The 40,454-nt window shown below is 71.8% G+C and carries 39 protein-coding genes; 18 read left to right on the forward strand and 21 right to left on the reverse strand.

From position 1 onward, the window contains the following. Positions 1 to 120: 120 nt before the first annotated feature. Positions 121 to 1,602, forward strand: a complete 1,482-nt coding sequence (locus ACIG5E_RS04485; protein ID WP_396531458.1) for an MFS transporter — start codon at positions 121 to 123, stop codon at positions 1,600 to 1,602. Positions 1,603 to 1,766: 164 nt separating this feature from the next. Here ACIG5E_RS04485 and ACIG5E_RS04490 read toward each other — a convergent pair whose 3' ends face one another. Continuing rightward, a complete protein-coding gene (locus tag ACIG5E_RS04490; RefSeq protein WP_396531395.1) occupies positions 1,767 to 2,408 on the reverse strand; it encodes an HhH-GPD-type base excision DNA repair protein in 642 nt (213 codons plus the stop codon). 283 nt (positions 2,409 to 2,691) lie between these two features. On the opposite strand from ACIG5E_RS04490, the gene ACIG5E_RS04495 reads away from it, so the two are divergent. The 4 genes from ACIG5E_RS04495 (at position 2,692) to ACIG5E_RS04510 (ending at position 7,004) form a co-directional block, all read left to right on the forward strand. Then, entirely contained in the window at positions 2,692 to 3,039 is a 348-nt protein-coding gene (locus ACIG5E_RS04495; RefSeq protein WP_396531397.1) for a DoxX family protein, read from the forward strand. A 157-nt stretch (positions 3,040 to 3,196) separates the two neighbouring features. Then, the gene (locus ACIG5E_RS04500) at positions 3,197 to 5,578 is read left to right on the forward strand and encodes a germacradienol/geosmin synthase (RefSeq protein WP_396531398.1); all 2,382 of its coding nucleotides are present in this window, start codon (positions 3,197 to 3,199) and stop codon (positions 5,576 to 5,578) included. A 137-nt stretch (positions 5,579 to 5,715) separates the two neighbouring features. Next, positions 5,716 to 6,513, forward strand: a complete 798-nt coding sequence (locus tag ACIG5E_RS04505) for a VOC family protein (protein ID WP_396531400.1) — start codon at positions 5,716 to 5,718, stop codon at positions 6,511 to 6,513. Further along, positions 6,513 to 7,004, forward strand: coding sequence for a DinB family protein (locus tag ACIG5E_RS04510; RefSeq protein WP_396531401.1), 492 nt, complete (start codon positions 6,513 to 6,515; stop codon positions 7,002 to 7,004). Before ACIG5E_RS04505 ends, ACIG5E_RS04510 begins: the two co-directional genes overlap by 1 nt. Positions 7,005 to 7,090: 86 nt before the next feature. On the opposite strand, the gene ACIG5E_RS04515 is transcribed toward ACIG5E_RS04510, so the two are convergent. Continuing rightward, a complete protein-coding gene (locus ACIG5E_RS04515; RefSeq protein WP_396531402.1) occupies positions 7,091 to 7,885 on the reverse strand; it encodes an ArsR/SmtB family transcription factor in 795 nt (264 codons plus the stop codon). An 82-nt stretch (positions 7,886 to 7,967) separates the two neighbouring features. Here ACIG5E_RS04515 and ACIG5E_RS04520 point away from each other — a divergent pair, with 82 nt between their 5' ends. After that, positions 7,968 to 9,230 (forward strand): hypothetical protein, encoded by a 1,263-nt coding sequence (locus ACIG5E_RS04520; RefSeq protein ID WP_396531403.1) that lies wholly within the window; start codon positions 7,968 to 7,970, stop codon positions 9,228 to 9,230. Beyond that, a complete protein-coding gene (locus ACIG5E_RS04525; RefSeq protein WP_396531404.1) occupies positions 9,227 to 10,054 on the forward strand; it encodes an isocitrate lyase/phosphoenolpyruvate mutase family protein in 828 nt (275 codons plus the stop codon). Before ACIG5E_RS04520 ends, ACIG5E_RS04525 begins: the two co-directional genes overlap by 4 nt. A gap of 31 nt (positions 10,055 to 10,085) precedes the next feature. Here the strand turns inward: ACIG5E_RS04525 and ACIG5E_RS04530 are convergent, their stop codons facing one another. Next, entirely contained in the window at positions 10,086 to 10,874 is a 789-nt protein-coding gene (locus tag ACIG5E_RS04530) for a TetR/AcrR family transcriptional regulator (RefSeq protein ID WP_396531406.1), read from the reverse strand. 247 nt (positions 10,875 to 11,121) lie between these two features. On the opposite strand from ACIG5E_RS04530, the gene ACIG5E_RS04535 reads away from it, so the two are divergent. Together ACIG5E_RS04535 and ACIG5E_RS04540 are read left to right on the forward strand one after the other, a co-directional pair. After that, positions 11,122 to 12,639, forward strand: a complete 1,518-nt coding sequence (locus ACIG5E_RS04535; protein ID WP_396531407.1) for an MFS transporter — start codon at positions 11,122 to 11,124, stop codon at positions 12,637 to 12,639. A gap of 149 nt (positions 12,640 to 12,788) precedes the next feature. After that, positions 12,789 to 13,484, forward strand: coding sequence for a helix-turn-helix domain-containing protein (locus tag ACIG5E_RS04540; RefSeq protein ID WP_396531408.1), 696 nt, complete (start codon positions 12,789 to 12,791; stop codon positions 13,482 to 13,484). A 53-nt stretch (positions 13,485 to 13,537) separates the two neighbouring features. Here the strand turns inward: ACIG5E_RS04540 and ACIG5E_RS04545 are convergent, their stop codons facing one another. Further along, on the reverse strand, positions 13,538 to 13,939 hold the full coding sequence (locus tag ACIG5E_RS04545) for a VOC family protein (RefSeq protein ID WP_396531409.1): 402 nt from the start codon (positions 13,937 to 13,939) through the stop codon (positions 13,538 to 13,540). A 242-nt stretch (positions 13,940 to 14,181) separates the two neighbouring features. On the opposite strand from ACIG5E_RS04545, the gene ACIG5E_RS04550 reads away from it, so the two are divergent. Next, the gene (locus ACIG5E_RS04550; protein ID WP_396531410.1) at positions 14,182 to 15,147 is read left to right on the forward strand and encodes a molybdopterin-dependent oxidoreductase; all 966 of its coding nucleotides are present in this window, start codon (positions 14,182 to 14,184) and stop codon (positions 15,145 to 15,147) included. Positions 15,148 to 15,239: 92 nt separating this feature from the next. Here the strand turns inward: ACIG5E_RS04550 and ACIG5E_RS04555 are convergent, their stop codons facing one another. The 4 genes from ACIG5E_RS04555 to ACIG5E_RS04570 all read right to left on the reverse strand — a co-directional run bounded on the left by ACIG5E_RS04555 (position 15,240) and on the right by ACIG5E_RS04570 (position 18,021). Continuing rightward, positions 15,240 to 16,211: a LuxR C-terminal-related transcriptional regulator gene (locus tag ACIG5E_RS04555; RefSeq protein ID WP_396531412.1), complete on the reverse strand. Its 972-nt coding sequence runs from the start codon at positions 16,209 to 16,211 to the stop codon at positions 15,240 to 15,242. A gap of 20 nt (positions 16,212 to 16,231) precedes the next feature. After that, a complete protein-coding gene (locus ACIG5E_RS04560) occupies positions 16,232 to 16,567 on the reverse strand; it encodes a hypothetical protein (RefSeq protein WP_396531413.1) in 336 nt (111 codons plus the stop codon). 93 nt (positions 16,568 to 16,660) lie between these two features. Then, positions 16,661 to 17,293 (reverse strand): glyoxalase, encoded by a 633-nt coding sequence (locus ACIG5E_RS04565; protein WP_396531414.1) that lies wholly within the window; start codon positions 17,291 to 17,293, stop codon positions 16,661 to 16,663. A gap of 101 nt (positions 17,294 to 17,394) precedes the next feature. Next, the gene (locus tag ACIG5E_RS04570) at positions 17,395 to 18,021 is read right to left on the reverse strand and encodes a TetR/AcrR family transcriptional regulator (RefSeq protein ID WP_396531415.1); all 627 of its coding nucleotides are present in this window, start codon (positions 18,019 to 18,021) and stop codon (positions 17,395 to 17,397) included. 111 nt (positions 18,022 to 18,132) lie between these two features. Here ACIG5E_RS04570 and ACIG5E_RS04575 point away from each other — a divergent pair, with 111 nt between their 5' ends. Then, positions 18,133 to 18,801: a hypothetical protein gene (locus ACIG5E_RS04575; RefSeq protein ID WP_396531416.1), complete on the forward strand. Its 669-nt coding sequence runs from the start codon at positions 18,133 to 18,135 to the stop codon at positions 18,799 to 18,801. A gap of 64 nt (positions 18,802 to 18,865) precedes the next feature. Here ACIG5E_RS04575 and ACIG5E_RS04580 read toward each other — a convergent pair whose 3' ends face one another. The 3 genes from ACIG5E_RS04580 to ACIG5E_RS04590 all read right to left on the reverse strand — a co-directional run bounded on the left by ACIG5E_RS04580 (position 18,866) and on the right by ACIG5E_RS04590 (position 21,193). Next, positions 18,866 to 19,558: a transglycosylase family protein gene (locus ACIG5E_RS04580; protein ID WP_396531417.1), complete on the reverse strand. Its 693-nt coding sequence runs from the start codon at positions 19,556 to 19,558 to the stop codon at positions 18,866 to 18,868. 341 nt (positions 19,559 to 19,899) lie between these two features. Further along, positions 19,900 to 20,301, reverse strand: coding sequence for a DUF5994 family protein (locus ACIG5E_RS04585; RefSeq protein ID WP_396531418.1), 402 nt, complete (start codon positions 20,299 to 20,301; stop codon positions 19,900 to 19,902). A 205-nt stretch (positions 20,302 to 20,506) separates the two neighbouring features. Continuing rightward, on the reverse strand, positions 20,507 to 21,193 hold the full coding sequence (locus tag ACIG5E_RS04590) for a hypothetical protein (RefSeq protein WP_396531419.1): 687 nt from the start codon (positions 21,191 to 21,193) through the stop codon (positions 20,507 to 20,509). 714 nt (positions 21,194 to 21,907) lie between these two features. On the opposite strand from ACIG5E_RS04590, the gene ACIG5E_RS04595 reads away from it, so the two are divergent. Beyond that, positions 21,908 to 23,161: a Mu transposase domain-containing protein gene (locus ACIG5E_RS04595; RefSeq protein WP_396531420.1), complete on the forward strand. Its 1,254-nt coding sequence runs from the start codon at positions 21,908 to 21,910 to the stop codon at positions 23,159 to 23,161. 347 nt (positions 23,162 to 23,508) lie between these two features. Here the strand turns inward: ACIG5E_RS04595 and ACIG5E_RS04600 are convergent, their stop codons facing one another. The 3 genes from ACIG5E_RS04600 to ACIG5E_RS04610 all read right to left on the reverse strand — a co-directional run bounded on the left by ACIG5E_RS04600 (position 23,509) and on the right by ACIG5E_RS04610 (position 27,261). Continuing rightward, positions 23,509 to 24,468, reverse strand: coding sequence for a hypothetical protein (locus ACIG5E_RS04600; RefSeq protein ID WP_396531421.1), 960 nt, complete (start codon positions 24,466 to 24,468; stop codon positions 23,509 to 23,511). Between the two features lie 14 nt (positions 24,469 to 24,482). Next, entirely contained in the window at positions 24,483 to 25,322 is an 840-nt protein-coding gene (locus ACIG5E_RS04605; protein WP_396531422.1) for a papain-like cysteine protease family protein, read from the reverse strand. 457 nt (positions 25,323 to 25,779) lie between these two features. Then, positions 25,780 to 27,261: an MFS transporter gene (locus ACIG5E_RS04610; RefSeq protein ID WP_396531423.1), complete on the reverse strand. Its 1,482-nt coding sequence runs from the start codon at positions 27,259 to 27,261 to the stop codon at positions 25,780 to 25,782. 77 nt (positions 27,262 to 27,338) lie between these two features. Between ACIG5E_RS04610 and ACIG5E_RS04615 the strand changes: the two genes are divergently transcribed. Then, positions 27,339 to 27,734 carry a MarR family winged helix-turn-helix transcriptional regulator gene (locus tag ACIG5E_RS04615; protein ID WP_396531424.1) on the forward strand — a complete coding sequence of 132 codons (396 nt, stop codon included), beginning with the start codon at positions 27,339 to 27,341 and terminating at the stop codon, positions 27,732 to 27,734. Positions 27,735 to 27,750: 16 nt separating this feature from the next. Here ACIG5E_RS04615 and ACIG5E_RS04620 read toward each other — a convergent pair whose 3' ends face one another. The 5 genes from ACIG5E_RS04620 to ACIG5E_RS04640 all read right to left on the reverse strand — a co-directional run bounded on the left by ACIG5E_RS04620 (position 27,751) and on the right by ACIG5E_RS04640 (position 32,311). Next, positions 27,751 to 28,821, reverse strand: coding sequence for a TauD/TfdA family dioxygenase (locus ACIG5E_RS04620; protein ID WP_396531426.1), 1,071 nt, complete (start codon positions 28,819 to 28,821; stop codon positions 27,751 to 27,753). Further along, a complete protein-coding gene (locus tag ACIG5E_RS04625) occupies positions 28,811 to 29,818 on the reverse strand; it encodes a ThiF family adenylyltransferase (RefSeq protein WP_396531428.1) in 1,008 nt (335 codons plus the stop codon). Before ACIG5E_RS04625 ends, ACIG5E_RS04620 begins: the two co-directional genes overlap by 11 nt. Continuing rightward, a complete protein-coding gene (locus tag ACIG5E_RS04630; RefSeq protein WP_396531430.1) occupies positions 29,815 to 30,693 on the reverse strand; it encodes a hypothetical protein in 879 nt (292 codons plus the stop codon). The genes ACIG5E_RS04625 and ACIG5E_RS04630 overlap by 4 nt, the downstream gene beginning before the upstream one ends. Beyond that, positions 30,690 to 31,901, reverse strand: a complete 1,212-nt coding sequence (locus ACIG5E_RS04635; RefSeq protein WP_396531432.1) for an acyl-CoA dehydrogenase family protein — start codon at positions 31,899 to 31,901, stop codon at positions 30,690 to 30,692. The genes ACIG5E_RS04630 and ACIG5E_RS04635 overlap by 4 nt, the downstream gene beginning before the upstream one ends. An 89-nt stretch (positions 31,902 to 31,990) precedes the next feature. Next, positions 31,991 to 32,311: a hypothetical protein gene (locus ACIG5E_RS04640; protein ID WP_396531433.1), complete on the reverse strand. Its 321-nt coding sequence runs from the start codon at positions 32,309 to 32,311 to the stop codon at positions 31,991 to 31,993. 136 nt (positions 32,312 to 32,447) lie between these two features. On the opposite strand from ACIG5E_RS04640, the gene ACIG5E_RS04645 reads away from it, so the two are divergent. Together ACIG5E_RS04645 and ACIG5E_RS04650 are read left to right on the forward strand one after the other, a co-directional pair. Continuing rightward, positions 32,448 to 32,804, forward strand: a complete 357-nt coding sequence (locus ACIG5E_RS04645) for a winged helix-turn-helix transcriptional regulator (RefSeq protein ID WP_396531434.1) — start codon at positions 32,448 to 32,450, stop codon at positions 32,802 to 32,804. Positions 32,805 to 33,535: 731 nt separating this feature from the next. Then, positions 33,536 to 36,262, forward strand: a complete 2,727-nt coding sequence (locus tag ACIG5E_RS04650; RefSeq protein ID WP_396531435.1) for a SpoIIE family protein phosphatase — start codon at positions 33,536 to 33,538, stop codon at positions 36,260 to 36,262. Positions 36,263 to 36,441: 179 nt separating this feature from the next. Here the strand turns inward: ACIG5E_RS04650 and ACIG5E_RS04655 are convergent, their stop codons facing one another. Beyond that, on the reverse strand, positions 36,442 to 36,582 hold the full coding sequence (locus ACIG5E_RS04655) for a hypothetical protein (RefSeq protein WP_396531436.1): 141 nt from the start codon (positions 36,580 to 36,582) through the stop codon (positions 36,442 to 36,444). Between the two features lie 451 nt (positions 36,583 to 37,033). Here ACIG5E_RS04655 and ACIG5E_RS04660 point away from each other — a divergent pair, with 451 nt between their 5' ends. The 3 genes from ACIG5E_RS04660 to ACIG5E_RS04670 all read left to right on the forward strand — a co-directional run bounded on the left by ACIG5E_RS04660 (position 37,034) and on the right by ACIG5E_RS04670 (position 39,163). Beyond that, entirely contained in the window at positions 37,034 to 38,230 is a 1,197-nt protein-coding gene (locus ACIG5E_RS04660; RefSeq protein ID WP_396531437.1) for a PP2C family protein-serine/threonine phosphatase, read from the forward strand. 139 nt (positions 38,231 to 38,369) lie between these two features. After that, positions 38,370 to 38,861 (forward strand): DUF5994 family protein, encoded by a 492-nt coding sequence (locus tag ACIG5E_RS04665; protein ID WP_396531439.1) that lies wholly within the window; start codon positions 38,370 to 38,372, stop codon positions 38,859 to 38,861. Between the two features lie 56 nt (positions 38,862 to 38,917). Continuing rightward, a complete protein-coding gene (locus ACIG5E_RS04670) occupies positions 38,918 to 39,163 on the forward strand; it encodes a hypothetical protein (protein ID WP_396531440.1) in 246 nt (81 codons plus the stop codon). 145 nt (positions 39,164 to 39,308) lie between these two features. On the opposite strand, the gene ACIG5E_RS04675 is transcribed toward ACIG5E_RS04670, so the two are convergent. Next, complete coding sequence (locus tag ACIG5E_RS04675) at positions 39,309 to 40,010, reverse strand: DUF5994 family protein (RefSeq protein WP_396531441.1); 702 nt, start codon at positions 40,008 to 40,010, stop codon at positions 39,309 to 39,311. Positions 40,011 to 40,454 lie beyond the last annotated feature (444 nt).

Consider the following 40,454-nt stretch of genomic DNA (forward strand, 5'->3'; position numbering starts at 1 on the left):
TCGCTCCGCTCGTTGCGCTCGCTCATGCCCTCCAGCATGCCCGACGAACTGGGACAGGAGCTGACCTACATGGCCCGTAGCGTTCCGGACGTGCAGCAGCAGACGAGCGAGGAGAACGGAATGACCACGGCGGGAGCCGACCGGCGGAGGTGGATCGCGCTGGCGATCGTGATGGTCGCCTCCTTCATGGACCTGGTGGACGTCACCATCGTCAACATCGCCATCCCGAGCATCCAGCAGGACACCGGCGCCTCCTTCAGCGCCATCCAGTGGGTCACCGGCGGCTACGCGCTGGCCTTCGCGATCGGGCTGATCACCGGCGGGCGGCTCGGCGACATCCACGGCCGCAAGCGGCTGTTCCTGATCGGCATCGGCGGCTTCACGCTGGCCTCGGCGCTGTGCGGGCTGGCCTCCGGCCCGGAGATGCTGGTCGCGATGCGGATCCTGCAGGGCGGGACGGCGGCCCTGATGGTGCCGCAGGTGCTGTCGATCATCCACGCGACCTTCCCGGCGGAGGAGCGCGGCAAGGTGTTCGGCATGTTCGGCGCGGTGGTCGGGCTGGGCGCGGTGTCCGGCCCGATGATCGGCGCGCTGCTCACCGAGTGGGACCTGCTGGGCCTCGAATGGCGGCCGATCTTCCTGATCAACCTGCCCGTCGGCATCGCCGGGCTGCTGCTCGGGCGCCGCTTCATCGACGAGTCCAAGGCCGAGCACGCGCTCAAGCTGGACCTGGTCGGCGTGGCACTGGCCAGCCTCGGCCTGCTGATGTTGATCTACCCGCTGACCCACGGCCGGGACACCGGCTGGCCGCTCTGGGGATATCTGTCGATGGCCGGCAGCCTGCCGGTGTTCGTGCTCTTCGTGGTGTACGAGAAGGCCAAGGCACGGCGGGACGGCTCGCCGCTGGTCGAACTGTCGCTGTTCCGGGTGAAGAGCTTCGCGGCCGGGATCTGCGTCCAGCTGGCCTTCGGCGTCGCGCTCGGCATCTTCTTCCTGGTCTGGACGCTCTACATGCAGGTCGGGCTCGGCTGGAGCCCGCTCAAGGCGGGCGCCACCGGCATCCCGTTCTCGCTCGCGGTCTCCACGGCGGCCGGGCTGTCGGTGCAGAAGCTGGTGCCGCGGTTCGGGCGCAAGGTGCTCCAGGCGGGCGCGCTGATCATGGCGGTGGGCGTGCTCACCTACATCGGGGAGGCGCACCGGTACGGGACGGGCATCACGCCCTGGCAGATGGCGCTGCCGCTGGTGGTGATGGGCCTCGGGATGGGGCTGATCGTCGCGCCGATCACCGACGCGATCCTCTCCGAGGTGCCGCGTCGGCACGCCGGGTCGGCCTCGGGGCTGATCAACACCGTGCAGCAGGTCGGCAACGCGCTCGGGCTCGGGCTGGTGTCGGTGGCCTTCTTCGGGGCGATGGACGACGTGGTCGCGCCGGACGCGCTGGGGACGGCCTTCGGCGGGGCGTTCGTGCACGCGATGTGGTGGGTCACGGGGGTGCTGCTGGCGGTGTTCCTGCTGATGTTCGCGCTGCCGCGGAAGCGGGGGGTGGCGGTCGAGGCTTCGGAGACCGCCGGCTCGGAGGGGCGCGAGTCCGTCCTGGTGTGACGGTTCCGGTCTCCGGTCTCCGGGTTCCGGGTCTCCGGTTTCCGGTTCGGGTGAGGGCCTCGGTCGCATGCGCGGCCGGGGCCCTCACCGCACCCGGGAGGGGCGCCGTCAGCCGCTGCTGTCCCCGCCGGGGTTCTCGGGTTCTTCGCGGGTTCCCGCTGGGATCAACGGGCGCCGGAGGCGGCGGCGGTGGCGGTCCGGGTGGTGGTGCGGGGCTTGGCGGCGGCCTTGGCCTCCTTTGCCGCGCGCTTCATCTCCTGCTTGAACTCCCGTACCAGGGTGAGGGATTCGGGGCCGGTGATGTCGGCGACCGAGCGGTGTGCGCCCTCCTCCCCGTACACGCCGGCCGCCTCGCGCCAGCCCTCGGGCCGCACCCCGTACTGCTTGCCGAGCAGGGCCAGGAAGATCTGCGACTTCTGCTTGCCGAAGCCGGGAAGGGCGTTGAGGCGGCTGAGCAGCTCCTTGCCGGTGCGGGCGTCCTTCCACAGCGCGGCGGCCTCGCCGTCGTACTGCGCGACGAGGAACTGGCACAGTTGCTGCACCCGTTTCGCCATCGCGGCCGGGTAGCGGTGGACGGCCGGCTTCGCGGAGAGCAGGGCGACGAACTCCTCCGGGTTGTAGGTGGCGATCTCGTGGGCGTCGAGGTCGTCCCGGCCGAGGCGTTGCGCGATGGTCAGCGGGCCGGTGAACGCCCATTCCATCGGTACCTGCTGGTCCAGCAGCATGCCGACGAGCGCGGCGAGCGCGCTCCGTCCGAGCAGTTCGTCGGCCTCGGGCTGCTGGGCGAGCCGGACGGTGACGTTCATGAGGTTTGGCCTCCTCGGAGTTGACGTCGGTCGGCGCCCAGTCTGGATGACGGGCGTGGGCGGACGCGGTCAACACGCCCGTATCTGGGGAAGTCTTGGTGTTTCCAGCCCTTGTCAGACTTGCTTTGTTCGTTGGCGGAGCGGTTGTTGGCGTTTTTTCGGAGGCGGCGCGGAAACATTTTTGTCCGCGGCTGTCACATCCGCCGGGTGCTCCGGGTCAGTGCTGTGTCCGACCGGATCCGACCGACTCGGATCGACCAGCCATCGAACGGGGAGCACTCCAATGTCCGTCGCCCACATCGTCGTCACCGTCCTCGGCGCCCTCATGGTCGGCTTCTCGGCGTACTCCGTCTTCGCCAAGGCCGAGTACGTCGTGGGGCCGCTCGCCGAGTACGGCGTCCCGCGCGCCTGGTGGACCTGGCTCGGCGTCGCCAAGGCCGCCGGCGCCCTCGGCCTGCTGGTCGGCCTCGCCGTCCCGGCCATCGGCTACGCGGCCGCCGTCGGCGTCGTCCTCTACTTCCTCGGCGCCGTGATCACCGTCGCCCGCGCCCGCGCCTACGCCCACATCCCCTTCCCCCTGATCTACATGGCCCCGGTCGCCGCCTCCCTCGCCCTGGGCCTCGCGGCCTGACCGACCCCCCCACCGCAGGGGCGGCCCACCGACCGGTGGCCCGCCCCGTCGGTGTCGACTGGGTCATTTCATATGACTGTTGCTGTTGTGGCGGTGCGCCAAGGTGACGGGGGGTCATCCTTGGTCCAATCGACGCGTCCAGAAAGGCTCGCCCGCCGTGACCCAGCCGTTCGAACTGCCGTCCTTCTACGTGCCGCACCCGGCGCGCCTCAATCCCCATCTGGATGAGGCGCGGGCCCACTCCTCGGAATGGGCCCGGGAGATGGGGATGCTGGAGGGGTCCGGGATCTGGGAACAGGCCGACCTGGACGCCCACGACTACGGACTGCTCTGCGCCTACACCCACCCCGACGCCTCCGCCGAGGCGCTGTCGCTGGTCACCGACTGGTACGTCTGGGTCTTCTTCTTCGACGACCACTTCCTCGACATGTACAAGCGCACCAACGACCGCCGGGCGGGCAAGGCGCACCTCGACCGGTTGCCGCTGTTCATGCCGGCCGACCCGACGACCCCGATGCCCGAGCCGGAGAACCCGGTCGAGGCGGGCCTGGCCGACCTGTGGCGGCGCACCGTGCCGGTGATGGGGGAGGACTGGCGGATCCGGTTCGCCGAGAGCACCCGCAACCTGCTCGACGAGTCGCTGTGGGAGCTCGCCAACATCGACGCCGGCCGGATCGCCAACCCGGTCGAGTACATCGAGATGCGCCGCAAGGTCGGCGGCGCGCCGTGGTCCGCGCAGCTGGTCGAGTACGCCGCCGGGGCCGAGGTGCCGAAGGAGGTCTCCGGTTCGCGTGCGCTGCGGGTGCTGATGGACGCCTTCTCCGACGGCGTGCACCTGCGCAACGACATCTTCTCGTACCAGCGCGAGGTCGAGGACGAGGGCGAACTGAGCAACGGCATCCTGGTGTTGGAGCGGTTCCTGGAGTGCTCCACCCAGGAGGCCGCCGAGGCGGTCAACGACCTGCTCACCTCGCGGCTGCAGCAGTTCGAGAACACCGTGTTCACCGAACTGCCGGTGCTGTTCGCGGAGACCGGGCTCGACCCGGCGGGCCGCGCCCGGGTGATGGCGTACGTCAAGGGGCTGCAGGACTGGCAGTCCGGCGGGCACGAGTGGCACATGCGGTCCAGTCGCTACATGAACGGCGGTGGGGCGGCGGCGGGTTCGGCCGGTGAGGTGGCGCCGGGCTCGGGCGGGGAGCTCCCGGGGATGCCGGGGGCCGGCAACTGGTGGGACCAGTACGCGATCGGCGGGATCGGGACCTCGGCCCTGGACATCCTGCGCAAGGGGGCCGGGACCGCCGAGGCTCCGGCAGCACCGGCCGTACGGCGGGCGCGGTCGCACGGGCACGTGCCGTTCCGGGCCGTCGGGCCGTCCCGACTGCCGGAGTTCAAGCTGCCGTTCGCGCTGTCGCTGAGCCCCCACCTGGACGGCGCGCGGGAGCGGGTGATCGAGTGGGCCGAGCGGGTGGGCCTGCTGGCCGAGCACCCCGGAGTCCCCGGATCGGGCATCTGGGACGCCGAGTCGATGCGCGACTACGACCTGCCGCTCTGCGCGGCCGGCATCCACCCCGACGCCACCGCCGACCAACTCGACATCGCCTCGGCCTGGTTGGCCTGGGGCACCTGGGCCGACGACTACTACCCGAGGGCCTTCGGCAGCACCCGCGACCTGGCCGGCGCCAAGGCCGCCAACGCACGGCTGCCGCTGTTCATGCCGCTGGACGGCGAGCCCGTGCCGGAGCCGGTCAACGCGCTGGAACGGTCCCTCGCCGACATCTGGGAGCGGACCACCGGCCCGATGACCGTCGAGGCCCGGGGCGCACTGCGCGAGTCGATCGAGGTGATGACGGCGAGCTGGATCTGGGAGCTGAGCAACCAGATCCAGAACCGCGTCCCGGACCCGGTCGACTACCTGGAGATGCGCCGCTCCACCTTCGGCTCCGAACTCACCACGCTGCTCGCCCGCCTCGGCCACGGCAAGACCGTCCCGGCGGAGGTGTACCGGCACGGCTCGATGCGCGCGCTGGAGAACTCCGCGATGGACTACGCGTGCATGATGAACGACGTCTTCTCGTACCAGAAGGAGGTCGAGTACGAGGGCGAGCTGCACAACGCCGTGCTGGTGGTGCAGAACTTCTTCGACTGCGACTACCCGTCGGCGCTGCGGATCGTCGACGACCTGATGCACTCGCGGCTGGACCAGTTCCGACACGTCGCGCAGAAGGAACTCCCGGTGATGTACGAGGACTTCGAGCTCGGCACGGAGGCCCGGGAGATGCTCGGCGGGTACGTGAAGGAGCTGGAGAACTGGCTCGCGGGCATCCTGAACTGGCACGAGGGCTGCCGCCGGTACCGCACCGAGGACCTGGAGCGGCACTTCGGCGCCGAGCGGGACCTCGCGGGCGCGGTCCGGGCCCGGGCAGCCGTCGCGGCCGCGGCCGCCGCCGAGCCGGGCACCGGCGCGGTGTCGCTCGGCCCGACCGGCCTGGGCACCGCCTCGCTGCGCGCGCCGTTGAACGGGGCCGTCCCGGCGAACTGAGGCGGGCAGCGCGCCGGAGGGGCGTCCTCGCGCGGGCCATCCCGCGCGGGGGCGTCGCGGCGTGGCTAGGCTGGCGAGTCGGGGGCCGTGCGCGCCTTCCGGCGCGCGTCCGCACCGTCATGGACAAGGGCTGAGAGATGGCTGCGCTACCTGAGGGCACACCCTGTTGGGCCGACGCGATGTTCACCGACCTGGAGGGCGCCAAGGCCTTCTACGGCGACGTCCTGGGCTGGACCTTCGGCGAGAGTTCGTCGGAGTACGGCAACTACACCCAGGCGTACTCGGACGGCAAGGCGGTCGCCGCGATCGTGCCGCCGATGCCGGGGAGCCAGGCGCAGTCCGCCTGGTGCCTCTACCTGGCCTCGCCGGACGCCGCCGCCACCGCCGAGCGGATCCGGACCAACGGCGGCGAGGTGGTGATGGGGCCGATGCGGGTCGGAGACTTCGGCACGATGGTGATCGCCAGGGACCCGGGCGGGGTGGTGTTCGGCGTCTGGCAGGCCGGGGTCCACGAGGGCTTCGAGAAGCAGGGCGAGCCCGGCGCGTACAGCTGGGCCGAGATCGTCACCCGCGAACCCGGGAGGGCCGACTCCTTCTTCCCGGCGGTCTTCCCGTACAGCACGCGGAAGATGGACTCCGAGCAGATCGACTACCGGATATTCCTGGTCGGCGGTCGGCCGGTGCTCGGCCGGATGGGCGCGGAGGGCGACTTCCTGCCGCCCGAGGCGCCCTCGTACGTGAGCGTCTACTTCGCCGTGGACGACACCGACGCCGCGATCGAGCGGCTGAAGAAGCACGGCGGCAAGGTGTACTTCGGGCCCATGGACAGCCCGTTCGGGCGGTTCGCGGCGGTCGGCGACCAGCAGGGCGCGGCCTTCGGACTGATCGACCTCGGCCGGACGGTGGGCGACCAGCCGCCGACCGCGGACGTCTGATGGGGGAGCGCGAGGAACTCGTCGAGACCCTCGACAAGCACCGCGGCCTGCTGCGCCGCACCCTCCGGGACCTCACCGACGAGCAGGCGGCCCGGCGCACCACGGCCAGCGAGCTGTGCCTGGGTGGTCTGATCAAGCACGTGGCCGCGGTCGAGGCGCGCTGGACGCGGTTCATCACCGGCGGGGCGGAGGCGATGCGCAGTGGCGACGGCGACGGGGACTGGGCGGAGCAGTTCCGGATGGCGGAGGGCGAGACGCTGGCCGGGCTGCTCGCCGGGTACGAGGCGGTGGCGCGCGGCACGGACGAGCTGGTGCGGAGCCTGCCCGACCTCGACGCCGCCCACCCGCTGCCGCCGGCGCCCTGGTTCGAGCCGGGGACGAGCTGGTCGGCCCGGCGGGTGGTGCTGCACCTGATCGCGGAGACCGCGCAGCACGCCGGGCACGCGGACATCATCCGGGAGTCGCTGGACGGGGCGAAGTCGATGGGGTGAGCGGCCGGTGTCGCGGGTGCGCTCAGGACATCTGGACTGGTGTCCCGGGTGCGCTCAGGACATTTGGACCGGTGCCCCGGGTGCGCTCAGGACACCTCGACGCCGAGCAGCTCGCGCAGCGCCCGGCAGCCGTCCGGGGTGACCCGCAGGGCCCGGCCGGAGCCGATCCGCTCGACCCAGGCGCGGTCCAGCGCGGTGCGGCACAGGGCCGCGCCCAGCGCGCCGCCGAGGTGGCTGCGGCGTTCCGTCCAGTCCAGGCAGCTGCGCACCACCGGGCGCCCGCCCGGGCGGCCGGCGTGCGGCGGCAGTTCGATCGACTGCGCGGCCAGCCAGCTGTGGCCGCGCTCGGTGACGGCGAGCCCGGCGCGGTCGGCGACCAGGCCGCGGTCGAGCAGGGCGTCGGCGACGGCCACGCCGAGGCGGCCGGCCAGGTGGTCGTAGCAGGTGCGGGCGCGGGCCTCGGCGCTCTGCCGGGTGGCCTCGCGGAGGTTGCGGGGTTCCGACCGGCCGGCGCGGGCGGCGGCGCCGGTGGGAGCGGCGCCGGTGAGCGTGGTGCCGGTGGGAGCGGCGTCGGTGCGCGCGGCGGCCTCGGCCGTGGCCTGGGCGAAGACGGCGAGGTCCTCGATCACGGTCGCGACCCCGGGGGAGGCCAGCCGGACGTACCGGTGCCGCCCCTGCCGCTCCTCGGCCAGCAGCCCGCCCGCGATCAGCCGGGACAGGTGCTCGCTGGCCGTGGACGGTGCGACGCCCGCCGACCGGGCGAGCTCGCCCGCCGTCCAGGCACGGCCGTCCAGCAACGCACAGCAGAAGGCGGCGCGGGTGGGGTCGGCGAGCAGCGCGGCGAAGGCGGTGAGCGCCGAGCCGCGGGGGTCCACTGGCATGCGTCCATGATCGGCCATGCCTCCATGGTCGCCCCGGCATTGTTCGGCCGGGACCGAAACGACCCGGGGCCACGATGGCGGCATGAGCGATCCGACGTCCCATGAACTGACCTTCTCCCGCTACGAGGACGTGACCGCGGCCCTGGCCGATCCGGCACTGGTCCCGCCGCCCGCGACGCCCGGGCCGTACGGCACGGTGGCCTGGCTGCGGGCCACCGTCGCCCGGTTCAGCGCGGGCGAGCCGCACGCCCGGCGCCGGGCGCTGGTGCTGGCCGACCTGGAACGGCTGGACCCGGGCGAGCTGCGGGTCCTGGCCGCGGGCGGCTTCGACCCGGACGTCCGGCTGCGGGTGGTGCGGACGCTCGCGAGGGCGCTCGGTCTGGCGGATCCGGAGGCCGTCGCCAGGGACGTGAAGGCGGTGGCCCGGGCGTACTTCGAGCCGGCGCCGGACGATCCGACGGCGGACACGGCGGTGGCCCGGCTGCTGCCCGCGATGGGCGAGGACGACCCGGAGGCGGCGGCGAACCGGATCGGCCTGCTCGTCCAGGCCTGCGAGGCCACCGCCACCCTGGTCGAGCACGCCCGGCGCAGCGGCGGCGGGCCGGCCGCCGCCCTGCGGGACGATCCGCCGGTCCGGGCGATGCGCCGCTTCGCCGCCCGGGCGACCGAGGTCGGCGGGGTCGCGGTCCCCGCCGGGGCGCACGTGCTGCTCGACCTCGACGCCGCCCGGGAGCCGGGCCGTGAGCCGCTGGCCTTCGGCGCCCCGCCCCGGCTCTGCCCGGGCCGCTCGCACGCGCTGGTGATCGCCGAGGGCATCCTGTACGGGTCCTCCGACCCGGCGGACACCTCCCAGCCGCCGGCCGAGGAACCCCTCACGCAGGCCGAACTCGCCGCCCTGATCCCGGAGATGATCGACCACGTGCTCGCCCTGGCGGACACCTGGACGGCCTGGGGCGGCCGCCCGTCCGTCAACGCCGACGGCCGAACCTACACCCCGCACAAGGCGATTCGCCGGGTCACCGACCATCTCCTCGACCACTGGGCCGAGTTGGAGGCCAGGCTGGCCGGCGAGCCGGCCGCCGCCGACCACTGGCACGCCTCCAACGTCACCACCCCGGCCGACCTGGTGCCGTTCACCGCCGCCGACCTGGACGAGGCCCGCAGCCGCCTCACCCGGCTCGGCCGGATCTGGGCCCAGCGGATCGCCGCGCTGCCGGAACGGCAGTTGGACGACTCGCCGGGGACGGGCTGGAGCTTCCGGCACATCGTCTGCCACCTCGCCAGGACCGGCGTCTACTACGTGGACTCGGTGGGCCCGATCGAGCGGCAGGAGCCGACGCGATGATCCCGCCTGCACCGATGACCCCGCCCGCACCGACGACCCGGCCCGCGCCGATGACCCCGTTCGCCGCCCTGCACCACCGCCCCGGCCGCCCGCTGCTGCTCCCGAACGCCTGGGACCACGCCTCGGCCGCCGCCCTCGCCGCGGCCGGCCACCCCGCGATCGGCACCACCAGCCTGGGCGTGGCGGCCGCCGCCGGACTGCCCGACGGCGCCGCCGCCACCCGCGCGGAGACCGTACGGCTGGCCCGCCGGCTGGGCCGTGACGGCTTCCTGCTGAGCGTCGACGCGGAGTCCGGATTCAGCGACGACCCGGCCGAAGTGGCCGAGCTGGCCGTGGAGTTGGCGAAGGCTGGCGCGGCCGGCATCAATCTGGAGGACGGCCGGCCGGACGGCACGCTGGCGCCGTCCGCCGTCCACGCGGCGAAGGTCGCGGCGGTGAAGGCCGCCGTGCCGGAACTGTTCGTGAACGCCCGCACCGACGCCTACTGGTGCGGCAGCGAGGACGCCGAGCCGGAGACCGTACGGCGGTTGGACGCCTACCAACGGGCGGGCGCGGACGGCGTGTTCGTGCCCGGACTGGGTGATCCGGCAGTGATCGCCCGGCTGGTCGGCCGGCTGTCCGTCCCGCTCAACATCCTCTGGACGCCGACCGGTCCGGGCCTCGCCGAGCTGGCCGGGCTCGGGGTGGCCCGGGTCAGCCTGGGCTCGCTGCTGTACCGCTCGGCGCTGGCGGCGGCGGTGGCGACGGCCGCCGCCGTGGCCTCGGGCGGGCCGGTCGGTCCGGTGCCGGGCTATGCCGAGGTCCAGGCGCTGAGCGGGAGTTGAGGGCCGCAAGCCGTTGAGGGGCGGTCCGGGCTCAGTGCTTGGACCGCCTCGCCTCGATTCCGTCCAGGATCACGTTGAGGCCGCGGAGGAAGCTGCTGTCCCGGCCGGCCTCGATCTCCTCCGGCACCTGGGTGGTGTACAGGCGGTTCAGTCGCGGATGCGCCTTGGTGGCCTCGATGACGACGGGCAGCAGCTGGTCCATGAACTCCTGTTCGCCCTGGCCGCTCCTGGTCAGCGCGCTCAGCCAGGCGGCCTCCACGCTGGCGGTGCCGATGGTGTAGCCCATGACGACGCCCATCACGTCGTTGGCCTCGCCGAGTTCGAAGCCGGCCGCCTCCATCAGCGCCAGCAGGGCTTCGGAGAGCCGCATCCAGTTGGGGCCGAGGTAGACCATCCCGACGTCGCCCATCACGGCGACCATCCAGGGGTGGCGCACGACGGCCGCGCGCATGCCCTCGGTGCACTCGATGATGGCCGCGCGCCAGACCTGCGGGTCCTCGGCGCCCTCGGCCCGGGCCAGCGGGAGTTCGCCGAAGACGTGATCGACGACCAGGGCGAGCAGCTCGTCCTTGTTGGCGACGTGGGTGTAGAGCGAGGTCGCGCCGGCGTTGAGGCGGGCGCCCAGCTTGCGCATGCTCAGCGCGTCGATGCCCTCGGCGTCCAGCAGCGCGAAGGCCTCGGCGACGATCTGCTCGCGGCTGAGGGCGGGCTGGGTCCGCCGTTTCTGCGGACGGTTCCACGGCGACGGGATGCCCGGCTGTGCGCCGGTCCGGTGCTCCGGCGGGGTGTCGTCCGACTTGGCCGTCATCAGGCTCTCCATTCCACGTGCCTCCTGGGCGGGTGCGGTCCGTCCAGCATAGGCCCCGGCTCCGCACACCGTACGGCCTCGCGAACACCGTACGGTCTTGCGAACACTGTTCGGTCTCCGTACAGTGTTCGGCGTAGCGCACACCGTTCGGTCGGGGACGGGCGAACGGTGTGCGCCGCGAGGACTTCCGCGCGGCTGTCGCCGACGCGAGGACGTGCGCGGGGCTGCGGCCGACGCGCTGAACCGAAGGGGGATCGCGGTGGACCGTCACCCGCGTCGCTGGCTCATCCTGGTCGTGCTCTGCCTCAGCAGCCTGGTGCTGGTGATCGACAACATGGTGCTCACGGTGTCCATCCCGCCGATCGCGGAGGACCTCAAGGCCGGGGCGCAGGACATCCAGTGGATCATCGACTCGTACATCCTGGTCTTCGCCGGCCTGCTGCTGACCTCGGGAAGCCTGTCCGACCGGTTCGGACGACGAAAAGTGATGATCATCGGGCTGGCGCTGTTCGGCGCCGCCTCACTGGTCGCGGCGGTCGCCGCCAGCCCCGGTGAGCTGATCGCCGGCCGGGTGCTGATGGGCGTCGGCGGCGCTCTGGTCATGCCGAGCACGCTCTCCATCCTGATCACCGTCTTCGACGACGAGGAGCGGCCCAAGGCGATCGCCGCCTGGAGCGCGGTGGCCATGGTCGGCCTGGTCGGCGGCCCGGTGCTGGGCGGCGCGCTGATCGCCCACTTCTGGTGGGGCGCGGTGTTCCTGCTCAACGTGCCGGTCGCGGCGGTGGCCATCGTCGCGGCGGTCGTGCTGATGCCCGAGTCCAAGGGCCCGTGGCGCAAGCCCGACCTGCCCGGCATGCTGCTCTCGATGGTCGGCATGACGGCCCTGGTCTGGTCGATCATCGTCCTCCCGCGGGACGGCTTCGCCCACGTCAGCACCCTGGGCTCGATGGCCGTCGCGGTCGCCGCGCTCACCGGCTTCGGCATCCGCCAGGTCCGCACCGACTCGCCGATGGTCCCGCTCAAGCTGTTCCGCAACCGGGTCTTCACCGGCGCGAGCTTCTCCCTCGTCCTGCTCACCTTCGCCACCGGCGGCCTGATGCTGGTGCTCACCCAGTACCTGCAGTTCGTCCTGGAGTTCACGCCCACCGACACCGGCCTGGCCTTCATCCCGCTGGCCATCGCCTCGCTCGCCTTCAACGTGATCGGCGCCGCGCTCGGCAAGAAGCTCCCGGCCCGGGTGCTGACCGCCATCGGCATGGTGATCATCGCGGGCGGCTTCGGCCTGCTGGCCACCCTCTCGGTCGGCGACGGTTTCACCAAGGTCGCCCTGGCCATGCTGGTGCTCGGCATCGGCTCCGGCCTCGGCATGCCGGCCGCCGCCAACGCCCTGATGGGCGCGATCCCCGGTGAGCACGCCGGCGTCGGCTCCGCGCTCAACGACACCATCCAGCAGTCCGGCGCCGCGCTCGGCGTGGCCATCCTCGGCACCGTGCTCTCCAGCACCTACACCGGCTCGATGCCCACCGACGCCCCCGCCCCCGCCCGGCACGCCATCACCGACGCCCTCGCCCTCTCCGCCGGCAGCGGCGACACCACCCTGGCCCGGGCCGCCCGGGAGGCCTTCAACACCGCCACCTCCACCACCTTCACGGTCGGCGGGATCGCCGTCCTGGTGGCGGCGGCGCTCACCCTGGTGCTGATGCGGGGCAAGGCGGCGGCGGAGGCCCCGGCCGAGCCCGCCGAAGCCGCCGAGCCCGCCGTCGAGGCGGTGGCCTGAGCCCCCTCCGAAGCGGTCGGCGCCCCGCCGGCCGCACCCCCCACCGGCCCCGGCTGCCCCGCGCAGCCGGGGCCGCGGGCGTTCTCGGCCCCTGGCGGCGCCGACCTCCCGGGACGCATCGCCCGCCCGGCGCGCGTAGCCTTCGAAGCATGTCCACCCACTACGCGGAGCGCCCGTCCCGGCTGTCCGAGGCGGTGGTGTGGACGAAGGGGGCGGGGGCCGACGGCGGTGCGGGCGGGCTGGTGCTGCCGGACGGGTGCATGGATCTGCTGTGGACGGAGGGCCGGCTGCTGGTCGCCGGGCCGGACACCCGGGCGTTCCGGCCCGGGCCGGGGCTGCGCGGGCCGTGGGCGGGCGTCCGCTTCCGGCCCGGGGCCGGGCCGGTGCTGCTCGGCGTGCCGGCGCACGAACTGCGCGACCGCCGGGTCGAGTTGGCGGACCTGTGGCCCGACGGCGAGGTGCGGCGGCTGACCGAGCGGGTCGACGCGGCACCCGACCCGGCCGCCGCGCTGGAGGAGCTGGCGCTGCGCCTGGCGGCCGCGGCGCAGCCCGAGGACCCGCTGGTACGGGCGGTGGCCGCCGCGCTCGCGGCCGGGCGCGGCGTCGCGGCGACGGCCGAGGCGGTCGGGCTCGGCGCCCGGCAGCTGCACCGCCGCTCGCTGGCCGCCTTCGGCTACGGTCCCAAGACCCTCGCCCGGATCCTGCGGCTGCAGCGCGCCCTCGGGCTGGCCCGCTCCGGCGTCCCGCTCGCCGAGACGGCGGCCCGGACGGGCTACGCGGACCAGGCGCATCTGGCGCGTGACGTACGGGAGTTGGCGGGAACGCGGGTGACGGCGCTGCTGTGAGGCCGGGCTGCGGCGAGGTGGACTGCGGTAGGCCGGGCTGCGGCGAGGTCGGGCTACAGCGGCGCGAGCAGGTCGACCCCGTTGCCGTCCGGGTCGCGCAACGAGGCGTACCGCTGACCCCAGAAGGCGTCCCAGGGCTTCAGCTCCCCGTGGTACCCGGCGTCGGTCAGCTCCCGGTACACCGCGTCCACGTGCGCCGGGCTCTGGCAGCGGAAGGCCAGCGCCGCCCGGGCGCCACCGGTCGGCGGCTGCCAGTCGGGGTGGAAGGAGCGGATGGTCGACTCGGCGTCGAGGACCAGGAGCAGGCCGCCGGGCAGCTCGGCCTCGACGTGCGGCTCCTGCTCGGAGCCCTCGGGGAAGACGAGCCCCAGCCGCCGGTAGAAGGCGACCGAGGCGGCCATGTCGGCGACGGCGAGGCCGATGAAGGCGAACTGCGGTGCGGGTGTGCTGTCCATGCCCGCCACGGTAGGCGGGATGCGGGCCGGGGGTCTTGAACGAATCGGACGTCCGCGGCCTCGGCTTCGAGGGCCTGGGCGAGGCGGGCGTGCCCGGGCGGCGCTACCTGCGGCGGCGCTACCTGCGGCGGCGCTCCTAGCCGCCGGCCAACGTCCACGTGGTGGAGCTGGACGGTCCGTTGTCAGTCGCTCCTTGTACCGTCGATCACGGCAGCAGTGTTCTTCGCACGGGGGTGTGACGCATGTTCAGGACCGATCCGGAGACGCCCGACGTCTTCCTCACGCCGGTCGATGAGGTCTTCATCCGCAACCACCTCGGCCGGCACCCGCAGCTTGACTCCGCCGACTGGACGCTCACCGTCGAGGGCCTGGTGGAGCGGCCGCTGCGGCTGGGCTTCCGGGATCTCCAAGGCCTGCCGCAGACCGGGTTCACCGCCGTCCACGAGTGCTTCGGCAATCCGCTGCGCCCCACCGAGCCGACCCGCGCCGTCACCAACCTGGAGTGGGCCGGCGTCCCGCTCGCCGAGGTGCTGGCGCTGGCCGGCCCGCGTCCGGAGGCCCGGCACGTCTGGCTGGAGGGCGCCGACCGCGGCGACTTCGCGGGGGAGAGCGACGTGAGCTACCTCAAGGACCTGCCCCTGGAGGAGGCGCGCGCCGAGGTCGTCCTCGCGCACACCATGAACGGCGAACCGCTGCGCCCCGACCACGGCCATCCGGTGCGGGCGGTGGCGCCGCGGATGTTCAGCACCAACTCGGTCAAGTGGCTGACCCGGATCGTGCTGGCCGCCGAGCGCCCCGAGCACCTCTTCACCACCCGGCTGTACACCCGCGTCCTGCCGGGGGAGAGCGAGTCGCGGCCGGTCCGCGAGAAGGACGTCAGCAGCAAGCTGCTCACCCCGCGGGACGAGCGGTCCGTCCCGGCCGGGGCCTGCGAACTGGCGGGCTACGCCTGGAGTTCCACCGAGGTGACGGCCGTCGAGATCGCCGTGGACGACGCCGACTGGCTGCCCGCCGAGCTGGACCGGCGCGGCCCGGGCCTCGGCTGGCAGCGGTTCCGGCTCCGGCACGACCTCGCCCCCGGCCCGCACCGCATCCGCTGCCGGGCCACCGACTCCGCCGGGCGGGTCCAGCCGCTCACCGGGGACCGCAACGCCGTCCACGAGATACGGGTGACCGCGGAGGTCAGCGGGCGACCGACTGGGCGGTGATCGCCGGGCCGGCCTTGGTGAGCATCAGGTCGAGGAACTGGTCGGGGCGGCGGAAGCTCGCGAAGTGGCCGGCGTTCCGGATCCGGTGCCGGTCAGAAGATGCCGAGGTCGGCGATGCCCGGGCGGTCGGTGGTCCAGAGGTGGGCGTGGCGGGCCAGTTCGACGCGGGAGCTGAGGCCGACCTTTCGGAAGATGTTGCGCAGGTGGTAGTTGACGGTGTGGGGGGAGCGGTGGATGCGGGAGGCGACCTGCTGGTTGGTGAGGCCCTGGCTGACCAGGTGGGCGACGGTGCGTTCGACGTCGCTCAGGGCGTCGGCGTTCTCCTCGGCCGTGCGTGCCGCGCGGGCCGCGCGGGCCGCCGGGTCGGGGGCGGCCGGTGGGGCGGACAGCCGGGGCCGGGGCGGGGCCTCGGCGACGGCCTCGGCGGTGCGCCGGCGGGAGCGGGTGTCGAGCAGGGCCGCCAGGTCCTCGGCCGCGGTGGTCCGGGCCCAGTGGTGGCCGTGTTCGGTGGCCGCGCGGACCAGGCCGTCCGGGTCGCCGTGCAGCAGACCGGCGGCGTGGACGGCGGAGGCGGCGAGGGTGGGGATGCCGGGGTTGTCCTCGGCGAGCCGCTCGGCCTCGCGGGCGGCGATCGCGGCCCAGTGCGGGTCCCCGGCTTCCAGGGCGGTGCGGACGAACCAGGCGGCGGCGCCCGGTTGGCGGGTGAAGAGCGCGGCCCGCTGGGCCGGGGAGGGGTACTGCAGGTCCATCTGCGTCAGCGCGGCATGCGCTCCGTGCCGGGCCGCGGTGACCTGCAGCTCGACCCAGTCGTAGACGGGCGAGGGCATGCAGCCGGCGCCGTCGGCGAGGGTCTGGCGGTAGCGGCGGACGAAGGCCTCGGCGCCGTCGCGGTCGCCGAACCGCAGGGCGAGTTGGCCGAGCGTGGCCAGCACCGGCGGCACGTACAGCAGGGTGCCCCGGCACATCGCGGTGGCCAGCGCCTGCTGGGCCTCGTCGCGGGCTTCGGCGAGCTGGCCCCGGTGGCTGAGCAGCCGGGCCCGGTGGAGGGCGACGATCGAGTCCATCCCGCCGCCGCCCAGGCCGATCAGGTCGGCGACGGCGGCCCGGACGGTGGACTCGGCTTCGCCGTACGCGCCGACGTCGAGGAGCCGTCGGCCAGCACCAGGTGCAGGTAGGCGCGCCAGACCGGTGACGGCATGGCCTGGGCGCCGTGCAGCCGTGCGCCGAGCAGCGGCGCGCCGACGACCTCGCCGACCACGTACGCCCCGCCGAGCACGGCGCCCAGGGTGTACCCGCCGGAGGTCTCGCGCACCAGGAACACCAGGGCGAGCGGCGCCATGGCGACCGGCAGCTTCGCCGCCAGGGTGACCAGCAGCCAGGGGCGGATGCCGGGGCGGCCCAGCAGCTCCCGGTACCCCATGGCCGGGGGCTCGCCCCGGTCCTCCTGCTTCAGGACCGCTCAACGGCGGCCCGGGCCTTCGGCCGGTCCCAGTGCGGACGCTGCGGGGACGGGCTACGCGACGGTCTCCCAGGCGAACCCGTCCGGGTCGGTGAAGGACCCGGACGTACCGCCGAGGACGACGCGGTGCGAGCCCGTGCCCTCGGCGGCGACGCCGAGGTCCTTGGCCAGACCGCGGCGCTTGTAGAGCGCCAGCTTGACGGGGCTGGACCCGCCCGGGGCGAACTCGGCGTACTTGCCGCCGAAGCTCTTCGCCACGGTCAGACCCCGGTCGACGTAGAACCGCTTGCTGACCTTGACGTCCTCGACGCCCAGCAGCAGGACGATCTCGTCGATCTCGCGGGTGGCCGGGCCGCTGTCCTTCTTCGCCGAGGTCGCCACCTTCCAGACCGTCCCGTCCGGCGCCTGGACGACACCGCCGTACCCCCACAGCGACTTCGCGGCGGGCTTCAGCACCACGGCGCCGGCGTCCACGGCGGCGCCGAGGAAACCGTCGACGGTGGCCGGCCCGGCCACCGTGAGCGCCAGGGTGAAGCCGCGGAACCCGGCGGACCGTGCCTCGGAGGCCCGCAGGTTGACGTACTCGTCCACCCCGAACGCGGTGTGGAAGCGCTGGGCGGCCGCGGGGTCGGCCACCTCAAGGGTGACGGACGCGAGGGAGACGGCGGATGCGGTGGTGGTTGCCATGGCCACCACGCTAGGGGCCGCCCCCGGACCGGGGCTTCTCGAATCCTGACCGGTCTCCGAGCGGAGTCCGAAGGGATCACCGGCCGGCGGGGCGGGATCGGCTAGGACAGTGCCGCGAACCCGGTGCAGAGCAGGCGGATGCTTCGCTCGAACTTCTCGTCCTGGCTGATGCGGGGGATCAAGTCGCCCATGACCAGCGGGAACTGCTCGCACAGCTCGGCGTAGAGCTCGGCGGTGACGGTCGGCGGGGCGGTCGGCTGGTTCTGCTCCTGGAGGACGAAGCCGGTGATGTGGCTGAGCAGGGCGTCGGCGGCGATGCCGCAGTGCCGGGCGGGCAGGCCGGCGTCGAGGAGGGTGCGCAGCAGGCGTTCCATCAGGGAGAGGCTGCCGGTGCTCAGCATGCCGGGGCTCTCGGCGAGGAGTTGGGCGCCGCCGGGGTGCTGCTTGATCTCCTGGCGCAGGGTGGTGGCCTGGGTGAGGAGGCGGTCCTGCCAGTCGGCGGTGGGAGGGAGGGCGGCGAGGGCTTCGGTGCCCGCGTCGTACGCGCGGCGGCTGATCCGGTCGGCCATCAGGGCGAGCAGCTCGTCCTTGCCGCGTACGTGGTAGTAGAGGCTGCCGGCGTGGGCGTCGAGGCGGTCGGCGACCTGGCGCATGGACAGGTTCTGGTAGCCGACCTCGGCGAAGACGGCCATGCCCGCGTCGACGATGCGGTCCTTGGTGAGCTTCATGCGGCAACCGTACAACGTCTTTCAAACACCGTTCGAAAACTGTGCTAGCTTTTCCCCATCAGGTTTTCGAACGGCGTTGGAAAGCGTCGAAACCGGGGGAGGGGCGGGCAAATGGGGGCAATCGTCTTCAACGTGACCACGGCCGCGCTGATGGTCATGATGGTCAACTGCGGGCTCGGCGTGGTCGGCCGCGACACCCTGCGCGGGCGGCCGCTCCCGTGGGCGGCGATCGCCCTGACCGCGCTCGCCGTCGGCGGCGTGCTGCTCCAGTTGGTGTGGTCCGGCGCCATGGACGCGCTGGACGCGGACCCGGCCAAGTCCGGCTGGTGGCGCGAGTTCACTTCGGTGTTCATGCAGAACGGCGGCCTCTTCGGCGGCTTGTGGAACCTCGTCACCCTCGCCGCCGTCGCCGCGCTCGCCCAGTGGTACTGGGGTGGCACGCTGACCCTCGCCTTCTTCCTCGCCGGCATCGTGCTGCCCGGCCGGATCGACACCCTGCTCGGCCTCGGCGACGGCCCCAGCACCGACCCGCGCAACTTCGCCGGCAGCTCCGGCGCCACCTACTTCCTCGGCGCCACCCTCGCCCTCGCCTTCCTCGCCCGCACCCGCCTCCCCAAGGAGATCGCCCTGGCGGCCGGCGTTCCGGTGGTCGGCCTGGCGATGTGGCTCGCCCAGGACAATGGCCACGGACTGGTCTCCGTCTACGGTTTCGCCCTCGCGGCGGCGGTGTGGGCAGTGCGCCGCCGACTGGTCCGCCCTGCGGTCGGGCAAGCCGCCTGACCCCGGCCCCGCCGGGGAACACGGCCGTGATGGCCGCGAACACAGGGCCGGCCGTTCGCTTCAGTCAGCGCAGGGTGAGGACCTGGCCGGGCAGGATCAGGTCCGGGTCGTCGCCGATGGTGTGGCGGTTGAGTGCGTAGAGGGTCGCCCAGCCATCGGGGGAGCCGACTTCCTGGGCGATGTCCCCGAGAGTGTCGCCGGGGCGTACGGTCCAGCTGTCCACGCCGGCGCCGTCCGCGTTCGCGCCCCCGTCGGTGGCTGCGGGTGTGTCCGCCGGGACGGTGCGCTCGGTACGCGGGGTGGGCGGGGCGGGAGCGTGCGGCCGCGGTTGCGCGGGGCGGTGATCACGAGCGTGGGCGCCGGTGTAGCTGTTCGAGCGGTCGCCGCTGTGGCCGGCACGGGCTCCGCAGGCCGGCCACGGAGCGAGGCCGCGGCTCGCGGCGAGGTGCTCGGCCACGGCGATCTGCTGTTCGCGGGTCGCCGCGTCCGGGCGGGGAGCGTAGGCGAGGCCGCCGTTGGCACGCCAGGTCGCGGCGTCGAACTGCAATCCGCCGTAGTAGCCGTTCCCGGTGTCGGCGTGCCAGCGCCCTCCGCTCTCGCAGCGGGCCAGGAAATCCCAGTCCGCTCCCTCGGCGAGGACCCCTGCGGGCGGCGCGACGGCGGACGACTCCTTGGCACCGCCGAGAACGGTGGCGAGAGAGAGCAGGGGAAGCAGCAGAACGACGAGCAGGCGACGGACCACGGACAGCGGCGACATGAACACTCCGCACCTCGGAGACAAGGGACCAGGCGTTGAAACGCCTTCTCCACTCATGCGTCACGCGAGCACGGACGGTGACCAGCGACACCGCAAGCTCGTTCCGTCGGCGGTCTGACACCACTCGAACGCTCTGGACGCCGCCATCCTTCAGGCGATTGCCGCCGGGGAGCCGCGGAGCTGTCGAATCGGCGGCCACGGAACGACGAAGGCCCCGACCGGCGAACCGGTCGGGGCCTTCGTGAAGGCGGAGGATGCGAGATTCAAAGTCGTGAGGGGTTGCCCCCAACACGCTTGAGAACCTCGGACGGGTGGTCCGGCACGCGGCGGTGCCGGACCGCTCAGCCGAGCAGGAGTTCCGCTGCCGGGGTGTGGTTTCCGGTCGCCGAGGCGCCGGCCATCGCCGAGGCGGCCGTCGCCGACTTGGTGCCGGGCGGTACCACCAGCAGCAGGAAGTGGTCCTGGAAGCCCCGGGTGACGCTGATCGTCGCGTCGCTGCCGGTGAACCAGTTGATCCTGACCGTCAGGCCGTTCGCCGCGACGGACCGGGGCACACCGTCCCAGGCCGAAGTGTCGAGGCCGACCCGGACGATGCGCCCGAAGTGGGCGCCGAGCGCGGTGATCAGGTCCGGAAGTTCGGCGAGGACGCGGTTCGAGCGGGGCCACCAGGCCCCGTCGAAGACTCCCTCCCGCGACATGGTCGGCTCCAGCACCAGGCGAGGCAGCAGCGGGGTGCTGGGCACCGACCACGGCCCAGGAGAGGAAGAGGTGGGGAAAGGAATCGGCATCATGCGAAGCCGCCCGTCCGGTCCACGAGGGACCAATCATGACCCAGGGCGACGCCGACGCTGATGCCGGTGTGCGGAATGTCCTCGGTTGTCTGCCTCCCACGCTACTCCGCCGCGGTCTCCGCCGGGCGGCCCGACATGTCCGGACCTTCGGCCCGGCTCAGCGCCTTCGCCGCCGCGACACCCGGTGGTCGGTGTGCCGTGGCGATGGCCGGCTGGGACGAGAGGCCGCTGCGAGCTGACGCACCAGCTGGTGCAGGCAAACGGCCGAGGTGATCGGCGGCAGGCCCGCGACGATGATGTCGAGCGGATCGAGAGACGTCCGGTACACCTCGAAGGAACACAGCCCCGTGGCGATGCCGGAGAACACGACCACCACGACCCAGGCGTGCACCAGCCTGCGTGATTCCAGCGTGCTGCGCAGCGTCGAGAGGCTGCCCACCAGCCACGGGCCGTAGATGATCACCGGCCACAGGTGGTTCATTCCATGGGGCACCCGGGACCCGGCGAGGTCGCACAGCGGGCTGTAGCAGAGCAGCCAGTCCAGCACGCAGACGGCGGTTACCGTCACGGCCGTCAGTACCCCGAACAGCTTGCGGAAGACTGACGGCCAGGATGTCACCGGGTGTTCGCGGCGGTGCCGGATGGCACGCTCGGGCTCCCTCGTCGCCTGGTGCGGCACGGTGTCGAGCAGGTTGAGGTCGAGCAGGTTGAGGTCGTCCAGCGACCCCCAGGCGTGGATCGGCCCGGACTGCCCGTCGTCCCAGCTTCCCTCGGCGGTCGGGATGCCGAGGAAGCCGGCCCCGGCTCCGCGCCAGAGGGAGGTCTCGTCCATCGGGTCGTACATTGCCAACTCCCAACTCCGTGCCATCCGCCGCCCTGCACACCTGTCGCCGAGTGCGGGTCAGCATTCGGTCGAGGCCAGGGAACCGGCGCGCTGGGCGTGGCTCTCCTGGAGGTGGCGGATCGTACGCAGGAAGTCGGCCAGCAGCCGGGAGCAGTGAGTCAGGACGACACGCTCTCCGTTGCGCAACAGGTAGCCGCATTGCACGTCTCCCGCGGCATTTCGACGATCGGGAACAAACAGCCAGGATCCGACGCTGCACACGGGATCCCGGTCTGTCGGGGGCAAATTTTGCCATTGACGAATTAGGCCCATGCCCCGATCAACGACAGGGATCGCGCATCGAATGTCGGCAATTCGGGCGTCCTTTAATACCTCATTTCCGGCATGCTACCTGGAATTCCCCGGCCGGTCTACCGGGCGGCTGGATTAAAGATTTCGTATAGTGCTCCCGAAAATTCCCCACCCGTCAGGCGGTCGTCATATGTTCATAACTGCCCTCCTCTGCTTGGTGATTCTCCCCGGGTGGCGCGACGGGGTGGCGCGCGCGGAGGTCACATCCTCCTCGAAATTCTCAACGCATCATTGGTGTAGACATCCTGCCCGCTTCGCATTTTCCGGTTGCTCCTGTAAGGTCTTTGGCTCGTCGGGATGATCCGCCATCCACATGCGCCCGACATGATTGTGAGTCGGTTTCTACAAGGGGACTGGACTGGAATGATCGCCGGAAAGGAATATCTGGAGATGCGGGAGCTGCATCTCCAAGGCTGGTCGATCTCGGCGATCGCTCGGCATCTGGGACGCGACCGCAAAACGGTGCGGTCCTATCTCGGCGGCGGCCGGGTCGCGGGCGTGCGCAGTGCGGCGCCGGACGTCTTCCTGCGCTTCCTGCCCTACTGCCGGCAACGGCTGGCCGATGATCCGCACCTCCTGGCGGCCCGGCTGTTCGCCGAGATGGTCGAGCTCGGCTACCCCGGTGCCTACTCCACCTTCACCCGGGCGCTACGTCGGCACCTGCTGCGTCCGCCCTGTGCGCACTGCCCGCCCGGTGCGTACCCGGGCGGGCCGACGGACGCGCCGGGAGGCGGTCAGGAGATCCGGTTCGACTGGCTCCGGCTGCCTGCCCCGTCGGTGCGGTGGGGGTGTGACACCCCGGCGCAGCTGCTGATCGGCACCCTCGGCATCTCGGGGCGGTGGCGCGGCGTGCTGAGCGACGGCGACGACCTCCCGCACCTGGTGGAGGCGATCGACCAGGTACTGCGCCGGTTCGGTGGCACGCCCGGATGCTGGAGACTCGGCCGGACGCCGGTTGCGTGCACCGTGGCGACCGGCCAGCCGAAGCCGGCCTTGGCGAAGGTGGCCCGGTACTACGGCGCGGCACTCCAACTCGGTCCGGACGACCGTGTCGACCCGCTGGCCGAGGCCCGGGGCGCGGTGCTGCGCGACTGGTGGTACGGCGTCGCGCGTGACCTCTGGCTGGCCGGTGCCCAGGACGAGCTCGATCGGCTCGCAGCGGTCCAGGACGCCCCGAACGACCATCGGCTGCCGGCCCTGCCCGTCATCCCGTTCCCCGCGCGCCTGTGCGCTCACCGAGTCGTCGGCCCGCAGGGGCTGGTGCCGTACCGCGACAGCTTCTATGCGGTCCAGCCCGACCTCGTCGGCGCCTCGGTGACGGTGTGCCACCGGCTGGACGAGCCGTACCTGTCGATCGCAACCCCGACGGGCGCGGTCATCGCCCGCCACCGGCTCGCGCCGCCCGGGTCGCTCCGGACCATGGCAGACGGCGCCGAAACGAGCAACCTGGAACGCCCCGCACGCCTGACGCGGCCCCAGGTTCCCCCCTGCCGGGACGGCCGGGGACGCAAGCCACTCTCGCGGCAGGCCTTGGCCGAAGCACAGGCGCTGCGCGCGCTCGGCGGCGGACGCGTAGGGGCAGCGGACGCCGGCCCGGAGTCGGTGGCTGCCCATTGACCGCAGATCGCCGTTCCGCCTGGTGCCGGCCACCGGCCGCAGACCCCGCCCCAACCGACTGACCTCGCCGGAACTCACCGACGGCTCGCCCGAGTCGGCGATCCGTTGAACTGGCGGGCTCGTGGGCGTGTCCTGGCTGACAGGGGTTCGTTGATCCAGGTACCTGCCGATCGCGGGACGACGGTGCACATGTCTAACACCCCCCCGGGCATGTGCACCGTCCGGCGAGGCCGCGCACCGGGCGTGGGTCGGTGGTTTCACCGGAGCCGGTCGGGGAGCACGAGGCACCGGGCGCGCCGGGGTGTGTCGTCCGTCGCCCGGTGCCTCGTGTGTTCGCCGTTCGGGTGTCAGCCCGTCGGTGCGCCGCGGCCACGACGGCGCAGGAGGAGGCAGAGTCCCGCGGCACCGGCCAGCACGGCGGCGCCGGCCGCCGGCAGCTCCCACGATGTCGGGGACGGCTGGACGGCAGAGGCCGACGAGATCGTCGGACCCTGCGTCCCTGATCGTGCTTCGGGCAGGGCCTGGGGCGGCGTTCCGGGGGGCGTTCCGGGCGCTGACCCGGCTGCTGACCCCGTGCCGTCGAACAGCCCGAACCCTCCGGCGAGCCCGTTCCGGTCGTAACCGGATCCGGGGAGCTTGTCCGCGTACCGGCCCGTCACCAGCTTCTGGTAGGCCCCCAGCGGGAGGCTCTGCTTGCCGCCGAGGCCCGTGGTGGCCTCGCTGTTGAGCGGCTCGACGTCGCCGCTCGCGGTGAGCCGGTACCAGGCGTGGATCTGCGGCTCGGTGAAGGTGTGGGCGTCGGCGGTGGTGCGTTCGGCGAGCTTGAGCTCGTTGTCACCGTCCCGGATGCCCGCCAGCCGCCAGCCGCCGCTCTTGTCCGGCGGAGCGAGCAGTACGGCGGCCTGGTGACCGTCGGCCGCGCTCACCCGCGAGGCGAGGTAGGACAGCCTGAGCGCGTTCTGCGGTGTCGGCTGGGCCTTGCCCGCCACGAAGTCCACCGACAGCTCGTACATCGGAACCGGGTCCTTGAGCTGGAACGACGGTGGCGCGGCCACCGCGTTCGGCGTGTTCGGCCGACCGCCCGCACCGCCGCCGTCGGCACCGGTCCCGGCCACGGGCGTGGTCGCCGTCCTCGCGGCGCCGAGGAAGCGGGAGACGGTGTCGTGCGTCTGTCCGGAGCGCAGCACCTGCTGGGCGGCGCCGTAGTCGGGGACATCGTCCCCGCCGTCGGCCCGGGCTGTCGTGGTGGCGGCGCCGACGCTCACGAGTGCGGCGGCGGTGAGGGCAACCGCCTTCAGTGTCCTCATGGTTGGTTGTCTCCTCACGCGTGGATGCCGACCCGCGAGTGGGTCCACTGGAACGAGCCGTTGCTGACGTAGGTGTTGAAGTTCCACCAGGTGTACGTCTGCGTGCTGGGCCACGGATCGCCCACCGCGATCATGTTGCTGGTGCTGTCGTAGCCGTAGATGACGTTCATGTGCCCGCCGCCCGCGGTCCAGCCGATGCGCACCGCGAACGGCCGCCCGTTGGCTATCTCGTTGGTGACCTCGCTGAACGAGGCGTTGCGGCTCAGGTCGTAGCCGCTGTTGCGGAAGCCCATGGCGGACAGGCCGTTGGCCATGTCGTCGAGCGTGGCGGGCCGGTCGTTGCAGTCCAGCCAGCGGCCCTGCTGGGCGAGGCGGCAGAAGTCGTACTGGTTGTACTGGTTGTAACCCCAGTACGTGGCGACCGTCAGGCCGGAGGCGTCCCAGCACCACTCGTCCTGGACCTGCTTCTGCATGGTGATGTCGAGCGCCGTCCAGCTGGTGGGCCGGGTGGAGCTGCAGAGCGGCAGGTTCCCGGTGTCCTCGCTGATGAAGGCGTCGGCGATGTAGTAGGCGCCGGACCAGATCCAGCGGTTGTCGTTCTCGACGGTGTCCCCCGTTGTGCGACAGATCATCGGGATGCGGTCGCCCGGCGCGGCCTGGCCGGAGGCCCGGGCCGAGAGTGAGGGCAGCACACGCTCGTTGACGGTGCTGAAGTTCCCCTGTCCCCCGATGACGGTTCCCTTGACCAGGCCCGCCTGGGCCACGGCACCGATGCCCAGCGCGGCCGCGGCGGCCAGCACGGTGGCGATCGCCGTCACGGCGGCCCGACGCGATTTCCTGCGGTGTCTGCTCATTCGTCAGATCTCACTCCCCGTTAGGTGAAACCGAATGCGGGGGAGTCTGGCAGAGCCACATCAAAACCGGAACGGAGAAGTCCGGGCCGCTTGGCGGCTACGCGCATAGACGGCGAGCATCGAGCATCAACAGGCAGTATCTGAAGGCTACTTGCCGATCAGTGAATCCAGTGGTCTAGTCCACTGTTATCTCATTGTTATCTGCTGCGGGCATATTTCAGACTGTGAAATTTCACAGAGTGAGTGCAATGTTACTGACGATGACGGTTTCAGAAGGGGGGATTCGGGAGTCCGAAGAACGGCTTATGTGGGCCCGGCCGAGCCATCGCGGGAGGGGCTCGGCCGGAGGGCGGAGGGCTCCGGCGCCCTCGGGTTGGACGGACTACGCGGAACGCTCGACCGACGGGGGTTCGGTCGAGCGTTCCGGGGGCCGGGGGTGGCCCGGGGAGGGGAGTCGTCAGGACTCCGTGGTCTGGGCTCCGGCTTGCGCGGCGCGGGTCAGTCGGTGCAGGCCCACGGCGATGCAGGCGGCGAGCGCGGCGCAGATCCCGACGGCGATGAAGCCGTTGCCGACGCCGGTGGTCATCGCCTCCGGGGCGGCCGTGCCGGACTTCAGCTCGCCGTCCACCGAGGCGGCCAGGACGGTGCCGATCACCGCGATGCCGAGGGCGGCACCGCTCTCGTTGAAGGTGTTCAGCAGGCCCGAGCCGACGCCCGACTCCTCCGGGCGGACGTGTGCGGTGCCGATCCCGTACAGCGGGACGAAGCAGGTGGGCAGGCCGGCCCCGATGACGGTCAGCGCGAGGATCGCGACCACGGTGCTGGATGGTCCGGTCACCAAAACGGCGGCACCGGCGATCTGGGTGAGCGCACCGATCAGGTACGTCCCGCCCGGCCCGACCTTGGCGATGAGGTTGGGCACGACCGTGGCGAAGACCAGCGCGGCCAGGCCCATCGGGAGCATCGACAGGCCGGTGGCGAAGGCGCTCATGTCGTGCGCGCCCTGGAAGTAGTTGCTGGCCAGGTAGGAGCTGCCCATCATCACGATCGCGGCGAGCAGCAGGCCCAGGCTGCTGAGCCAGTAGGTCGGGATGCGCAGCAGGTGCAGCGGGAGCAGCGGGTCGGACTTGCCCAGCTCGGTGACGGCGACGATGGCGAGCAGGACCACGGACAGGCCCATGCTGATCCAGGCGGTCGGGGAGGTCATGCCGTCGTGCAGCCGGATCAGACCGAAGGACAGGCAGGCGAGGCCGAGGGTGGCGAGGAAGGCGGTGGGGAGCCGCAGCGGGCGGCGGACGTCGGAGCGCATCGGCGCGAGGCTGCGCAGGCCGATGATTCCGGAGGCGAGGGTGATCGGGATGTTGATCAGGAAGGCCCAGCGCCAGCTGGCGGCCGACACGATCAGCCCGCCGAGGACGGCGCCGAGGATGGCGCCGATCACGCCGAGGCCGCTCCAGGTGGCGAGGGCGGCCTTGCGCTGTTCCTCGTTCTGGTAGACCGTCACCACGATCGACAGTGCGGCGGCGGACAGCACCGCCGCGCCCAGGCCTTGGAGCACGCGGCCGGCGATCAGAAGTTCCTGGTTGCCCGCGGCCCCGCACAGGATGGACGCGACGGCGAACAGGCCCAGGCCGGACAGGAAGGACCGACGGCGTCCGATGACGTCGGCGACCCGGCCGCCGAACAGCAGGAGACTGCCGTACATCAGGACGTAGGCGCTGATCGTCCACTGGAGGGCGGTCTGGTCGGCCGGGAGGTCGCTCCCGATCGAGGGCAGCGCCACGTTCACGACCGTCGAGTCCAGCATCACCATCAGCTGGGCCACGCCGACGGCGGCCATCGGTAGCCAGGAGGCCTTCGGGGGTTGCTGCCCCGACCCCTGGCCGGGCTCTCGGTCATTCTCCTGCTTGGCATCCACGAGTGAGATTGCCTCAGTCATCGTTCGCTCCTTTCCGGGAGACAAGATACATGCGCATGAATCGACATGCCAGCGGATGCGGATCTAGACTGCGGAGCGTGGCGAACACTCCTCTTGCCGACCGCTGGCTGTCCCTGGTGCGTGTCTGCGCGCTGATGAACCAGCGGATCGAGCGCACGCTGTCCGACGAGTTCGATCTCTGCGTGAGCGCCTACGAGATCATGGAGGTGCTCTGGGCGGAGCAGGAATGGATCCGCCCGGGAGAGGTCGCCTCCCGCACCTCACGCAGTCAGCCCCAGGTCTCGCGCCTGGTGACGCAGATGGTCGAGGCGGGGTACGTGGACCGCAAGCCCTCCCCGGGCGACGGTCGCGGCTCCCAGATCCGCCTCACCGCCGAAGGGCGGGAGGTCTTCCAGCGGGCCGCCGCGACCGTCGACGGGCATCTGAAGCAGCTCACCGACGAGCGCCCGGAGGCGCGCGTCTGGCTGACCTGAGCTGCGCCGGGCGGCGTCAGGCGCCGGCCACGCCCGCCAGAACGCGGTCGGCGAGCGGCCGCGCCGCCGGCCGGTCGTGCTCCGGCGTCACCGGCACGTGGCTCCGGCCCTGGCCGAGGAACCCGTTGACCGGCCGCAGGTCGGTCACCACGAAGGATCGCCGGAGCCAGCGGTCCCGGCCGTCGTAGCGCGGCGTGAAGTCGGTGCGCCCGTGCACCGCGCGGCGGTTGTCCAGGATGATCAGCTCGCCCGGCCGCAGCACCAGCCCCTTGAGCGAGTGACGGATGGCCCTCTCCAACAGGTCCAGCGCGGCCTGGGCGCGCGGGGTGGTCGCGGTGGTGGCGTTGAAGTCCACCGTGAGGTCCGGATGTTCGGCGCTGCCGGTGAGGATCGGCATGGCCGGCGTCAGCACGCCGGCCGAGGCGTCCGGCACGAAGGAGGAGCTGAACCGGATCCTGAACTCCGGCTGCCGCAGCACCTCCACCGTGTCCGCGTCCAGCAGCGGCAGGGCGTCGCCAATGCCTCCACTGACCGTGGCCGCCACCTCGTCGTGGTCCGCCCGCAGGCAGATCAGGCTGAGGAAGTGCGGAGGGTTGGGGTGGAAACCGTCCTCGGTGTGCAGCTCCAGCAGGACGGATCCGCTGTTCTCCTGGCGGTGTTCGGCGCCGCGCTTGGGGCACACGTCCTGGACCAGGCGGCCGTTCTTCTCGTCGCTGTAGGAGATCGAGCGGCCCAGCACCGACATGACCATCAGCTGGCTGATGGTCGCCACCGGCACCTCCGACCAGACCGGCTCGTCCTCCGCCCGAGTCGGAGTGGCGGGCAGCTCGCCGACCGGCAGACCGGTGAGCAGCAGGCATCCGGAGGCGTTGCTCCGGTCGCGGAAGGCGATCAGGGCTCTGCGTACCGGGGCCGGCAGGGCGGCCGCAGCCAGCTCGACCGCGTGCAGCAGGCCGGCGTCGTGCAGCGAGTGGCCTCGGAAGTCCAGGGCGACCGTGAGTGCGGCGCGCGCGATCTGTTCCGACTCCTCGGCGGTCAGCGCGATGCCGTCGGTGCGGATGTCGGTGTAGGTGAACTCAACGCTCATGTGCTGTCCTCTCGATCGGCGTGCCGACGACACGCAGGGCCCATTGGCGGCGGGCCCGGTAGACCGGCGCGGGGGCGAAGCCGTTCCAGGCCTGCTCCCGCGGCAGGAAGGCGAGAAAGCGCGCCCCCTCCACGTATCGCTGGACATGGTCGAGAACCCGGCGCCCCGGCGTCATCGCGACGCGGTGCACGTCGACCGCGACGGTGCGGGGCAGCGTCCGCCCGGAGACCAGGACGTTGACCATGTGTACTGACAGTGCGCCGAACTGCGTCGCTGCTTCCGCGAGTTGGGGAACGCTGTAGTCGGCCCTGGCCAGTCCGCGGCGCAGTTCGCGGTACATCTCGCCGGGGATGTGTCCCCGCGGCGCGATCCGGAAGATGACCTCCCAGGTGTCCAGGCGCCGCTCGTCGCCCGGGAGCAGCTGGCCGTCGAAGATCTCCCGGACCACCCGGTAGTCGAAGCACTGGGCGGCGAGCATCCCCGCCATGTCCCAGGCTGTCACCAGTGGCTTGCGCTGTCGGCAGGCCTCCCGGTGCAGGCTGATCTTGGCCGCCAGGCCCGAGGGGGTGGTGACATCCACGCCGTCCACGATGACGTCCGCCTGTTCCACCAGGGTCCGGACGTTGGCCTCGGTGATGCCGTCGGGGACCACCTCGGCGTTGACGTGCGGGTTTATCCCGCGCAGTAGGCGGGCGCCGACCGAGGCCTTGTTCAGGCCGAGGTCGTCCACGGTGGCGTTCTGCCGGTTCAGGTTGTTGAGCTCGTACTGGCCGACGTCGGCCAGTACGAAGTGCCGGTAGCCCATGCGGCCGAGCGGCTGCACGGTGGCTCCGCCGATCGAACCGCAGCCGGCGATCAGCAGGCGGGCGCGACCGATCCGGTCCTGCAGTTCGTCCGGGATCAGGCCCTGGTTGCGCTGGGTCAGGCAGGCGTAGAACTGTGCCTCGTCCAGCTCGCGGGCCTGCGCCGGGTCGTCCACATCGATCATCGCGGTCATGCTCTGGCCTCCAGGAAGTCGACGAGTCGGGTGCGTACCGAGCCCTGGTGGCCGGAGCCGAGCAGCTCCCTCAGGTACTCGAGCGTGGGCCTCAGCGCACCCTCGTCCGTGAGGACGAACGGATACGAGCGTTCCTCCTGGTCCCACATCGGGGCGAACAGGTCGGCAGGGTCCGGCGGGACGGGGGTGGTGTCCAGCAGCGTGCGGGTGGCGAAGCCCAGCAGCCGCAGCTGGTTGACGGCGCCCTCCAGCTTGCCGTCGCCCACGATGGCCGCGTTCGGGTCGCTGTCCAGGACTTCGAGGCAGCCCGCCGCCCAGGCGAGGTAGACCCACCAGGGGACGGTGACCGCGGCCTGCGAGCGCGGCATCGCGAAGTCGCGGACCAGCCGCTTGCCCTCCCACACCACGGCCGAGGAGGTCTCCGGGCCGAGGTGGTCGGCCAGCGAGAGGCCGTAGTCGCGCTCGATCACGTACGGTCGGTGGCCGGGATCGCCCAGTGGGGTGGGGGTGTGGTCGCGGGCGGCGGCCAGGGTGCCGTAGCCGCGCAGCAGACCGGTGGACCGCTCGACGACCAGGGTGTGGAAATCCCGCAGCGCGAAGTCGTCGTAAGGCTCGGTGTGCAGCGCCAGCGCGGCGACCGCGGCCTCGTCGACCCACCCGCGCCGGAGGTACTGCACCAGGCGGAACCGGTAGACCTGCTCCAGCATCCGGGCCGGCAGCTGCGCGCCGGCCACGGTCAGGACCAGCAGCCCCTCGGGGCTCTCCGCGCGGAAGAGCGGATCTCCCGTCAGCACGTCCTCCAGGCCGGGCAATTCGACCTCGGTGCCCTCGCGCAGAAGCCGCGCGCGGTGGCTGTCGGTGAGGGCCGTTGTCATCGGATCTCCGGCACGTCGAACAGCTCACCGGTGATCACCAGGGCGAGCGCCTCGGGCGAGCCCTCGTAGATCCGCGGCCCGTAGGCGTCCCGGAGGACCCGGTCCATGCCGTCGCCGCGCTGGAAGGCCTGGGCGCCGATCAGGGCCATCGCGGCGTCGGCGTTGTCGATGGCGGCGCGGTCGGCGACCAGCTTGGCGACGGCCGGCTCGTAGGCCGGGGTCGGCAGGATGTTGTCGGCCTTGACCACGGCGTCCAGGTAGAGCGCCCGTGAGGCGGAGACCCGCGCGGCCATGTCGGCCAGCTTGCGCGCGGACATCTGGTGCTCGAACAGCATCCGCCCGCCCTGCCGACGGCTCCCGCTCCACGCGACGGCCCGCTCCAGGGCGTGCCGGGCGATGCCGGTGGACACCGATGCACAGGTCACCCGGGTCACGTTGCCGATCGCCACGTTGAGGTCCCACCCGCCGCGCTCGTCGCCGAGGACGTTCTCCTCGGGCACCCGGGCGTCGGTGAAGACCAGCTCGCCCGCCGGCGCGGTCCGGTAGCCGACCTTGTCGTGGATCTCGCCGCGGGCGACACCGTCCTGTTCGAGGTCCGTGACGAAGCAGGTCATGCCGGTCGAGCCGGGCTCGCCTTCGAGGTTCGCCATGACCGTCGCGTAGGTGGCCACGGGGGCGTTGGTGATGTACCGCTTGGTGCCGTTCAGGAGGAACTCGCCGCCGGAGCGCTTCGCGCTGGTCATCTCCTGGGCGTACGGAGCGTTCTGCGGGAGCACGAGGTCGGTGCCGTTGCGCTCCTCGGCCACGGCGTTGCACGCCAGAACCGGGTCGGCGCCGAGGAATTTCGGCAGGTAGCGCTCCTGCAGACGGGTGTCGCCGGAGATCAGGATCGGCGTCTGGAACAGATTGGTCGCACCGAAGATCAGGGCCATGCCGGGGTCGGCGGCGGCCAGCTCCTCCAGGGTGAGCGCGATGGCGATCTGGCTCAGCCCGAGGCCGCCCATCTCCCGCGGGATCGCCATCCGCAGCAGGCCCAACTCGTGGCCGGCACGGACGGTCTCCCAGTCCACCTGGCCCTTCTCGATGGCGTCGCGCTCGGCGGCGCCGGGCGCCACCTGATCCTTGGCGAAGGCCACCACGGTGCGCAGGACGTCAGCCTCGTGGGCGGAGAGCAGCGGGTGGTCGGCGGGGGTGTGCGTGACAGGCATGGGGTGCTCCTTGTCTGGGTGGTGTTCTTCTGGGCGACGGCGCGGCGTTCCGGACGCTCGACGGCCGAGGCGGTCAGCGGCCGAGGCGGTCAGCGGCCGAGGCCGAAGGTCTCCAGGGCCTGGCCGAAGGCGAAGGTCTGCATCACCGGCCCGTGAGAGGAAAGTCGGCGGCCGGTGACCGAGCGCAGGAAGCTGCGGCGGCCGGCGGTGATGTCCAGCAGATCGGACCAGTTGATCCGCAGCACGTGGGTCGGAGCGGCGTCGGTCACCTGACCCTGCGGGTCGAGCGTCACCTCGGCTTCGGGTTCGGCGAGCACGAAGCGGACGGTGGCACCTGCGGTCTGCCACGCGGGAGCTGCTTGGGCAGCCGCGCTGAGGGCCACGACGGTCGTCTCGGATGAAATCGGCATAAGGAACCCCCTGGGAAAGTGGTGTTCGTGGACGGCCCCAGTTATAGGTCACAACCGTGATCCACTTCACCGTGACGACAGCACCTCGGGGGGTTATGGTTACCTTCAAGTAACAGACGGTCCTGGGGGGAACCGAATGATCGACGAATGCTTTGCGCGACTGGTGATGGACCGCATTGGCGAGCGGTGGACGATGCTCGCCTGCCAGCGAATTGCCGCAGGCGCAAGAAGGTTCTGTGATCTCAAATCCGACATGGAGGGCGTTTCGGGCAAGGTACTGTCCGAGACCCTGATGCGTCTTGAGCGGGACGGGTTCATCGAGCGCCGGGTCGTGGGCAGCAGGCCGCCGGCCGTAATCTACGAGCTCACGCCCACGGGGGAGAGCCTGCTGCAGATCGTCCAGGGCATCGTCGCCTGGTCTGAGCGGCACGGGCAGTACATCGAGAAGGCTCGCCAGGCGTACGCCGAGTTGGAATTCGCTGCTGCGGGATGATCGGGCCGGTGCTGCCCGGATCGGGTTGGGGTGGGCTCCTGTCGCTAGAGCCGAATCTGTTTTTTGCAGTGTCCTTATATATTTGACGGGCGGGCTGTGCATGTCGCCCCGATGCTTGCCTCGAACGCGACCTCCGGGGGCCAATCCCGAGTGCGAATGGGTAATTGTCGGCCGACTATTCGCCGGTTTTGTCGCATCTGCGTTGCTGTGCCTGCCAGGACTTCCCCCTCGGGGGGGCGTGTCGTTTTCCCCGACCGGGCGGTCGCCGCGTGCCCGAGGCGAAGACCCGAGCCGTCGACCGGGCCCAGGACCCAGGGAAGCGCGGCGTACCGGCGACTGGGTGGGAGCGCACCGTCGATCCCAGCAGGCCTCGGCGTGGCATTGGGCTCTGCTGGGAATGGCTACGGGCTCGCGGCTCGTGGCACGCCTGCCCGCTCGGTCGGCCCCCGACTCACGACCCGAGTGGAGATCCGATCTCGCGGCTGACGTAAGGCCTGGCCGTGAGCTGCGAAGCCGGGCCGCCGAGTGTCGGATTCCCTTGGGGGCATGACCGACAGCTCAACCGCGGAACGACGATGGCCCGGACCGCAGGTGCGGTCCGGGCCATCAGTTCCTGGCCGGCGATCTGTCCTGCCCGCCGTGGGCCTCGCGCGTGCGCATCTTCGGCCAGGGTGGCAGCGTGGAGGAGGGACCCGGATGCGCGGGGGACAGCCCGGATGCACACAGGGAGCATGCCCTTGAGCAAGGCACAGGACGGACCGGGGGAACACCGGTCCGCCTGGGGGCGGCTGCGGGTGCGCAGTGTCGCCGGACAGGTGTTCCTCTGGCTGCTGGTCGTCGTGGTGCTGCTGGTCGGCGCGGCCCTGACGACGCTCATCCTGCAGGCCCACAGCTTCGCCACGAGTGATGCGGCGCACAGCACGCGCGCTGCGGCCGTCACGTTGTCGCGCTATCCCGGGTTGGCGGCTGCTCTCGACAGCGCCGATCCGACCGCGGTGCTGCAGCCGCTGGCCGTGGACGTGCAGAAGAGTGGCGGCTTCGACTACATCGTGATCTTCGGCACCGACGGGACCCGCTACGCGCAGACCGCCCATCCCGAGCTGATCGGAAAGCACGTCTACGGCGACTACCTGCCAGCCCTGAAGGGGCCGTACACCGTGACCGAGAACATACCGCTGGGACCCGACGTGGACACCACCGTGGCGATCACCAGGCCGGATGGTTCGGTCGCCGGTTTTCTCTCGGTGGGGTACTACATCGAGAACACGGGCGGCGCGGTGAGCCGGCAGCTGCCGGTCCTGTTCGGCGGCGCGGCGGCCGCGCTCGCCGTGGGCACGGGCGGGGCAGTGCTGGTGCGGCGGCGGCTGCGCCGCCAGACGCACGGCCTGGGCCCGGCCGAGATGACGCGGATGTACGAGCACCACGACGCGGTGCTGCACGCGGTACGTGAGGGCGTGCTGATCGCCGGCGGGGACGGGCGGGTGCTGCTGGCGAACGACGAGGCCCGGCGGCTGCTGGAGCTGCCGCCCGAGGTGGAGGGGCGGCCGGTCACCGAGCTCGGGCTCGATCCGGGGCTGGCGGAACTGCTGGCGTCCGGGCGGGCCGCCACCGACGAGGTGTACCCGGCCGAGGACCGGCTGCTCGCCGTGAACAACCGCCCCACGGCGCCGTTCGGCGGCGGGCCCGGTAGCGTCGCGACGATCCGGGACACCACCGAGCTGCGGGCGCTGGCCGGGCAGGCCGAGGCGGCCCGGGCCCGGCTGAAGCTGCTCTACGACGCCGGGCTGCGGGTCGGCACCACCCTGGACGTGGAGCGGACCGCCCAGGAGCTGGTTGACGCGGTGGTGTCGCGCTTCGCGGACTTCGCCACCGTCGAGCTGGCCGAGGCGGTGCTGCGCGGTGACGAGCCGCTCCCCGGCACGGGCATCGCAGGAGGCCCGCGGATCCGCCGGGTGGCGGTCGGCGGCATCCGCGAGGACTGGCCGTTCTACCCGGTGGGCTCGCAGATCAACCCGCTGCCCGGCACACCGGAAGAGACCGCCCTGGGGAGCGGGCACGCCGCGCTGGTGGCCGACCTGCGTCAGGCACACGCCTGGCGGGCACGCGACCCGCAGACCGCCGACCGGATCCTCGCGTACGGGGTCCATTCGCTGATCTCCGCGCCGCTCAAGGCGCGCGGCCTGACCCTGGGCACGGCCACGTTCTGGCGCGCGGGGGAGTCCGAGCCGTTCGGGCCGGAGGACGTCACCTTCGCCGAGGAACTGGTCGCCCGCGCGGCGGTCAGCATCGACAACGCCCGCCGCTACACCCGTGAGCACCGGATGGCCGAGACACTGCAGCGCAGCCTGCTGCCCCGGGGACTGCCCGAGCAGAGCGCCCTGGAGGCGGCCTACCGCTACCTGCCGGCACTGCACAGGGTCGGCGGGGACTGGTTCGACGTCATCCCGCTACCCGGCTTCCGCGTGGCACTGGTCGTCGGCGACGTCGTCGGCCACGGCCTGCACGCCGCCGCCACCATGGGCCGACTGCGCACCGCCGTCCTCAACTTCGCCGCCCTCGACCTGCCCCCGGACGAGCTGCTCGCCCGCCTCGACGAACTGGTCGCCCACCTCGACCAGGGCGAACCCGCCGAAGACGACAAGACGGGGACCGTCACGGGCGCCACCTGCCTGTACGCGATCTACGACCCGGTCTCCGGACACTGCGCCATGGCACGGGCGGGTCACCCCCCGCCCGCCCTGGTACACACCGACGGCAGCGTGGAGTTCGTCGACCTGCCCGCTGGCCTGCCACTCGGCGTGGGCGGCCTGCCCTTCGAAACCACCGAGCTCCAGTTGGCACCCGGCACCGCACTGGTCCTCTACACCGACGGGCTGGTCACGAACCGCGAGCGCGACCTGGAGACCGGACTCGCCGCGCTGCGCCGTTCCCTGGCGGAGGCCCATGCCGACGCATCCGCGGAGGAGACCTGCCGGGCCGTGTTCGACGCGCTGGTCCCGCCATGCCCGAGCGACGACATCGCCCTCCTCGTCGCCCGCACCCGCCTGTTCGAGCCGTCTCAGGTGGCCACCTGGGACGTGCCGTACGAGTTCGCCGCCGTCTCCCGCATCCGCAACGCATGCGGCGACCAGCTGACCGCCTGGGGCCTGGAGGAACTGAGCTTCACCGCCGAGCTGATCCTCAGCGAGCTGATCACCAACGCCCTCCGCTACGGCGCCGAGCCGATCCGCGTCCGCATGCTGTGCGACACCAGCCTGGTCTGCGAGGTCTCCGACGCCAGCAGCACCGCCCCCCACCTGCGCTACGCCGACGCCACGGACGAGGGCGGCCGGGGCCTGTTCCTGGTGGCCCAGCTGGCCGAGCGGTGGGGGACCAGGTACACGGCACGCGGCAAGGTCATCTGGTCCGAGCAACCGCTGACCGCACCCGAGTTCCAGTTCGAGGCGATGCTGCTGTAGAGCCTGCGTGGCGGAGGTGGTCCTGGACGCTGGTGCAGTCGCCGAGCCGGGCGAGGATCACGTCGGCCTCGTGAGCCCTCCTAGCGCCGCCGACCAGCCGCTGACCACCCCCGGCCGCGGCACACCTCTCCCGTATTGGAGGCGTGGGCGAGGCGGCGCTGTGGGAGTTCGCTTCCTGATCAGGCGACGCGGGGAGGGCGGTGGCGCCGGGTGATCACCAGGATGGCCATGTCGTCGTTGCGTTTGCCCTCGGTCCAGTGGCCGACGTCTTCGGTGAGGGCATCCACTACCGCATCTGGGTCACTGAACTGCCTGCGCATGCGCTCTGAGGCGAGTGGATCGTAGAAGGCCCCCCCGCTTGTCCCGCGCCTCGGTGACACCGTCGGTCACCAGCAGGTGCGGTTCGAGACGTCGTGGACCGAAACTGGGACCACGGGCCTTCGTGAAGGCGGAGGATACGAGATTCGAACTCGTGAGGGGTTGCCCCCAACACGCTTTCCAAATGTTCGTCCGGCTGTCCGTGAGCGGCCGCAGGTGTCCTGACCTGGGGTGGAGTGACCCGTCGGCCGATCTCTGAACGGTGCTGGACGGGGGTGAATGCAACCAGAACTGCAACCAGGGTCGGCTGTGCTCTGCGGCGGCCTGGGGTCGTAACCGGGGGCGTAACGGGCTGCCGTCGGGCGTAATGGAAGGACCGGTCCGGTGAACCGCACCGGGGTGTCGGGGTTGATCGCGCCCGCGCCGGTGGCACGGAACAGGGAGGAGGCGGCGGTGAGCAGGGACAGCGAGCGCCGACTGGGCCGGGCGGAGGGATCCGGCGAACACCTGCTGGGCGCGCTGCTCGATCAGGCCCATGAGCTGCCGCCCCGGCTCATCGGTCCGTTGGTCGCCGAAGCAGTGACGAGGATCCGCGGTCGAGAGCCGGCCCTCCTGCTGCAGGACTACGGCCAGCTGGCGCTGGTGCCGCTGCCCGGCTGGGGGCTGGCTGCTGGGGAGCCGGTTCCGATCGACGGCTCGCCCGCGGGTGAGGCCTTTCTGCGTAGTGTCCCCGTCGAGGTGCCGCTGGCCGACGGGGTGCGGGTGTACCTGCCGTTACCGGACGGTGGCGACGAGGTCGGGGTGCTGGCCCTCACGCTGGATGGCGTCGATGACGACGACCGGCGGCTCCTTCGCCGGTTCGCCGGCATGGTCGCGGACCTGCTGGTCACCAAGACCGGCTACACCGATCGGATCTTCCAGGCCCGGCGCCTGGAACCGATGAGCGTCGCCGCGGAGATCCAGTGGTCGCTGCTGCCGCCGCTGTCGATGACCGTCCCGCAGGTCGCGGTGGCAGGCATCCTCGAACCCGCCTACCAGGTGGCCGGCGACAGCTTCGACTACGCGCTCAACGACGATCTCCTGCACGTGGCCACGATCGACGCCATGGGCCACGGACTGGATGCCGCCACCATGGCGACCGTCGCCATCGGCGCGTACCGGCACGCCCGGCGCGCGGACATCGGGCTGGCCGAGATCTACGCGTTCATGGACCGGGCCATCGCCGAGCAGTTCGGCCCCGACCACTTCGTCACCGCGCAGATGATGCGCTTGGATACCGCGACCGGCCACCTGCAGTGGGTCAACGCCGGGCACCCTACGCCGTTGCTGATCCGCGACCACGTCGTCGTCGAGCGGCTGGAGAGCGCAACCACCCTGCCGGTGGGGTTCGGCGGTGAGGAGCCAGTGATCAGCGAGCGGACGCTGCGGCACGGCGACCGGGTCCTGTGCTTCACCGACGGCCTGGTCGAGGAGCGCGAGGCCGGCGGCGAGCAGTTCGGGGAGGAACAGCTCATCGACTCGGTCAACCGCGTCGAACGCTCGCAGGACGGGGTGCGGGCCGTGGTGCGCGCGCTCTCCCACGCCCTGAAGGAGAAGCGGGGCGGGCGCACGAGTGACGACGCCACCCTGTTCCTGATCGAGTGGCGCTGAGACGCCGACCGCAGCCGGACCGGTCCGGGAGAGGCACGGAGTACCGTGGGAATGCCGGGGTGGCCGGTGCCGCCGCCGACGGCGGCGAGTCGCCCGGCGTCAGCGGGTCGGCCCTGCGTCCGCGGATAGGTGGCGAGCCATGTCGGACGAGACCGGTGCTTCCCACCCGGGGCTGCTGCCCGACCGCTTCCGGCAGGCGGCGAAGCCGGGGACGGTCGTGTTGCGCCTGGAGACCACACAGTCGCGTGAGGGTGCGCTCGACGGCGCATGGTGGCCGCACTCGCGCAACATCGGCGCCGAACTTCCTGGCCTGGTACATGCGTTGACCGAGCACCTCGGCCCGATCGCGAGTGTCGGACTGGACACGGACGCCTGGGACGACGTCCCGGCGCGGCTGGTGGTCGACGGCCGGTCGGTGCATATCGACCAGTACCCGGTCAGCGACGACACAGTGATCATCACCCGTGGCGACCGGGACCACTTCAGCCTGCTCGTCGTCCCCCCACAGGCGAGCCAGGCCGCGGCGCTGGCCGCGATGGCACGCGCGATCGAGGCCGGCGGAACCGACTCGGCGCAGCAGATCCTCGTTGCCACCGGCATCGGCTCCGAGCCACCGGCGGATGCGACCTGATAGGACCAGCACTGCGGGCTTGGCTCCTCGGGCAGCCAGGAAGGCGGGACACAGAGATGTCCGTTTACGTGAAACTCTCGACCGAGGCCCGGGCACCGGCGGAGCCGTCGAAGGGGCCGTTGGACCTGCAGTACGAGGACGGCGCGGACGGTGTCGCCTTCGAGTATGACCTGCATCCGAGCGGCGCGCTGCGCGTTCTGCGGGTCTTCGAGGACACCCCACACCGGATCGAGGCGTGCTTCAGCGCCGGGGCGTGGCTCCAGGTGGCGGGTACCTACCTGCGAAGCGGCTCCGAGTACTGACGGAGTACTGACGGCGATCCGCTCCGGACGAACCACAGGAACGCACTCGGCGGCGGTGACCCGGTTGGTCAGCGGCGCGTGGACCGGCCTTCCTGCCGGAACCGCGCGATCGCCGTGGTGGTCAAGAAGAAGGCCAGTGCCGAATTCAGCCTCCTTCAACTTGTTCGGGGCCGCCACGGGCAGAGCTGCGGTGGGTGGGGTCCGTACCACCGCGAATGGGCAAGTACGACGGCCCGCCCCAGCGGGCGGAGGCCCAGGCCGAGGCCGACCGGTCAGGTGCCGGCCAGGAGTCGGCCCGGAGCCGGGCGAGACCTGCTCGGCGCTCGGCCTCCCGAGCTCCGTCGGCGGGGGCGACGGCCAGCGGCATGAAGTCGGAACGGGCCTCCGGCTGTGCCTCACGGGCCCCCGCCCTGGCAGCGAGCAGCTCGCTCGCGCTTCTGGTGTTCGCGGGATCTGCGGCCTCGGTCATCAGCCGGGCCGCATCGACTGAATTCGTCCGCGGCGGGACGACCAGCAGGTTCAGCCGGCGCGGGATGTACGAGCAGACCATGATCATGTGCTTGTCCTGCTCGATGCTGAACCAGCCGGCGCGGACGGTGTGGCCCGCGACGGGGATGCGCCGGGGGATGAGCGGCCACTGCGCGGGGTTCACGGTGATCCGGGTGACCCGGCCCCAACGCTCGTCGAGCTCGGCGGTCAGGGAGGGGAGTTCGACAAGAAGGTCACGCGACCGGGGCCACCAGGCTCCGTCCAGTCGGCCGGCCCGCACGCCGTCGGGCGCCATGGACAGCCGCAAGGGGGATTCCGGAATGACGGGCGTCGTCGCACGGTCGAGGATCGCAGTCATGATCAAGAACCTGTCTCCGAGCCCGGCTCTGGCCTGGGTCCGGGATAGCCGTTCGCCGGAGACGACGCCAGTGTCCGGTGCCGGCATGCGAAGTGCCTTCGGTGATGTCCAGGCTACTCTTGGTCCGGCCTGGACCTGACATGGCCGCGACGGCTGGTTCTATCGTTCGCGAGAGCCCCTGGCCGGTTGAGACTTGGTGGCGTAACTGGGCGATCTGGGAGCCATCGGCGCAGTTGGGGCTGTTCGCGCCGGGCGCTACCCACCCGGACGGTGTTGGTGGGCCCTTCCAATAGGCGGAACGGAAAAGTCCGAGACCATACCTCGGTCTCGGTCGGCTCGGTAAGGCTGCTACTGACCTCGGCGCTTCAAGGTGATTGGCCTGTTTGTGTAGCTGACTGACGGTCATCTGCGCGCTATGCCGTTGGTATGCGTTATGCGGATGGG

The organism is Kitasatospora sp. NPDC053057 (assembly GCF_044546945.1).
Classification (GTDB): Bacteria; Actinomycetota; Actinomycetes; order Streptomycetales; family Streptomycetaceae; genus Kitasatospora.

What these genes read in the sequence shown, in the direction of transcription:
- ACIG5E_RS04485 (WP_396531458.1), top strand. Translation starts at nt 121, where the DNA reads ATGACCACGGCGGGAGCCGACCGGCGGAGGTGGATCGCGCTGGCGATC.
- ACIG5E_RS04490 (WP_396531395.1), bottom strand. Translation starts at nt 2,408, where the DNA reads ATGAACGTCACCGTCCGGCTCGCCCAGCAGCCCGAGGCCGACGAACTG.
- ACIG5E_RS04495 (WP_396531397.1), top strand. Translation starts at nt 2,692, where the DNA reads ATGTCCGTCGCCCACATCGTCGTCACCGTCCTCGGCGCCCTCATGGTC.
- ACIG5E_RS04505 (WP_396531400.1), top strand. Translation starts at nt 5,716, where the DNA reads ATGGCTGCGCTACCTGAGGGCACACCCTGTTGGGCCGACGCGATGTTC.
- ACIG5E_RS04510 (WP_396531401.1), top strand. Translation starts at nt 6,513, where the DNA reads ATGGGGGAGCGCGAGGAACTCGTCGAGACCCTCGACAAGCACCGCGGC.
- ACIG5E_RS04515 (WP_396531402.1), bottom strand. Translation starts at nt 7,885, where the DNA reads ATGCCAGTGGACCCCCGCGGCTCGGCGCTCACCGCCTTCGCCGCGCTG.
- ACIG5E_RS04520 (WP_396531403.1), top strand. Translation starts at nt 7,968, where the DNA reads ATGAGCGATCCGACGTCCCATGAACTGACCTTCTCCCGCTACGAGGAC.
- ACIG5E_RS04525 (WP_396531404.1), top strand. Translation starts at nt 9,227, where the DNA reads ATGATCCCGCCTGCACCGATGACCCCGCCCGCACCGACGACCCGGCCC.
- ACIG5E_RS04530 (WP_396531406.1), bottom strand. Translation starts at nt 10,874, where the DNA reads ATGGAGAGCCTGATGACGGCCAAGTCGGACGACACCCCGCCGGAGCAC.
- ACIG5E_RS04540 (WP_396531408.1), top strand. Translation starts at nt 12,789, where the DNA reads ATGTCCACCCACTACGCGGAGCGCCCGTCCCGGCTGTCCGAGGCGGTG.
- ACIG5E_RS04545 (WP_396531409.1), bottom strand. Translation starts at nt 13,939, where the DNA reads ATGGACAGCACACCCGCACCGCAGTTCGCCTTCATCGGCCTCGCCGTC.
- ACIG5E_RS04550 (WP_396531410.1), top strand. Translation starts at nt 14,182, where the DNA reads ATGTTCAGGACCGATCCGGAGACGCCCGACGTCTTCCTCACGCCGGTC.
- ACIG5E_RS04555 (WP_396531412.1), bottom strand. Translation starts at nt 16,211, where the DNA reads ATGGACTCGATCGTCGCCCTCCACCGGGCCCGGCTGCTCAGCCACCGG.
- ACIG5E_RS04560 (WP_396531413.1), bottom strand. Translation starts at nt 16,567, where the DNA reads ATGGGGTACCGGGAGCTGCTGGGCCGCCCCGGCATCCGCCCCTGGCTG.
- ACIG5E_RS04565 (WP_396531414.1), bottom strand. Translation starts at nt 17,293, where the DNA reads ATGGCAACCACCACCGCATCCGCCGTCTCCCTCGCGTCCGTCACCCTT.
- ACIG5E_RS04570 (WP_396531415.1), bottom strand. Translation starts at nt 18,021, where the DNA reads ATGAAGCTCACCAAGGACCGCATCGTCGACGCGGGCATGGCCGTCTTC.
- ACIG5E_RS04575 (WP_396531416.1), top strand. Translation starts at nt 18,133, where the DNA reads ATGGGGGCAATCGTCTTCAACGTGACCACGGCCGCGCTGATGGTCATG.
- ACIG5E_RS04580 (WP_396531417.1), bottom strand. Translation starts at nt 19,558, where the DNA reads ATGTCGCCGCTGTCCGTGGTCCGTCGCCTGCTCGTCGTTCTGCTGCTT.
- ACIG5E_RS04590 (WP_396531419.1), bottom strand. Translation starts at nt 21,193, where the DNA reads ATGTACGACCCGATGGACGAGACCTCCCTCTGGCGCGGAGCCGGGGCC.
- ACIG5E_RS04595 (WP_396531420.1), top strand. Translation starts at nt 21,908, where the DNA reads ATGATCGCCGGAAAGGAATATCTGGAGATGCGGGAGCTGCATCTCCAA.
- ACIG5E_RS04600 (WP_396531421.1), bottom strand. Translation starts at nt 24,468, where the DNA reads ATGAGGACACTGAAGGCGGTTGCCCTCACCGCCGCCGCACTCGTGAGC.
- ACIG5E_RS04605 (WP_396531422.1), bottom strand. Translation starts at nt 25,322, where the DNA reads ATGAGCAGACACCGCAGGAAATCGCGTCGGGCCGCCGTGACGGCGATC.
- ACIG5E_RS04610 (WP_396531423.1), bottom strand. Translation starts at nt 27,261, where the DNA reads ATGACTGAGGCAATCTCACTCGTGGATGCCAAGCAGGAGAATGACCGA.
- ACIG5E_RS04620 (WP_396531426.1), bottom strand. Translation starts at nt 28,821, where the DNA reads ATGAGCGTTGAGTTCACCTACACCGACATCCGCACCGACGGCATCGCG.
- ACIG5E_RS04625 (WP_396531428.1), bottom strand. Translation starts at nt 29,818, where the DNA reads ATGACCGCGATGATCGATGTGGACGACCCGGCGCAGGCCCGCGAGCTG.
- ACIG5E_RS04630 (WP_396531430.1), bottom strand. Translation starts at nt 30,693, where the DNA reads ATGACAACGGCCCTCACCGACAGCCACCGCGCGCGGCTTCTGCGCGAG.
- ACIG5E_RS04635 (WP_396531432.1), bottom strand. Translation starts at nt 31,901, where the DNA reads ATGCCTGTCACGCACACCCCCGCCGACCACCCGCTGCTCTCCGCCCAC.
- ACIG5E_RS04640 (WP_396531433.1), bottom strand. Translation starts at nt 32,311, where the DNA reads ATGCCGATTTCATCCGAGACGACCGTCGTGGCCCTCAGCGCGGCTGCC.
- ACIG5E_RS04645 (WP_396531434.1), top strand. Translation starts at nt 32,448, where the DNA reads ATGATCGACGAATGCTTTGCGCGACTGGTGATGGACCGCATTGGCGAG.
- ACIG5E_RS04650 (WP_396531435.1), top strand. Translation starts at nt 33,536, where the DNA reads ATGCCCTTGAGCAAGGCACAGGACGGACCGGGGGAACACCGGTCCGCC.
- ACIG5E_RS04655 (WP_396531436.1), bottom strand. Translation starts at nt 36,582, where the DNA reads ATGCGCAGGCAGTTCAGTGACCCAGATGCGGTAGTGGATGCCCTCACC.
- ACIG5E_RS04665 (WP_396531439.1), top strand. Translation starts at nt 38,370, where the DNA reads ATGTCGGACGAGACCGGTGCTTCCCACCCGGGGCTGCTGCCCGACCGC.
- ACIG5E_RS04670 (WP_396531440.1), top strand. Translation starts at nt 38,918, where the DNA reads ATGTCCGTTTACGTGAAACTCTCGACCGAGGCCCGGGCACCGGCGGAG.
- ACIG5E_RS04675 (WP_396531441.1), bottom strand. Translation starts at nt 40,010, where the DNA reads ATGACTGCGATCCTCGACCGTGCGACGACGCCCGTCATTCCGGAATCC.